The sequence below is a fragment of the Photobacterium piscicola genome (assembly GCF_900166965.1).
Taxonomy (GTDB): Bacteria; Pseudomonadota; Gammaproteobacteria; order Enterobacterales; family Vibrionaceae; genus Photobacterium; species Photobacterium piscicola.
In genome coordinates, this window is record NZ_FUZI01000002.1 from 288356 (window position 1) to 346026 (window position 57671).

Below are 57671 nucleotides of genomic sequence, written 5' to 3' on the forward strand. Positions count from 1 at the left end.
CCTAAAGCATCAAAGTCAGCATGCATTTCACTAATTAGGCGTTCTGTTAATGATTCACAGCTTTCACCATTTTCAGCAGCACGCTTAATGATTTTGTCATCGATATCAGTAATGTTACGAACAAAAGTAAGATCGTAGCCTGAGTAACGCAAATAACGCGACACAACATCAAAAGAGACAAATGTACGACCATGTCCGATATGACATAAATCGTAGATCGTAACGCCACAAACGTACATACCGACTTTGCCAGGATGGATGGGTGTAAATACTTCTTTTTGTCGTGTGAGCGAATTATAGATCTTTAACATGTCTCAGCATTACTCATTAATTTCAAATTTGTCGTAATTACACCTTTTATAGCATTTGATCGCAAGGAAAATTCAAGGATGGATGCTATTTTAGCAATTAGTGCAGATTAAGCGGGTAATGTTTGTCTGACACGGCTAAGGTAAGTTAATATCCACGCTTAAAGAAAATACTCCATTAAAGGAAAAAATCATGATCACTCTTCACACAAATTTCGGTGACATCAAAATTAATCTTTTTGAAGATAAAGCACCGGTAACATGTGCTAACTTCCTACAATACTGCCGTGACGGTTTCTATAATGGCACTATTTTCCACCGCGTTATTGATGGTTTCATGGTTCAAGGCGGCGGCATGCTTCCTGGTATGGAAGAGAAAGAAACTCGCGCAACAATCAACAATGAAGCAAACAATGGCCTAAGCAACAAAACAGGCACATTAGCAATGGCGCGTACTAACGCACCACACTCTGCTAGCTCACAGTTCTTCATTAACGTAAAAGATAACAACTTCCTAGACTTCACTGGCGAAAACATGAGTGGCTGGGGCTACTGTGTATTTGCTGCTGTTGTTGAAGGCATGGATGTAGTAAACAAAATCAAAGCAGTAAAAACAGGCCGTAACGGTTACCACGACGACGTGCCTGTTGAAGACGTTATCATCGAAAACGTAACAATCGAAGACTAATACTTCGCAAAGGGCGGTCAATTACCGCCCTTTATTAATCTCTTATGACCACATTATTTATCTCAGATTTGCACTTAAGTGCTGAACGTCCTGACATTACCGCTTGTTTCTTACGCTTTATGGCCGAAGAAACCCACCATATCGATGCCTTGTATGTATTAGGGGATTTATTTGAAATGTGGATAGGCGATGATGAAGACTCCCCTTTCTTACAGCAAGTCAAGCATGCCTTCAAAATGCTGACTGATGCTGGTACACCGTGTTACTTTATTCATGGCAACCGTGACTTTTTAATTGGTAAACAATTTAGCCGTCAAACGGGAATAACCTTATTGCCTCAGCATACGGTGGTTGATCTATATGGTACACCAACCTTAATTTTACACGGTGATACGCTATGTATTGAAGATCAAGCCTACCAACGTTACCGTAAAAAAGTTCACAATCCTGTTATCCAATGGTTGTTTGCCCGATTACCATTATCATACCGAGTTAAAGTCGGGGATAAATTCCGCAGTAACAGTGGTAAGAATAATCAAACTAAAAGCCAATCGATTATGGATGTTACTCAAGCAGAAGTGGTACGGGTAATGCGCGATGCACATGTCACTCAAATGATTCATGGCCACACACATCGACCTGATATTCATGATCTTGATATTGATGGCATTCCTGCACAACGCATTGTTCTTGGTGATTGGTATGATCATGGCTCAGTGCTGGTATATCACCCCGATGGATATCAATTAGAAACACGCGATTTCAGTGCTTCTAACTCGAAATAATAAGTATAAAAAAAGGTACGACATGCGTACCTTTTTTATTGCTATAAAATCTCATACTGATCATTTATTAGCGTAATACTTATTGTGCTTTTACCACTGCATTAGGCATCACTTTTCTATCAGCAAGCCATGAGCGGTACATAGTGAACGAAGTATAAAACACCACGATACACACTAGCCACGATAACACATGCATATTTAATGACTTCACTAAATATGCAGCAATGATCACCATTATCGGTCCAACAACGGCAACGGTTACCGTTGCGCGACTATTAAAACGATTATGGCGAATAAAGCTAGCTGATGAGAAAAAGCTTAAAAATGCACATGAACACATCATGACCGGAAAGGCCGCCAACGGATTCATCCCCAGAAGGTAAATCATTACCATACAGGGTGCATACAAACCAATACCCACCGTCATTAACGCGCCAAAAATAAAGTTACCAATAATTCCAATAACCAATTTCCAGCCGCTTAAACCCAGGCTACTGCCACCTAATGGAAAGAGCTTTAATTGACCAGCAAGCATTAAGCCTGCCACAATTAACAAAGCAACACTCATTACGATGCGAATATGTTGCCGATCCCAACTAGAAACTAACCGCGCCCCCATTGTGGCACCAACGCAGGCTGCCGCCACCAAGCTTAATAATGTCACTGAATCAACAGCGACAGCAGTCATAAAAATAAATGACTGAAACACAGTGGGGAGTACTGATTGGCTATTCAGTGTTCCAGGTAATTGTTGATCATCAATAAGCTTAAACTGTTTATAACCTGAGGTCATAATGGCAAAACTGCCAATACCTAAAGTGTCACAAAAGTGCGCAAAGCCACCGATAATCGCAATCGGGATAATACGTGTATCAGCTTCCTGCTTGTGATTTCTTCGCCATGCTGCCAACAACATCACACAAAAGATACCACCACCAACAAGCAATCCCGCTTGTATCAAGGTAAATATGGACATAACTACTATTAAACAAAAAAGAGGGTTATTTGAGGAGCACAAAAGGTGCATTGCAAATGGCAATTATTCCAGCCGCAAATATTATGTACTTATACGCTATGAGTTACCATTGTTTTAGTCATTCCATCAATATATTGCGGTAAATATAAACACTGATTGCTAATTGAGATAATGAAAACGTAAACTACCCCTAATTTCTTTATTAAAATCGGCTTAAAAAAGATGTCAAAACACCATAATGAATGTCCTTGCGGCAGCCACAAACCGCTTGTTGAATGCTGTAAACCCATTCATCTTAATCATGCATTAGCAACCCATCCAGAACAGCTTATGCGTGCGCGTTACAGTGCTCATGTGCTGGGTTTAGTTGATTTTGTAATACAAACATATCACGCCAGTTGTGAAGCAGAACATCACCGTGAAGCCATTGCCGAGTCGATTAACCTTAAATGGCTAGGCCTAGAAGTTATTAGCAGTGAAATTGCGGCTGATGGTCAGGGTTTTGTTGAATTTAAAGCAGGTTATAAAGAAGCAGGTGAAGAATATATACTGCAAGAGCGTTCTCGATTTGTGCAAGAATCCATTAATGGTCAATGCTATTGGTTTTACATTGATGGTGAATACCCTCAGCCTCCACCAAGCGAACAACCGCCAGCACCGAAGCCAATAACCGTTACTAAAACTGTTGGTCGTAATGATCCTTGTTCATGCGGTAGCGGTAAAAAATATAAAAAATGCTGTGGCTAATGCTAACGTATTAACACCACTCATCAATAAAACTGAGTAAGGATGCTCAGTTTTATTAATGTGTTATTTGTTGCTCTATTGAAAAAACACACTTAAATAATTTACATTTAAAGAATACCATCCTCTATCTTTAATTTTAAAAGTAAAACAATCCATTATAGTTCATCATCTTACCAATAAAAATACTGCATCCCATCCCTTCAGCGTATCAATACAAACAATTAACATTTATTTTAACTTTTCGCTTAAATTATTGTTGCAAAAAACAACAGCCTTCGTTAGTGTGAATGACAACAACAAATAATGTTCACCCTTATTGAGTAACTATTTATGCGTATCCAAATGATTCTATCTCAACATCATCATCATCCTGACTAGTCTTTCGGGAGGATACGCCTCACCCTGGAAGACGTCTTTTTTCTTCCAGTGGTCATAACGGAATATCTCATTCAGACCCTCGGAAGAAACTTCTTTCGAGGGTTTTTTAATACCTGATTTTCAATTTGAAATTTTTATTATTTGAATGAATTTAGACAAGGAATATACCTATGCAAACACAACGATTACGCATTGCGATTCAGAAAAAAGGCCGTCTTAGCAAAGAGTGCCAAGATCTACTTAAACGCTGCGGTGTTAAATTTAATATGGTCGGTGAACGATTAGTGGTTCACGCCGAAAATATGCCAATTGATTTATTACTCGTTCGAGATGATGACATTCCCGGTCTGATCATGGATGGCGTGGTGGATTTAGGTGTTATTGGTGAAAATGAACTTGAAGAAGTTAGTCTAGAGCGCGCAGCACGTAACGAAGCCAGTGATTATCTCAAACTACGTCGACTAGATTTTGGCGGCTGCCGTCTTTCTATTGCGATTGATAAAGACATTGATTACAACGGCCCACAAGATCTTAATGGCAAACGTATTGCAACTACTTACCCACAATTAGTCAAACGCTACATGGACAATATTGGGGTTCAATTTACAACCTGTATGCTCAATGGTTCTGTCGAAGTTGCACCACGAGCAGGTTTAGCCGATGCCATTTGTGATTTGGTATCGACAGGTGCCACCCTTGAAGCTAATGGCTTAAAAGAAGCCGAAGTAATCTTGCGATCTAAAGCGGTATTAATTCAATCAATGGCAGTGATCAGCGCTGAAAAACAAGCCCTAATTGAACGATTACTTATTCGTATTCAAGGTGTTATTCAAGCTAAAGAATCTAAATACATCATGCTACACGCGCCCACTGATCGCCTTGACCAAATTAAACAATTATTACCAGGCGCTGAAGATCCAACCGTATTACCATTAGCAGGAGATAAAAGCCGCGTTGCAATCCACCTTGTGAGCTCTGAAAATCTGTTCTGGGAAACCATGGAGCAACTTAAAGAATTAGGTGCGAGCTCTATTTTAGTCTTGCCCATTGAAAAAATGATGGAGTAAGTCATGAAAACCGTACTATGGCAATCACTCACAAAAGACCAGCAACAACAACTGTTGGCGCGCCCTGCTGTAAATAACAGCGCGAATATCACGGCTATTGTCAGTGACATTATTCAACAAGTCCGTCAACAAGGCGATGGTGCACTATTTACGCTTACCGAAAAATTTGATGGTATTCGCCCTACAACACTCGCTGTTTCAACAACTGACGTTAATGCGGCTTGTGCTCGATTAAGTGATGATATGAAAGCATCCTTAGAGCAAGCACATCGTAATATCACCACCTTCCACCTTGCACAACAACAACCAACATTACGCGTTGAAACACAAGCAGGAGTGATTTGTGAACAAGTTACGCGTCCGATTAATTCAGTTGGGTTATATATTCCCGGCGGCAGTGCGCCATTACCATCAACGGTATTAATGTTAGGTGTGCCGGCTCAAATTGCAGGTTGTCGTAAAATCGTATTATGTTCCCCGCCTCCAATTGCAGATGAAATTCTGTATGTTGCCAAACTATGTGGCATTAACGCTATATATAACGTAGGAGGTTCACAAGCGATTGCCGCAATGGCTTATGGTACTGACACTATTGCCAGTGTTGATAAGATTTTTGGCCCAGGTAATGCCTTTGTTACCGAAGCAAAACGACAAGTCAGTAATGACTTCAACGGTGCAGCAATTGATATGCCAGCCGGCCCCTCTGAAGTATTAGTCATTGCCGATGAAACAGCTGATCCTGAATTTATTGCCGCTGATTTATTAAGCCAAGCCGAACACGGGCCTGATTCACAAGTTATCTTAGTCACTTCAAGCCAAACTATTGCCGATCAAACTGCAGCAGCGATTGAAAATCAATTGCGCCAACTAACACGGGCTGATATTGCTCAACAAGCTTTAACATCTAGCCTTTTGATCGTAACCGAAACATTGCACCAATGTGTGGCTATTTCCAATCAATATGGTCCTGAACACTTAATTGTTCAAACCTGTGAGCCAAGAGAGTTAGTATCATTGCTTGATAATGCTGGTTCAATTTTCTTAGGTAAATGGTCACCTGAATCTGTGGGGGATTATGCTTCAGGCACTAACCACGTATTACCAACCTATGGCTATACCCGCACTTATTCAAGTCTCGGCTTAGCTGATTTTAGTAAACGAATGACAATACAAGAATTATCTGCCGACGGTTTACTCGGTATTGCAAAAACAGTGACCACAATTGCAGAAGCTGAAGGCCTTGACGCTCACAAACACGCTGTCACTATTCGGGTTAATAAATTAACTGCACAACAAGAGAATTGATCATGAACATAGCCCAACTAGCCCGTAAAACCGTGCGAGAATTAACCCCTTATCAATCAGCCCGTCGTTTAGGCGGTAAAGGTGATATTTGGCTTAATGCGAATGAATCACCATTTGCCAATGAATACAGTATTAATCTTGCTGGATTAAACCGTTATAGCGAGTGCCAACCACCAGAGCTGATCAAGGCTTATGCTGACTATGCTGGCGTTGACCCACAACAGGTTCTAACTTCTCGCGGTGCCGATGAGGGTATTGAGCTGATCATTAAAGCTTTCTGTGAACCCAATTGCGACAGCATTCTCTATTGTCCACCCACTTATGGTATGTATGCCATTAGTGCAGAAATCAATGATGTTAGTACCAAAGTTGTACCATTAACGCCAGAATGGCAATTAGACCTTACTGTCATTGCCGAGCAACTTGATAACGTCAAAATCGTGTTTGCTTGTAGTCCTAATAACCCAACCGGTAATTTATTAGCACGTAAAGATATTATCGCCTTACTTGAAATGACCACTGATAAAGCAATAGTAGTTATTGATGAGGCGTATATTGATTTTAGCCTTCAAGATAGCGTTAAAGATTTATTAACAACGTATCCACATCTGGTTATTTTGCGAACATTATCTAAAGCGTTTGCACTAGCAGGACTACGTTGTGGCTTTACTTTAGCCAATAAAGAAATCATTGAAATTCTACTTAAAATTATAGCCCCTTACCCTGTACCCGTACCTGTTACTGAAATTGCAGTACAAGCCTTATCACCAGCAGGCCGCGCACGCACCAAATTTCAAGTATTAGACTTATGTGCTAACCGCGCTTATCTACAAGCAGGTCTTAGCATGTTAGCCGGCGTTACTGTCTTTGATGGGTATGGTAACTACTTGCTAGTAAAATTTGCTGATGCCGATAAATTATTTAATGCGCTATGGGATAACGGCATTATTTTACGTCGTTCACCGATTGAAAATTGCATTCGTATCAGTGTCGGTAACCGTGACGAATGTGAAAAAACTCTCGCGTTTATTCGCGGCCAATTACAACAATAATTAATAAGGACATTGATTGTGAGCCAAGAGAAAATTCTATTTATCGACCGTGATGGCACCTTAATTGTTGAGCCACCTGTCGACTTTCAAGTTGATCGATTAGACAAACTACAATTTGAAGCCAATGTTATTCCGGCATTACTTGCACTTCAAAATGCCGGTTATACCTTAGTGATGGTTACCAACCAAGACGGCCTCGGTACTCACAGCTATCCCCAAGCTGATTTTGATGCCCCTCATACGATGATGATGGATATTTTTAGCTCACAAGGAATTCACTTTAGTGACGTATTGATCTGCCCCCACTTTGACCACCAGCAATGCAGTTGTCGTAAGCCAAAGTTGGGGTTAGTCAAAGACTACTTACAGCAAGGTCGCGTTGATTTTGCTACTTCAGCAGTGATTGGTGATCGTCAAACAGATCTTCAATTAGCAGAAAATATGGCGATCCGAGGTATTCAATACCACCCGCAAACCATGAACTGGCAACAGATCGTCACCGATCTCACCACCCAACCACGGATCGCAGAAGTGGTACGTACCACTAAAGAAACAAATATTCGTGTCAAAGTGAATTTAGATCAAACGGGCGGTAATACAATTTCAACCGGATTAGGATTCTTTGATCACATGCTTGATCAAATCGCCACTCACGGTGGTTTTCAAATGACATTAACGGTTGATGGTGACTTACACATTGATGATCATCACAGTGTTGAAGATGCTGCCCTCGCCCTAGGTGAAGCACTACGTCAAGCGCTTGGAGATAAGCGAGGTATTGGCCGATTTGGATTTAGCTTACCGATGGACGAATGTTTGGCACAATGTGCGTTAGATTTGTCTGGTCGTCCTTATCTTAAATTTGATGCCACATTTAGTCGTGATCGTGTGGGTGATCTTTCTACGGAAATGGTACCTCACTTCTTTCGTTCATTGACCGATACCCTAGCCTGTACGCTGCACTTATCGTCAACAGGCAATAATGATCACCACATTGTTGAAAGTTTATTTAAAGCCTTTGGACGAACGCTGCGCCAAGCGATCAAAGTGGAAGGTAATGAGCTTCCAAGCAGCAAAGGAGTGTTGTAATGACAGCAACAAGCAACACTCTACAACGGGTTGTGATTATTGATACAGGCTGTGCCAATGTATCCTCAGTGCGCTTTGCTATCGAACGTCTAGGTTATCAAGTGAACGTCAGTAAAGATCCTGAGATTGTGCTTACTGCTGACAAACTCTTTCTTCCGGGTGTCGGCACCGCCAGTGAAGCGATGCATAACCTACAACAACGTGATTTAGTCAACTTGGTAAAACAAGTAACCAAACCGTTATTAGGTATCTGTTTAGGAATGCAGCTACTTGGCAAAGAATCACAAGAACACGGTCAAAATGGTAACGACATTATTCCCTGTTTAGCTTTGTGTGATGCGCCAGTTGAGAAAATCCAAGCAGAGGGGTTACCACTTCCGCATATGGGTTGGAATACCATTACACCACAAGATAATCACCCGCTATTTAAAGATATTCCAGCGGGAAGCTATTTTTATTTCGTTCATAGCTATGCCATGCCAGTGTTTGACAATACCGCACAGCAAGGTGGCAAAACCATCGCCAGTGCGCAATATGGCCAAAGCTTTACAGCTGCAGTGCAAAGCGGTAATTACTATGGGGTGCAGTTTCACCCAGAACGCTCAAGTAAAGCTGGCGCGCAACTGATAAAGAACTTCTTAGAACTATAAAAAATCAGCAATAACCATACAAAGGACATGTGATGATTATTCCCGCATTAGACTTAATCGATGGACAAGTTGTGCGTCTATTTCAAGGCGATTACGGACAAGTGACTGAATATAATGTGAACCCAACAGAACAATTTGCCGTTTATCACCAAGCGGGGGCTAACTGGCTGCACTTGGTTGATTTAACTGGTGCTAAAAATACTCAAGCACGCCAACTGACGCTTATTCGTCAATTACTGGCAAGTACGCCAGCTAATATTCAAATTGGTGGCGGAGTACGCTGCGAACAAGATGTCAGTGATTTACTCCATGCTGGCGCACAACGGGTAGTTATTGGCTCAACTGCCGTTAAACAACCAGAAAGGGTTAAAGGTTGGATCGAAAAATACGGTGCAGAGCATATTGTATTAGCCCTTGATATTAATATTGATAACAACGGCAACCGTATTGTGGCGGTATCAGGCTGGCAAGAAGACTCAGGTGTCACCATTGAAACGCTACTTGAAGACTTTCTAAAAGTAGGATTAAAACACGTCTTGTGTACTGATATTTCACGCGATGGCACACTCACAGGTTCAAACGTCGAATTGTATGTTGATTTATGCCGCCAATATCCACAAGTCCAATTTCAATCATCGGGCGGCATTGGCTCACTTGATGATATTACAGCATTAAAAGGTTCAGGCGTGGCTGGCGTCATTGTGGGTCGAGCTCTGCTTGACGGTAAATTTAGCGCTGAACAAGCGTTTACGTGTTGGAATAGCTAAGGAGAACACATGTTAGCTAAACGTATTATTCCTTGTTTAGATGTCCGTGATGGTCAGGTTGTAAAAGGCGTCCAATTTCGTAATCACGAAATCATTGGCGACATCGTACCACTGGCAAAACGTTACGCTGAAGAAGGTGCAGATGAACTGGTTTTCTATGATATTACCGCCTCAAGCGATGGCCGAGTCGTTGATAAAAGCTGGGTATCTCGCGTTGCAGAAGTGATTGATATTCCATTCTGTGTCGCAGGTGGCATCAAATCAGCTGAAGACGCAAGCCGTATTCTTCAATTTGGTGCCGATAAAGTTTCTATCAATTCACCAGCATTGGCTGATCCGTCATTAATCACCACACTAGCGAATAAGTTCGGTGTGCAATGTATTGTTGTCGGTATTGATTCCTATTTTGATGCTGAAACGGGTCAATATCAGGTCTATCAATTTACGGGAGATGAAAGCCGTACCAAAGCCACTCAATGGCAAACACGTGATTGGGTTGAAGAAGTCCAACGTCGTGGCGCAGGTGAAATCGTATTAAATATGATGAACCAAGACGGCGTGCGTAACGGTTACGACTTAGATCAACTCAATATGGTACGCAGTGTCTGTAACGTGCCTTTAATTGCTTCTGGTGGCGCGGGTGAAATGTCACACTTTCATGATGCATTTCAACTCGCCAATGTTGATGGCGCACTGGCGGCATCAGTATTTCATAAACAAATCATTAATATTGGTGAGTTAAAGCACTATCTAAAACAACAACAGCTGGAGATTCGACTATGAGTTTAACAACATCTATTGATTGGGAAAAAGTAGCCGGATTGATCCCCGCTATTATTCAAGATAACAACAGTGGCCAAGTATTAATGCTGGGCTACATGAATGATGAAGCGTTAGCTAAAACATTAGCCACTGAACAAGTCACTTTTTGGTCACGCACTAAAAATCGCTTATGGACCAAAGGGGAAACATCAGGCAACGTATTACACCTAAAAAGTATTCAGCTCGATTGCGATCAAGATACGTTATTAATTCAAGTCGATCCAATTGGTCCAACTTGTCATTTAAACACCACTAGTTGTTTTGGTAATGATGACACGACTAATACTCAACCGGCACTGGTGTTCCTTCATCAACTTGAACAAGTACTGGCTGATCGTAAAGGTGCAGATCCCGACTCATCTTACACCGCGAGCCTCTATAACCGTGGTACCAAACGTATATCGCAGAAAGTGGGCGAAGAAGGGGTTGAAGTCGCGCTTGCGGCAACGTCGGGTGATAAAGCGGAATTAGTCTGTGAATCAGCTGATCTTATTTACCACTTATTGGTTCTATTACAAGATCAGAATCTTGCTCTGGAAGATGTCATCAATAAACTTAAACAACGTCACCAACAATAATGAGTAATCGTCATTAATATGCAATACGTAATAATCTCATAAATCATACAATAAGATTCAAACAACACCTGTTATTCTGATGTTACTTATTTTATTACGCAACGAAATTATTATTGCCGCACAAAAAAAGGAAGCTATGCTTCCTTTTTTTATTCATTTAAATGCGTATTATCGCCCCAGTGCTTCTTTATAATGCGCTCGGCACACTGAGAGGTAAAGATCATTACCACCAATCTCAACCTGATTACCATCAGCAATAGCATTACCCGCTTCATCTTGACGAATAACCATATTTGCTTTACGACCACAGTGACAAATTGTTTTTAGCTCAACTAATTTATCAGCCCAAGATAATAAATAACGACTACCTTCAAATAACTCGCCAAGAAAATCAGTACGTAATCCATAACATAACACTGGAATATCTAATTTATCGACAACTTCAGTTAATTGATAAACTTGCTCTTTGGTTAAAAATTGGCATTCATCAATTAGCACACAATCAATTTTTCCTGCATTCGAAAAGTTGATTAATATCTGGTACAAATCATCTTTTGAATTAAATAATTCTGCATCTTCTTGTAAACCAATGCGAGAGCTAACTTTACCTTTACCAAAACGATCATCAATCGCCGCCGTAAAAATAATTGGCGTCATGCCGCGCTCACGGTAGTTAAATGATGATTGTAATAATGTGGTCGATTTCCCAGCGTTCATTGCTGAGTAATAGAAATACATCTGGGCCATTAGCTTTCCTAGTCATACGAATTACATTTAAAAATCGCGCAGATGCTACATAAAATTACTGGTAATGGAAAGTACCTAGGTCAACAACTGTTATTGTTACTATAAAAAAACCAGTTGATCATCATCAACTGGTTCAATTTACGCCCATTGGGTTATTTTAATAACGTTTACTATTAACGCAATGCCGCCCCTTTTAATGGTCGGCTCGACAACCATGATAAAAGGAAACACATTAATATAAATGCAACAGTTGCCACTAAAAATGCTAATGCTAATGAATCTGTAATCCCTAAGGTTAAGAATCCAATCGCAGAAATAACGGCCACAGATAATGCATAAGGTAATTGGGTCGCTACATGATCTATATGATGACAACGAGCACCTGTCGATGACAATATCGTCGTATCAGATATTGGAGAACAGTGATCACCAAACACCGAACCTGCAAGCACACTCGCAAGCATAGGTAACATTAAACTAATTTCAGTCGCCCCAGCGAGATCACCAGCAATAGGTAACATTATGCCAAATGTTCCCCATGAGGTGCCGGTTGAGAATGCCATAATGCCTGATAATAAAAACAGGATCATTGGTAGTAATGCAGGATTAATATTACCTTGAACAAGGGTAGATAAATATTGTCCCGTTTTCATATCACCAATAACGCCACCAATACTCCATGCAAACAATAGAATTAAAATTGCACCAAACATTGATTTTGCGCCAACCCAAAGCGTGTTACTGATCTCTTTTGCTGCAATACGTTGACGAAACACAGGAATAATCGCGGCAATTAAACCAAAGCTACCACCAAGACATAATGCTTGGCCAACATTGGTATTTTCAAAAGCGCCTAATAATGAAAATGGCTTACCTTCTGTAACAAGAACTTGATAGCCCGTAAATACCATAAAAAAGAACGTAGCAATAATAAGAATAATAATTGGCCACACTAAATCACCAACTCGTCCTTGCAAACTCTCTTTGATATCGAGCTCTTCTGTTAAGTCTTTCGCCTGATCATCAACATCACCGCCGACATCAGTTCCACGACCATGACAAGCCGCTCTTTCATGTTTTCTCATGGGTCCAATATCCCACTGGAACCATGACACCACAAACACCATTGCTAATGCAAAAATAGCATAAAAATTCATTGGAGCTAACGTCATAAAGGCACTTAATGGCGTATATTCAGTAACGCCGTGAGTCACTAATATTCCGCCGATAAGCGTAATAATGTAAGCTCCCCAACTTGATGCTGGCATTAATACACACATAGGTGCTGCCGTTGAATCAAGAATATAAGCAAGCTTTGAACGTGAAACTTGAAAACGATCAGTCACTGGACGGGCAATAGAACCAACCGCAAGGCTATTAAAATAGTCGTCGACAAAAATGAATACCCCTAAAAAAGCGGCCAAAAGTTTTGCCCCACGTTTGGTTTTAATTTTTGTCTGTGCCCACTCAGCAAAAGCACGAGTCCCCCCAGACAAAGTTAATAACGCAGTGGTCATCCCGAGCAATATTAAAAACAGCACAATACTCATATTCCAAGTATTTATGCCATCCTCTGCAATGAATAACCCTTTGATTGATGTAACAAGATAGGACGCTGTATTAGCGAAAGAAAAATCATTAAGAAATAATGCTCCAAGCACAACACCTGTACCTAAAGACAATAGAACTCTACGCGTAAGAATCGCCAAGCCAAGCGCGACTAATGGCGGAATAATGGATGTTAAGGAGTGGGAATAATCTATCAAAGTTTATAATCTCTACGACAACCAATTCTGGTTAGAAGATCTACTGCTAGATATAACCATGATGGCATATTAAATTGAGTATATAGAAAGAAGGTTAGCCTTCCCAGCCTCTACAGTAGCGCTCCATAGTTATATCTTTATCTACTATGGCAGTATTACACTTATTCAATGTAACCCCAGTAAGAGTATTTGATATATGCTTCTTACTTCGGCATTGACCCCTTTCACTAATAGTCATAGGTATCACCCTCATATTAGTTACTAATAAACAATGCACCTCTACCCTTATCATTAAAGATGTAATGAAACATTCTACGTAAACGATTCAACTTTGCAACACTGTAAGTTAAAATTATTAACAATAGATATCACAAATGGATTAGCAACAACTATAAAGGTTCAGCAATAACGAAGCGGTATACCATTTTTAATTTTATTATCATTTAACATATAAAGAGCAACAACAATAACTAAAACTGTTTGGCTCATATTTATACTTTTAATGAAGAAATATTTTATAAATAGTGTCATATACCGAACATAACTATTTTTTAAATAAAGAAATGATTAAAATGTTTTACACGTAATGTATAAAAGTATTACTATTGCAAAAAATGTTTTAATGCTGCTATTATTATTTACAGTTAATTAAAAATAACAGGAAATATAAAATGTCTGATGCAATGAAAGCGCTTTTAAACCTTCGAAGCCTACGCGCACTTTCGCGCGAATATACACTAGAGCAACTTGAAGAAGCGTTAGATAAACTAACAACAGTTGTTACTGAACGTTCAGAAGCTGAAGCTGAAGAACAAGCTAAAGAAAATGAGCGTAATGAAAAACTAGCTCAATATCGTGAAATGCTATTAGCCGACGGTATTGACCCAGAAGAATTACTAGCAAGTTTAGCAAAAGCACCAAAAACTAAACGTGCAACTCGTCCAGCTAAATATAAATTCATCGATGAAAATGGCGATGAAAAGACATGGACAGGCCAAGGCCGTACGCCTAGCGCGCTAAAGAAAGCATTAGATGATGGTCAATCTCTTGATGAGTTTGAAATCTAATCTAAGATTTTAAATAAAGAAGCCTAACTTGTTTAGGCTTTTTTTATATCTGCTATCAATATTACGATTATTATTTCGCTTATAAATATCGCTAGCAAGAATAAAACAATATATATTAGTGGCAATCATAAATAACAAAAAAGCCAGACATTAATGCCTAGCTTTTTTATCACTCATTAAACTTGTATACAGATCTAATAATAACTGTGTTATTGAATACGATCAGCTAATGCACTTACTGCTAAAGCAAAATAATGCGAACGATTCCATTTAAGTAATGTTCGATAGTTTTCATATATTAGATAGGACTTACCTTCACCGCCATCAGGCTGAATTAACCATGCTTGAATATCAGCAGCAGGTAATGCACCATGACTGCTATTCATCACACCTAATTTTTTCCATTCTGCCAGTGTCTTTCCTTTTTCTGTTTCCGTACCTTCATAACTCTCAGCTAATACTTGTGACAACTTAACTGGACGTCCCCACGTATATTCACTATTCCAGCCAGAAAGTTTTAAATAATTAGCCGCTGAGGCAAAAACATCCGCTTTTGTATTCCAAATATCCGCTTTACCGTCGTCGTTACCATCAACAGCATAAGTAAGATAAGAGGTTGGCATAAATTGGCACTGACCCATCGCACCAGCCCAAGATCCCTTCATATCATCAATCGTAATATGACCATCTTGTAATATTTCTAATGCAGCCATGACTTGTTTACGAAATAGAGTTTCACGACGACCGTCATAAGCCAATGTTGCTAATGCTTCAACAACATTGTAATTACCTTGAATCTTGCCAAAATTACTTTCTACGCCCCATAAAGCGACAATAAACCGCGGTTGAACACCATATTGTTTACCAATACGTTCTAACGCTTCTTTATTTTGTTGATAGAGACGATTCGCTTGCTTTACTTTCCAGTCAGGCACTGCACGAGTAATATATTGCTCTAATAACAGTTTCTTTTCAGGTTGATTATTATCAGCTTTAACAGCATGCGCTGTATATTTAATACCGTTAAATGCGGCACCGATTATCGGTTCAGAAATACCTTTTTCACGCGCTTCTACTTTTAATTTATCCACATAGGCATCAAATCCTTCTTCATTAGCAAATGCAGAAGAGGACATTCCAACCCCAAGGGCAACAAAAATCGATATCAAACGCTTATACATAATAGCCTTATTTTATTATTTAGCGGCTTTATCAGCCTTATATTGTTCTAATAAATTAGTCACTGGTGGTGGTACCTGTAAATAAAAACCTACAGTACCCAATGCTTCTTTTACTTTCTCAACATCAGCCAGTGCCAACGTTCTACCTTCTAGCTTGATTACCATAACAAATTGAGGTTTGCCAAAGGTCGACATTAATTGTGCGGGCACGTCCGCAAAATCATCTTTTTTATTAATGTAGAGATAAGTATTGTCTTTTTTTAAACTTTTGTAGATTGAACACAACATATAATTAGCCTATTTCATTTATGCGCCATACATTTCAGCACAAGATTACGAGCAATCATTCACTATTGACTCAGTTTTAAGTTAATTGTGTGAGAAGTTTGTCTGAAAAACCAACGTCAGCGCAAGGATAGCTTGCCCCTAACCGCGAGTAAATATACCATGCTAGTACCTTTGTGATAATGAACTAAATGGTTAATTTAAAATCTTAGCCATAATATACCTATGACCAAGATAGCTGAACTAAAAGGGAGCTCGTTCACGCTCTCTGCTCTTCATTTAGTTGATAATGACATTAGTAAAGTAACTAATCAGCTAAAAGACAAAGTTGAACTTGCACCAAATTTTTTCGCTTCTGCACCCGTTGTTATTGATATCTCACAAGTTGATACAGATATTAATTTTGAACAACTAAAAGCGGGAGTGATCGATGCAGGTATGATCCCTGTCGGTATTGGTGGTTGTAAAAATAAAACACAGCAAACACAAGCAAAAGCAGCTGGTTTTGCTATTATGAATGCGGCAAGACCAGTTAAAGATGAGCCATCTGAATTTTTAACTGAAACATTAGATACCCCAGTAAGTACAGATAATAAAGAACCAACGTTAATTATTCGTACACCTGTTCGTTCTGGGCAGCAAATTTATGCTCGTAATCGTGATCTCGTTATTCTCAGTAATGTCAGTGCTGGTGCAGAAATTCTTTCCGATGGTTGTATCCATATTTATGGCACGCTACGTGGGCGCGCTATTGCGGGTGCAAATGGTGAGCAAAGTGCGACAATTTTCTGTCAAAACTTACAATCTGAACTAATTTCTGTTGCGGGAAACTACTGGCTGAGTGATAACATTCAGGAAGAGTTTTGGGGCAAAGGTGTTGTCATATCTCTTGAAGACAATAATCTCAGTATAGAACACCTAGCTTTATAAAAGTTTTAAGAAGGAATTGAGTAAATGGCACGAATTATCGTTGTTACCTCAGGTAAAGGCGGCGTTGGTAAAACAACATCAAGTGCTGCTCTTGCATCTGGTCTAGCACTGAGCGGTAAAAAAACTGCAGTTATCGATTTTGATATCGGCCTGCGTAATCTCGATCTCATTATGGGTTGTGAACGCCGTGTCGTTTATGACTTCGTTAATGTTATTAATGGCGAAGCAAATCTAAGCCAGGCGCTAATTAAAGATAAGCGTGTGGATAATCTTTTTGTATTGCCAGCCTCACAAACACGCGATAAAGACGCGCTGTCCCGTAATGGTGTCGAAAAAGTATTTAAAGAACTAGCCAAAATGGGTTTCGATTTTATTATCTGTGACTCACCAGCTGGTATCGAAACAGGTGCCTTAATGGCGCTGTATTTTGCAGATGAAGCGATTGTAACAACGAACCCTGAAGTGTCTTCAGTTCGTGACTCTGACCGTATCCTAGGTATTCTAGATTCGAAGTCTCGTCGTGCAGAAAAAGGCCGTGAACCAGTTAAACAACACCTTTTACTTACACGTTACAATCCTGCACGCGTTAACCAAGGTGAAATGCTAAGTGTACAAGATGTTGAAGAAATTCTTCACATTCCACTACTTGGTGTTATCCCTGAAAGCCAAGCAGTATTGAATGCATCCAACAAAGGTGAACCCGTTATCTTTGATAAAGGTTCCGATGCAGGACTAGCCTATGAAGACACTGTTGCACGTCTACTTGGTGAAGATCGTCCTTTCCGTTTCTTAGAAGAAGAAAAGAAAGGCTTCCTAAAACGTCTATTTGGAGGCTAAGTGGCTATGGCACTGCTCGAGTTTTTCCGCCCGAAAAGAGCGAAAACTGCAAATGTAGCAAAAGAACGGCTACAAATTATTGTTGCTGAAAGACGTAGTGCTGGACAGAAATCTCCAGCCTACCTTCCACAGCTTAAGCGCGATATCTTAGCTGTTATCAGCAAATATGTTCAGATTAATCCTGAACATGTTTCAGTAAATCTAGACCATAACGGTGATGAGTTATCGGTACTAGAACTTAACGTCACATTACCTGACGAAGAAAAATAATAAAGCCCCGCTAAGTATCACTTGGCGGGGCTTTTTATTCTTTGGTTATTATTATCGCTATAATACGTCGCTTAACTTATACCATTACGACACCCAACTTATTTTTCATCCAGTATTGCTAAAACACGAGATTCAAATAAACCCTGACGCCAGTTTTTTAGCATTTCTGGACGTTTTTCATCTGCACGTTGATATTTCCATGCCCATGAAAGTAATTGGTGAATTTGCTTTTTAGACGCTAAAAATTCAGGGGCTAATCCTGTTGTTAATTCAACGTCTGTCACCACATCTTTTAAACGTTTGACCATTTGTTTATAGCCAGGAAAATCAACTAAACGTTCAATTGCCTGCGGGTAATCTTTGTAATTAATCGCATCACAATCATGTACCATTTTTAATAAACGGTTACCATGACGCTGAATTTCCATCGGCTCAAAGCCTTCTTTTTCAAGCACTGAACGCGAAGTTATTTCTAAACGAGCCAATTTCCACAAATGTAATTCTTTAACGATAAAGTTAAGTGCAATATCACGCTTTCTTGCTTCACGAACACGCCAAGCTGCCAGTTGCTGTAATATAGCCAATTGCTTTGGTGTTAATTGCCAAGCATTTTTAATATCAAGATACGCTTTATTAGGATCAAGTACTTTTGTTCGACGTAACATGATTGCATTACATTCTTGCTGTAAAGCTTCCATATACCCAGCAGCTTCAACTTTAGCCAATAGCGTTTCATATAACGGCTTAAGATAATGCACATCGGCAGCGGCATAATCTAATTGTTTGTCAGTCAATGGACGAGCTAACCAATTTGTACGTGCTTCGCCTTTATCAAGCTCAACGCCCACATATTCCTTAACTAATGCACCAAACCCCGTTGAAATGCCATGACCTAGAAATGCAGCCATAATTTGAGTATCAAGCATCGGTACAGGTAAACAGCCAGCATGGTGCTGAAAGACTTCAAGATCTTCACCACAGGCATGCAGTACTTTAATCACAGACTGATCACGCAGTAATGCCCATAATGGTTCCATATCTTCAACATTAAGCGGATCAATCAGTGATAAATATTCACCATCAAACAGTTGAATCAGACCTAAACGAGGGTAAAGCGTTCGCGTACGTACAAATTCAGTATCAAGCATAACAGCTGTATGCTGACGTGCTGACTCACACCGTAGGCGAAGCTGCTCAGTTGTTGTAACAATCTCGAAATTCACAATGTACCTTTTTATGACAGAACGACCCCGTTTTAGAGCCAATTAAATATTTTATAGTAAAATGCCGGCATAAAAGCCGGCATTAGATACGTGCTAGCACAATCAGTTGCTACTATTTTATCAAACCAACATTTATTGTATGTCAGTAAAGATACTACTTAGTGGTTTGCTGCGCTTTTTTATCTGACTCTTCACGTAAAACTCGACGTAAAATTTTACCAACGTTAGTCTTTGGTAAATCATCCATAAATTCGACAATTTTAGGAATTTTATAGCCCGTTAAATGCTGTCGACAATGGGTAATTAATTCTTCGCGCGTTAAACTATCATCACGTTTAACCACACAAAGTTTTACCACTTCGCCTGACACTTCATGTGCCTGGCCAATTGCAGCAACTTCTAGCACTTTATCGTGCAATGCTACAACATCTTCAATTTCATTTGGGTAAACGTTAAATCCAGACACTAAGATCATGTCTTTTTTACGATCAACAATATGCAAGAAGCCTTCATCATCAAATTTGACGATATCACCCGTTGAAAGCCAACCATCGTCGGTTAACACTTCTTTGGTGGCTTCTGGATGCTGCCAATAGCCTTTCATTACCTGAGGGCCACGTACTTGCAGTTCACCCACTTGATCGATACCAACCACGTTACCTTCATCATCAACCATACGTACATCAGTTGAGGGAACAGGTAAGCCAATAGATCCATTATAGTAAGTTAGGTTATACGGATAAGCCGCAACTAATGGCGAACACTCTGTTAAACCATAACCTTCAAGTAAATAATTACCCGTGATATTTTGCCACTTTTCAGCAACTGCACGTTGAACGGCCATACCACCGCCAACAGAGAGGTGTAAATTACTGAAATCTAATTTAAGAAAATCAGGGTTATTCACTAATGCATTAAATAACGTATTTACGCCAGTAATGGCTGAAAACGGGTAGCGTTGTAATTCTTTAATGAACGTTGGAATATCACGAGGGTTGGTAATCAATAGATTTTGCCCCCCCATTTCCAACAACAATAAACAGTTAACTGTCAGAGCAAACACATGATACAACGGCAGTGCAGTCACGATTAACTCGCGGCCTTCACTTAATACAGGACCATAAGCCCCTTTTGCCTGCATCACATTAGACACCATATTATGGTGAGTTAGAATGGCACCCTTAGCAACACCTGTCGTACCGCCAGTGTATTGTAAAAAGGCCATATCGTCGCCAGTAATGAATGGCTTAACATATTGCATTCTGCGCCCTTTACGTAAAGCAATACGCATTGAGGTCGCATGAGGTAAATGGTATGACGGCACCATTTTTTTAATATATTTCACTACGAAGTTAACTAATGTTCCCTTCGGACGAGATAATTGATCGCCAAGGCTGGTTAAAATAACATGTTTAACACACGTATTTTTAACGACAGCTTCCAATGTATGAGCGAAATTAGACACAATAACAATGGCTTTTGCGCCAGAGTCGTTAAGTTGATGCTCTAATTCTCGCGGTGTATAAAGTGGATTAACATTCACTACTACACACCCAGCGCGTAAAATACCAAACAATGCAATCGGATATTGCAATAAATTTGGCATCATGACAGCGACACGATCACCTTTTTGCAGTTTAAGCTCATTTTGTAAGTATGCAGCAAATGCACGGCTACGCTCTTCCAACTTACGGAAGGTCATGACCTGCCCCATGTTGATAAATGCCGTTTGATCTGCGTATTTAAGTACAGATTGTTCAAACATGTCGACCAAAGATGAATATTCATCTGGGTTAATTTCTGCCGGTACATCTTCCGGATAGCGGCTAAGCCAAACCTTATCCACGTGCACTCTCCTTTAAAATTAGACTGCGGTGCGCGCCTATCAACTTCACAAAACGGTAATGCTATAAATAATATAATTCGTTATAACGGCACTACCGCATATTTAATTTTGGATTAAAAATTGAACCATGGCGATATCTGTTGATACCAAAGATAAATCAATAATTAATCTAATTGAGTGGGGATAAAGGCTCGAATATGACGATAAACATCATTCGAACTTTGTAAATGACAATGATGTCCCCCGAACACCATCACTTGTGTAAAATCGTTAATACCCCATCCATTAGCATCACATTGGCGTAATGTCGCGTAGCCATCTGTACCGATAATCGATAATACAGGTGCTTGAATACTACTTAACAAAGCCTGCGCATGTTGTTGTGCCATTCGGTATAAAGAATCACAACGAAGACGAGGATCATGACGCCAATACCAGCGGCCATCACGTTCAATTGTCGCTCTCTTAACGACAGCATCAAGTAACGAGGCTGGTAATCGATTTACGTTCGCACGAAGCGTCACAGCTTCTTCAAATGTCGCCATTGAACGCTGCTGCAAACGTTGTTGTTGTCGACGATAACGCTGTCGACTGATTATGCCCATTCGTAACCGCTCTGCTGCCATATGCGGAGGTTCAGTTAATGGTGACAATCCTTCAATTAATACAATTTTATCGACATATTCAGGAAATATCGCGGCATAACATCCCGCAACAATAGCCCCAAGTGAATGACCAATAAGATGTACTTTTGCAGGTTTAAACTGCATGATAACTTGATGCAAATCATCAATATAATCAACAAAATGGTAATAATTATCGGCACTTTTATAATCAGATTTACCATGTCCAGGCCAATCCAGTGCAATAATGTCATAATCAGTGATTAATAACGGCCATAATGATGCAAACGTAGCGGCATTATCTTGCCAGCCATGTAAAAGCACCACTAAGGGTCTTGAGGTACTTACTGGCGTCATTACATCAATACTGCTACAAGCAGCAAGGTTATACTCTGCTAGCGTTAGCGTTATCTCTTTCATAACAGTTATAAGACTACTCGTTCAACAATTCGGCCGTTAACCCCGAAATTAGGCATCATTAAATCATTACCCCATCGATCACAATTAAATGAATAACAAGGCTGACGCGTCCAAAACGGATCATCTAATTGTACCTGTTGTTGTACTTGCCATAGTTGCTCACCAGATACTTGCACCACCGGAAAAGTATATGGGTATTGCCCTATTTTTCCCTGCTCATCACCGGAAAATTGCCCAGCAACCGTCAATAGACGACCTTTGGCATATTCAATTGGCTCTAAAAAGCCATGAACATAAGCAATAAACCGTCCTTGAGATTGTGCATGTAATATTGGACGACCATCAGCCGTTAATGGCATCGCCACCATTTCAATACGTGTTTGTTGCTGTTCATTACGAATCGAAGCAATAACACCACCAAGACGAACATCTTTACCTTCATTCGCCTGAGGGTGCTGCAGAATAACCGTTAAATCAGTAATAGGATCTTTTGATTTCGTTACTAACGTTGCAGGTAAGCTCGCGCAGCCTACCATAAACACTAATATCACCCCAAGAAATAGCTTACCAAACATCTAAAACCTCCACACATTTGTTTAATAACTCGACAAAAAATAACATATCTCACTACTGAATTCCTATCTCAACAGGAATAGTACGTGATCTTATGTCATCAATAATACAGGCTTTAAAATAACGAGAGAGAAAACGAATATGGCTACAGCTAGCGCGGGCAATGGTATAGAAACACGAATAATTGCTATTCGGTGTACATAATTGTAGATGCCATAGTAGAAAAGAAAGTCAGACTTAATAGAATAAGGGGATATAAAATACGAAGAGTGATCAGTAAAACTGCCACTCTTCGTGTTTTTACGCAATGTTATCAGCCATTACAAACAATGTTGATATCGATAATATTACTCGCGACCAGGCAATTTCTTCCACGTCACAGTATCACGTAAATAAACCGGACTTGCGGCTTCTGCTGCAACAATTTCACCACGAGCAAAAGCATATTTAGCCAAATGCACCATATCTTGTGAATCAGGATAAAGCACACTACCTAATTGCGCTTGCAATGGTAATTGATTTAATAGTTCAGGGTACGCTTCCCAGCCTGTACCTGCTGTTAACCATGCATTGGTATCAGCTTGTACGTTCGCTAATAAAACATCAGGTGCAATTACTTGCTCATTGCCCAATAATAGCCAATCACCATCAGTTTTACGCTGGTATTGTCCCCAGTAAAGCTCACCCATGCGGGCATCAATCGCCGTCAATACATGATCAGCTTGATGCAAACGGAACGTACCTTGCGCCATAGCCGCTAAAGTAGATACCCCAATCATCGGTAAGTTAGCACCAAAGGCTAACCCTTGTGCAATACCAATACCAATACGAACACCGGTAAAGCTACCAGGACCACGACCATATGCTAATGCATCAAGCTGCTTTAGCTTTACGCCAGCGTCAGCAAGAACTGCATCAATCATAGGTAAAATTTTCGTCGTGTGCTCACGAGGAGCATATTCACAGCGAGAAATAACGTCATCGCCGATCATTAGCGCGACAGAACAGTTTTCAGTTGCAGTATCTACTGCCAGAATTTTGGTGCTCATTCAAGCCTCTGAATGTTGGGTCTCGTCAGTAACAGATAGATTCATATCCGTTAAACTCGACAAAAATTCGCTAACCCCTTCGACACTTCGCGTGCGTGGAATTGGCGGTAAACTTCTCAAAAATACAGCGCCATAAGCACGAGTGACTAAACGATTATCGCAAATCACTAATACCCCTTTATCTTGAGTATCACGAATTAAACGGCCGACACCTTGCTTTAAGGTGATCACAGCATCAGGTACTTGTACCTCAGCAAAGGGATCTCCTCCACGAAGGCGACAATCTTCAATACGTGCTTTTAATAATGGATCATCGGGTGCTGTAAACGGTAATTTGTCTATGATAACACAGCTAAGGGCTTGGCCTCTAACATCAATGCCTTCCCAAAACGCCCCCGTCGCAACTAATAATGCATTACCTCGTTCAAGATATTCCGCTAACAGCTTTTGTTTACTGGTTTCACCTTGTGCTAGTACGGGTAAATCTAGTCGAGCACGAAAGCCTTCGGCAAGATCTCGTACCATTTGATGCGAGGTACACAAGAAGAAACAACGTCCATCATTAGCTTCAATGACCGGGGTTAACATCTCAACTAACTTATCTGCTAATCCATAACTATTAGGTTCAGGTAGATGCCGCGGCACACACAACAAAGCTTGAGTTGCATAATCAAAGGGGCTCTCTAATGAAAATTGTTGTTTCGGTTGCAGCCCTAAGCGGTGACTAAAATGGCTAAAGTCATCATCAACAGCTAAGGTTGCTGAAGTAAAAATCCACGCCCCTTTCTGTTCAGCCATACGCTCACTGAACTTATCAGCCACAGATAACGGCGTAATATTTAAACTAAATTGTCGTGGCGTACACTCATACCAATACGAATACCCCATAATGCTGGTATCCATTACTCGTTTTAAGCGAGCTTTTAATAGAGTCGCTCGTTCAAAGGCCGAATCTAATAATTGACTACGCCCTAAGGCTAATTTAAGCACATCATAAATTAAATCAAGGGCATCATTAAGACGTACTAATTCACGTTGTACCGCGGGTGTTTTTGAAGCTTCACGCCAATTACCACGAAAACCGGGATCGCCCAAAATAATCCGCATTTCAAACGCCGCTTGTTGTAAACGAGCCGCTGCCTTTTGCAGTTGGCGCATATCTTTCGCTTCAGTGCGATAGCCAATTTCAATATCTTTTGCTAATTCAATTAACTGCCGGCTCGATAGATTTTGACCAAAATATTGACTCGCAATATCAGGGATCTGATGGGCTTCATCAAAAATAAATACTTCAGCTTCAGGAATTAGCTCTCCAAAACCAGTTTCTTTAATAGCAATATCCGCTAAGAAGAGATGATGGTTAACGACCACGATATCAGCCTCCATCGCTTTACGACGCGCTTTCACTACAAAGCAATCATCATAAGACGGACATTCTCTGCCAAGGCAATTATCGTTGGTCGAGGTGATCATCGGGATCACAGGGCTATCTTCAGCTATTTCTTCACATTCCCCCAGATCCCCTGTTTTAGAGGCTGATGACCACTGGCGGGTTTTAATCAATAAACTCAGCATGACAGGATCTGAGTGATCGCCATGGCTTTCAGTGATCTGGCGGCTGAGGCGATCTATACATAAATAGTTTGAACGCCCTTTCAATAAAGCCACTTTTCCTGTAAACCCAAGTGCAGTTGCCATTAAGGGTAAGTCACGATGAAATAATTGCTCTTGAAGGTTTTTTGACCCCGTACTGATGATGGCTTTTTTACCACTGACTAATGCTGGCACCAAATAGGCAAATGTTTTACCTGTTCCCGTCCCTGCCTCAACCACTAACTGTGATTGTTGTTTAATCGCATCAGCTACCGCTTTTGCCATATCAATTTGAGATTGTCGAGCTTGAAATCCGGGAATGGCTTTATCTAACGCACCACCAGCGGCAAAAAACTTAGCTATCATTCACTTCGCACTATTGGTTATTTATACAGTATCAATTGTTCTATTATGCCTATTTTATTACGCGACGACCAGCGGTGTAAGACGCTATTTCTCGATACTAAAACAGCACCCATAAGAAACTATTTGACCCCAACACAGTATAAGCGTCATAGTGATAAATTATGATTTTTAGACGGAGCATAGCGTTGCCGTCATCAGGAATAGACATGGAAAAGAAAACATTATTAACGGAATGCCCTGATAATATGGGGCTTATCTCCAAAATCACCAACATATGTCATAAACATCAGCTCAACATTATTAATAACAAAGAGTACGTTGATAACGCTAAAAACCATTTCTTCATGCGAACAGAGTTAGAAGGCTATTTTAATGACGAAACATTATTGGCCGATCTAGACCGCGCTTTACCGGCGGGGAGTAAGCGTCGATTAATTAGCTCTGAGCGTAAGAAAGTCGTTATCATGGTGACCAAAGAAGCCCATTGTTTAGGCGATATTTTGGTTAAAACCTTTGACGGGTCGCTAGATATAGATATTGCGGCAGTAGTAGGTAACTACGATAAACTACAAAATTTAACCGAAAAATTTGATGTGCCATTTCATCATGTTTGCCATGAAGGGCTTACACGTGAACAACATGAAACAAAATTACTTGCAGCAGTACAACAGTATTCACCTAACTATGTCGTACTAGCAAAATACATGCGTATTCTCACGCCTAATTTTGTCGCACAATTTCCGCATAAGATTATTAATATTCATCACAGCTTTCTACCCGCATTTATCGGTGCAAAGCCTTACCAGCAAGCTTTTGAACGTGGTGTGAAAATCATTGGTGCGACGGCTCACTTTGTTACCAACGATCTTGATGAAGGCCAAATCATTACCCAAAACGTGATTCCGGTTGATCACACGTTCAGTGCCGAAGAAATGGCAAAATCTGGGCGTGATGTTGAAAAATCAGTATTGAGCAAAGCGCTTGGTTTAGTGGTCGATGACCGCGTATTTGTTCACGGCAATCGCACTGTGATTCTTTAAAAATAATAACTGATTGATACATGCCACAGCTTGATTTAGCCGTGGCATTTTTTTCGCTTAATTTACCTTAACAAAATACATAATTACTCTTTTTCGCTCGCAATCACTGCTGCTAAAGAATGTGAATGTAATTTTATGCATATATTATCTTTTTTAAACGCATAGGTTGGATTAGGTAAGCGTTCATGCTCACCAGCAGGAGAACTCGCTTTAACTTTAATTCCCTTTTCAGCCAACTGCTGCCAATGTAACGCTGGAAATGTTGAGTTAATCGACTGTTCTAATTGTTCCAATGACATCGCGTTTCCGGGAATAACAAACTCGACATGCTCCCAGCCTTGTTGTGGATATACTTTCTCACTTGGGTAAGGTAACTCTAACGCTTCAATCGTCCACTCCCCTACTTGCAGTGGGGTATCAAAACCAATCACCACAATCGGACGTCCATTAATAATAGCCTTTGACCATTCAGTACCATACGCTAGCCATGCCTGATGAAGTTCCAGTGCAATATCCTGAGAATTAACTCTTAATGCAATATGATCTGCTGTATACGATGAGAGCGATATTCCGATTTCATCAGCTAAACCAATAATGCGATTCATAAAAGCAGGTAAATCAGCTAACATTTGCTCTGGGTGTAAGCCTAATTGTTTCAGATTTTGCATTTTGCACCTTCAACCACGTAACATTTAATAAACAACAGCATAATTACTCACACTTTTCGCATTATCAAGAACTAAACTAACCCTAATGGAGCCCTTATCAGGGCTGAATTTTGGCTTTATTTTAGTCTATTTTAAAAACTTTAAAAAAAATCGCCTACAATCTCTTTTTCCAGTTGCCAAAGTACCTAACTATGTGGGTATTATTAGGGTAACGCATACTGCTTATTCAAGATATTGGTGTTTATATTAAATTAACACTACCATCAAAAAATACTCACGTAGCTTTGGTCGCTTTTTAGTTCAGCAAAAAACACTTTAGCTCCGTGAGTATTTTTAACGGCATATCTTGCTATCTGCAGAGGTTTTTGCCACATATTTATGATTGGCGTTACAAACGATTTAAGGAACAGCGAGTGAATATTCAAGCACTTATTAATAATAAAGTATCACAAGCATTAGAAGCCGCAGGCGCACCAGCAGGTAGCCCAGCAGCAGTTCGTCAGTCAGCAAAAGCACAGTTTGGTGATTACCAAGCAAATGGTGTAATGGGCGTAGCTAAAAAACTGGGTATGAACCCACGCGAATTTGCTCAAAAAGTTATCGACTGCCTAGAACTAGATGGTATTGCTGAGAAAGTTGAAATTGCAGGCCCTGGCTTTATTAACATTTTCCTAGATAAAGCATGGTTAGCCGCTCGCGGTGAAGAAGCGCTAGCAAGTGATCGCCTAGCCGTTAACACTGATGAAGCACAAACAATTGTTGTTGACTACTCAGCGCCTAACGTAGCAAAAGAAATGCACGTAGGTCACCTACGTTCAACTATCATCGGTGATGCTGTTGTACGTACCCTAGAGTTTTTAGGTCACAATGTTATTCGTGCTAACCACCTTGGTGACTGGGGTACCCAATTCGGTATGCTGATTGCTAATATGGAGCGTAAAGAAAAAGAAGGTAGCGATGTTTCAATGAACATCAGCGATCTTGAAGGCTTCTACCGTGAATCAAAAGTGCTTTACGATGAAGACGAAGAGTTTGGTGTAACTGCACGTAACTTCGTTGTTCGTCTGCAAAGCGGTGATGAATACTGCCTTGAGAAATGGCGTCAACTTGTTGCTATCACACTGAAGCAAAACCAACGTAACTACGATCGTCTAAGTGTCTCTCTAACAGATGCAAACGTAATGGGCGAATCAATGTACAACGACATGCTTGCACCTGTTGTTGCTGATCTTAAACAAAAAGGTCTTGCTGTAGAAAGCGACGGCGCAACAGTTGTATTCCTTGACGAATACAAGAATAAAGATGGCGACCCTATGGGCGTTATCATTCAAAAGCGTGATGGTGGTTACCTATACACTACAACCGATATTGCTTGTGCTAAATACCGTTACGAGCAACTTCATGCAGACCGTGTTCTTTACTTTATCGACTCACGTCAGCACCAACACCTAATGATGGCTTGGTCTATCGTACGTAAAGCTGGTTATGTGCCTGAAGAAGTTTCTTTAGAGCACCACGCATTTGGTATGATGCTAGGTAAAGACGGTCGTCCATTTAAGACTCGTGCTGGTGGTACTGTACGTCTTGCTGATCTTCTTGATGAAGCAGAAGAGCGTGCAAACAAGCTAATCGAAGAAAAGAACCCAGAGCTAAGTGCTGACGAAAAAGCAAAAATTGCTACAACAGTTGCAATGGCTGCGGTTAAGTACTCTGATCTTTCTAAGCACCGTACTACAGATTACATCTTCGATTGGGACAACATGCTAGCATTTGAAGGTAATACAGCACCTTACATGCAGTATGCATACACTCGTGTTGCGTCTATCTTCAAGCGTGCAAACATTGAACTTAAAGATCTAACATGCCCTATCGTTATCAATGACGAAAAAGAGCAAGTATTACTATCTAAGTTACTTCAATTTGAAGAAGCCGTTCAATCTGTAGCTCGTGAAGGTCAACCACACCTAATGTGTACTTACCTGTTTGAACTTGCAGGTCTGTTCTCTAGCTTCTACGAAGCATGTCCAATTCTTAACGCTGAAGAAGCTGTTAAGCAAAGCCGCTTGAAGTTAGCGCTACTTACAGCTAACACCATCAAGAAAGGCTTGGATCTTCTTGGTATCGAAACACTAGAGCGTATGTAATTACACTTTATTGTGATAGCTACTTATTGTAGTAGCGACATAACAAAAAGCCTTCATTCGTGAAGGCTTTTTTAATGGTATTTATATTAAAGTACTTATATTAAAAATCATTGTCCAAATCGTAAACCACCATCATGTAACCATGTCAGTTCTTTCTTAGTAGATAGCCGCCCTTTCACTGCATTTCGATGCGGAAAACGGCCAAACTCTTTAATTACATCTAAATGACTGTTCGCAAATTCATAAAAACTATCAAACACTGCAGCATTCTTTGGCTGAACAGTTTTACGCAATAAATCAAATCGAAACACACTCTCTTCTTGATCTTCTAAATCTTCTGAATGCTCTAATGGTAAATAAAAAAACACCCGTTCAATTGCTGCAAGTTCAGCATCTTGATTAAGGGCTAAGCCCCGCTTACAAATAGCCAAGGATAATAAATCATAACGAAAAGCAGCATTTAATCCGCGGTAAATATTACGTGGAAATTGATCTAATAAAATAATTAAGGCAAGCCGACCCTGCGCGGTATCGCTCCAATGATTAAGTTCACCATTACCCGCCTGACTTACCCAGCGTTGAAACTTAGAGATAATATCAGCATCAACCTCAGCGCCACCTAAAAACCACAGTGCATGTTTGTTATTACGGGTCACTTCACCGTCTAGCTCACCAAACCAGTAATCAAGAATAAATTGATACTCAGCTACCATTTAAGCCCCCCATTAATATACACTTCAGCAACGTTTTTATTGGATAATCATTATCTATAAAGTAACGATTACGTATACCCAAAGGATAATACCAATTACGCCAAATTAAGCTTACTATAATAAATATTGCTCAAGCTTGTGAGCTAGAATGTACTGTTAAGGAATAATTACATGAGTTTCACTCTTCATCCGCAATTAATGGCAGATACAACCATACTTGGCGATTTGCCTTTATCACGAGTATTGCTTGCTAAAGAAGCCCTTGGCCCATGGCTAATTTTAGTTCCACGCTATGAATCACTACGTGAAATCCATCATTTATCCGAACAAGATCAACAGCAACTAATGCGTGAATCATCTGCAGTTGCTGCCTTATTAGAGCAAGACTATCAGGCTGAAAAAATTAATATTGGTGCGTTAGGTAACCTTGTGCCTCAACTTCATGTTCATCATATCGCACGTTTTAGCAATGATGTTGCATGGCCTGGTCCTATTTGGGGTAATACCAAAGGTATTCAACGTAGCGAAGAAGTACAGCAAGCATTAGCTGAAGAACTACGTCAAGAGCTAATGAATATTGCAGGTTTTAGTACCATTACCGCGTAGTGTTATTACTACGCAGATAATTACTGCCCCTTACATGTGTGTAGTATTTAATATAAAAAAAGCAGCCTGCTGGCTGCTTTTTTAATGGACGCTAATGATTGTTAGCGCATCACTGTGATAGATAATTCATTTGCTGCTAAACATCGATACCACACATCTTTAGCTGTTTGACAGCATTGCGTACTATCGCAGCCAACCAATTCCTTACCAATAGTTCCTTTACGAACCCAAACAGCAAGCATGGCATCAACACCATCTTCCGACATACCAAAATGCAGTGAAAGCTGTTTACGGCTTACGCGTCCATTATCTGTAATATATTGTTTTAATTCTTGTAAAATCATTCAAACAATAATCCTTCTAGATGAGACTGCTTTTTACCTTGTCGCTTCATCAGTAAATAAATTCCGACGTTAATGACAATGAAGAACGCAATCCAAAATGAACTACTGGCTGGGTGTACAGCAAAATCAGCAATCTGATAGAACAATGAAGCAAAAGTATATGCCAGTAGCATTGTCCAACCCGCAATAAAGCAAGCAAACTTCTTACCAAACTCACGCACATATGCACCCATCGCTGCCGCACATGGTGTATAAAGTAGGATGAAGATTAGGTACGACATAGCAGCAGCGCCACTTACAAACCGTGATTGAATGTTACCGAAAACTGATTGATCAACACCTTGATCTTCAGCAACCGCCGTTTGGTTCTCAAGGCTACCCACCTCAATACCCAACGGATCGCTAAAGCTTAATGCTGATAGATTATCACCAATAGAGGCAACGGCTTCTTTTAAGCTACTAACAAGATCGTACTCTTCGTTACCGCCATCAAGGGCTGGTGCATACAAACTATTTAACGTACCAACGACCGCTTCTTTAGCAAAAATACCCGTAATAATACCTACGGTTGCAGGCCAGTTATCGGCTTTAACACCAATAGGTTCTAAGACAGGTGTTACAACTTGTGCTGCATGCGATAACACAGATTTTGATGTATCTTCATTACCAAATGAACCATCAGTACCGAGTGAGTTAAAGAAACTTAAAATAGTCACTACAACCACAATTGTTTTACCAGCACCAAATACAAAACGCTTCAGCTTCTGCCATGTTTTAATGACAACGTTACGCATTGTTGGTAATTCATAGTTTGGCATTTCCATGATGAAGCTGTCACTAGCACCGGGGTAAAGCGTATTACGCAGAATAAGACCGGTCATAACAGCAGCGACAATACCTAAAATATACAATGCAAAAACAACATTTTGACCATTGTCAGGGAAGAATGCAGCAGCGAATAAAGCATATACAGGTAAACGAGCACCACATGACATAAACGGTGCCATTGCTGCTGCTAACTTACGCTCGCGTTCTTGCTCTAAAGTACGCGTTGCCATAATAGCAGGTACGTTACAACCAAAACCAAGTACTAATGGAACAAATGCTTTACCTGGCAAACCGACTTTTTGCATCACTTTATCAAGTACAAAAGCCGCGCGCGCCATGTAACCTGAGCTTTCCAATACCGCAAGGAACAGGTATAGACAGGCAATGACAGGAATAAATGTTGCAACAGTTTGAATACCACCGCCAACACCATTAGCAATAATGGTTACTAGCCAAACAGGTAAATGGTTATCTAATAAATAATGACCACCATCAACTAAAATTGCACCAAAGCTAATATCAAAGAAATCAATAAATGCACTGCCTACGTTAATCGCAAACATGAACATTACGTACATTACCAAGAAGAAAAATGGGATACCAATAGCACGATGTAATAACACACGGTCAATTTTATCGGTAAGACTATTGCTTAAACGGCCTTCTTGGCGACGTACTTTTTGACATAATTGATGCAAAAAAGTGTATCTAACATCTGCAACTTGAATATCAGGATCAACTAAATCCAACATTTGTTGACGAATAGCACAGGCTTGCTGCTTATTTTCTTCAGACAATGTATGAATAACAAGCGTGTCATTTTCTAATACGCGAATTGATTGCGCGCGAGGGTTTAACTTTTCATCATGAATAAATAATGGTTTTAATTTATCTACAGTTGCTTCAAAATCATCACCATAATCAAGTGAAAAGTCTGATACAACAATGCCTTGAATCAGCATTTTATGCAGTTTAGATTTGAATTCGCCAATACGTTCCATGTTATTCGCAGATAATGCGACCACAGGGCAACCTAGCGCTTTTTCTAATGCTTTAAGATCTAATACTTGTTGTTGACGTTTCAATACATCCATCTTATTAAGTACAACCACCATTGGTCGACCTAATTCACGCAACTGCAACGTCATGTATAAACTGCGTTCAAGTGATGATGCATCAACAACGTTAATAATAACATCAGCCGGTGTCGTCAAAATGGCACGCGATGCAATTGCCTCATCAAGACTATTAGCATCATTTGCACTATCAAGGTTATAAATACCAGGAAGATCGGTTAAAGAAAAATCATCACCATTATGTTGGTAACGACCCGTCTTCTTTTCAACAGTGACACCAGCCCAGTTACCCACCTGCTGTTTTGAACCTGTTAATCCATTAAACAGTGTCGTTTTACCGCTGTTCGGATTACCGACGGTAAGAATGTCATATTGCATTATTTAACCTCAACTTCTATATCTTCAGCAATTTTTTTACGGAGCGCAATATCAACACCACGCACTCGAACCTGAAGTGGATCCCCTAAAGGTGCTAAGCGAACAACTGTAATTTCTGTATGCGGTAGTAACCCCATAACCATTAATTTTTTACGCGTTACAGCAGGCAACGCGGACATATTAATCACTGTACCGCTGTGACCACACGACATCTCTGACAGTTTCATAACTAAACGGCTACCTTAATAAGAATTATTTTCATTACGATGTAGGGGATTTTACACTTTGATACGAAATTAGTCTTGTCTTAAATCAATTATTTCATGCCTGTTTTGAATAAATAGTTTCAACTAGTAACTATTTATTTAACAATATAAATAACTGCAAATTTTTGAAATACCAGTTAATACATTCAAAATTTAACAAGCAAAAAAAAAGCGTACCTTTCGATACGCTTTTATCACAACCAATATTGTCTCTATTAACTCGGCATTTGTGTACTTAATTGTTTTTTATACGCTTTAACATTACGCATAAATTGAGTACGCGTGCTACCTCTTAACGGCTCAGCTTGTGGTAAAGGCACTTTCATCGCATTAACCGGACGACCATTTTTAATTAATTCAAAATGTAAGTGTGGCCCCGTTGAACGCCCTGTATTACCACTTTTGGCAATACGTTGCCCCATTTTAACTTTATCGCCCACTTTGACTTGGCGTTTGCTTAAATGTAAATAGCGCGTCATGTGTTCTCGGCCATGCTTAATAACAATATAATTGCCCGCAAGTGGATGATAACGAGATTTCACTACCACGCCATCACCAGCCGCCAAAATAGTAGTTCCAACAGGCACAGCAAAGTCAGTTCCATTATGTGGTGAACGACGTTTAGTAATAGGATGCAAACGATTTGGATTAAATGATGAACTGATTCGGTATGAACGCAACAGTGGGATCCGCTTAAAACCACGGTTTAAACTACGTGCATCTTGATCATAAAATTGGTCGTCTGCACCACGAGCGATAAATATTGAATGGCCACGACGCTGGCTTTTATAGTAGAAGGCATTAATTTTACCTTTACCTACCGCCTTACCATCAATAAATTCACGATCTAATACCACACCAAATGAATCGCCTTTACGGGCATCACGACCAAGATTCATTTTCCATTGTAATGCTTTAACTACATTACCAATTTGAGTTGGAGTTAACCCTGCATCACGTGCAGAATTATAAAAACTACCGGAAACACGTCCCGTTAATGTAACAGGCTTAATATCACCTTTTTGTTCAACTTCTTTATAAACATAACCTTTTTTAGTTAGGGTATAAGTATCGGTCACTTTTTTACTGCGAATAATACTTAACGATGTTAATTTGCCATCAGCATCGACTTCCCACTCTAATGTTTGTCCAACGCGTAACTGTTGTACGGATTTATTCGCATCAATTAAACGGTACATCTCAGAAATAGGTAAACCATATTGAGAGAAAATAACCCCTAATGTTTCCCCTGATGCTACGCGGTGTTTGGATTCTGTTTCAGCATGAGCTTGTACTAACTGTTGTTCAATCTCATCTTTGGGGGCTTGGAATTGTGGATCATTTTGATCTAAAGACGCCCCCATTGGCTCACTATCAGATTCTAATACTTCTGGATCGGTGAGATTAATAGGCACAGCAATAGGCGCTGGTTTTTTAAAGCTGGGGAAATGTATTGTATGTTTGGAAGGCTGCCATACAATAGCAGCCACCATCAAAATTGTAGTCGAGAATAACGCAATTTTATGCTGCAACGGCAACATCTTTAAAGATGCTACCGCAGCGATATAATATTTCATGATTAATTAAGACACTTACTAAATCGTTGTCCAAGTTCATTAAGAAAGCGGACATATCCTCCCTTGCCCTCAACGATATCGGTAGCCATTGGGTCAAGAGTCCCTATTTTAACATTCGTTCCTTTGGTTACAGACTTCACAACAGCTGGCGAAAATTGCGGCTCACTAAAGACACAATACGCTTGGTTATTTTTTAATGATTCACGAATAGATAACAATGTCTTAGCGCCTGGACGACGATCGGGTTCAACCGTAAAATGACCTAAATTATCTAATTCAAATTGTTGTTCAAAATAGCCATAACCATCATGAAAAACATAATAACCTTTATCACTTAACGGTTTTAACTGCTTATTAAGCTGAGTGACCGCTAACTGAACTTCTGTAGTGAATGTTGAAAGATTAGCTGTATATGTCTTTTTATGCAATGGATCATACTTGATCAATGCCTTAGTTATGACATTTGCTGCCTGCACAGCTTGATCTGGACCTAACCATAAATGTGGATCAATACCATGATGGTGGTGATGATGACCTTCATGCTCAGATTCATGGTCATGAGCAGCTTCATTTTCATGACCGTCATGATCTTGCTCTTCCTCAGAATAATAGCGGAAACTAATGCCCTGTTGCTGGCTTAATGCAATATTTTCAGGCTTTGATGCCATTGTTTTGGTTAAAAATGACTCTAATTCAGGTCCAACCCAAACCACAAGATCCGCTTGTTTTAATTTTTTAATATCTGAGGGACGTAATGCATAATCATGAGGTGATGCACCTGACGGAATAACATATTCACTGGTCGCAACACCTTGAGTTAATTCACTAACAATCAAGTTTAACGGTTTAACAGTAGTAACCACATTAAAGGTATCAGAGGCCAATGCAGAGCCAGAAACGACGAGAGCGGTAGCACAAAATAGAGAAGTTAGACGGTGCATGATTTTTCCCATAAAAATGTAGAGCAGCAAAAATTATTGATTATCAGCAAAGAAATTTTTCTCAATTGGCTATAATCGGCTCGTATTAACAGTAACACATGTAAAACGAAGATGTTATAATATAACATCACATTTTGGCAAACTCTTATTTTAAGCTCGCTTTATGACAACATTAGTAGAATTACAATCACTCACAGTGACCTTCTCTGGACGTAATGTTTTAGATAATGTTGCACTCAAATTAGAGCGTGGTGAAATTACAACCCTTATCGGTCCAAATGGCGCAGGTAAGTCCACCTTGGTTAAAGTGATCACCGGATTACAAAAGCCAACATTGGGAAAAGTTATCCGTCAAAAAGGATTACGAATTGGTTATGTACCGCAAAAACTTCACCTTAACAGTACACTGCCCCTTTCTGTCGATCGCTTTATGCGTTTAGCTGGACGTTACTCATTGGCACAACGCCATGAAGCATTAACCATGGTTAATGGCGCGCACTTAATGGAAAGTGACATGCACCGTCTATCTGGTGGTGAAATGCAACGGGTATTATTAGCTCGAGCATTACTTCAAAAACCGGATTTACTGGTCTTAGATGAACCTGTTCAAGGGGTTGATGTAACAGGTCAATTAGAACTTTATCGTTTAATTCAACAATTACGTGATTTACTCAATTGCGCAATATTAATGGTTTCCCATGACCTACATTTAGTCATGGCCAAAACAGATAAAGTGATCTGCTTACAACATCATATCTGTTGCTCAGGTAGTCCTTTTAGCGTAACCAACCATCCTAAATACATTGCATTATTTGGCCGCCAAGCCAGCGACCAATTAGCGTTATACCAACACCAACATAACCACCAACATGATGATTCAGCAACACCATCAACATGCTGCAATAATCATCAGGATAATAATAAATAATGATTGAGTTTCTACTTCCCGCGTTAATTGCAGGTATTGGGATAGCCCTTTTAGCCGGCCCGCTAGGGTCATTTGTAGTATGGCGAAAAATGGCTTATTTCGGTGATACGCTTTCACATGCGTCATTACTGGGTATTGCTTTAGGCTTTTTGTTTAATATCGACTTAAACCTTGCGTTGGTTATTTGTTGTTTAGTATTAGCTGTTATTTTGGTGACCTTACAAAAACAGCGTTATGTCGCAACCGACACATTACTTGGCATACTCGCTCATAGTGCATTATCACTCGGGTTAGTTGCTGTAAGCTTTTTAGATAATGTGCGTATTGATTTAATGGCTTATTTATTTGGTGATTTACTGGCGGTTACTACTGCAGATCTAATGTGGATTTATGGTGGTGGCGCTATCGTGTTAGCCTTACTTATTTATCTGTGGCGACCACTATTATCAATGACTATCAGCGAAGAAATGGCGCAAGTTGAAGGTGTGAATGTTGATTTAATGCGGTTATTATTAATGCTTATGGTCGGAATGGTAATTGCGGTAGCAATGAAATTTGTTGGTGCATTAATTATTACGTCATTGCTAATTATTCCAGCAGCAACCGCACGTCGTTTTGCTAATAGTCCAGAAGCGATGGCTGTGATTGCCTCTATTATTGGTTCAATTTCTGTAGTGATAGGGTTAGCAATGTCATGGCACTATGACACACCAGCAGGCCCTTCAGTAGTGGTATCGGCAGCAGCATTATTTATGCTTAGCCAATTTAAACCCACTCGACGTTAACAGTCTTTATTACAAAGATTGTAAATAAAAAACCCGCTACACATTAGTTTGTGAGCGGGTTTTTATACAATGTCTGTATGATCATTAACACCGTATCTACGTTAGCTTACCAACCCGTCACTTCGCGTAATGTCTTACCAATATCAGCCAAGCTTTGCACGGTTTTTACACCTGCAGCTTCAAGAGCTGCAAATTTTTCTTCTGCCGTACCCTTACCACCAGAAATAATCGCACCAGCATGGCCCATTCGTTTACCTTCAGGGGCCGTCACACCAGCAATATATGACACGACAGGTTTAGTGATATGGTTTTTAATATATGCAGCAGCTTCTTCTTCGGCAGTACCACCGATTTCACCGATCATTACAATAGCTTCTGTTGCTGGATCTTTTTCAAACATATCAAGAATATCAATGAAGTTTGACCCTGGAATAGGATCACCACCAATACCAACACACGTTGACTGACCAAAGCCTTCATCGGTTGTTTGCTTCACTGCTTCATAAGTTAAAGTGCCTGAACGTGACACAATACCCACTTTACCTGCTTTATGGATATGACCGGGCATGATTCCAATCTTACACTCATCAGGCGTAATAATACCTGGGCAGTTAGGGCCGATCATACGTACGCCTTTGGCATCTAAACGTACTTTAACATCCAACATATCCAAAGTCGGAATGCCTTCAGTGATGGTAACAATTAATTCAACACCAGCATCAATAGCTTCTAAAATTGCATCTTTACAAAAAGGTGCTGGCACATAAATAACGGTTGCTGTTGCTCCTGTTGCTTTAACTGCATCACGAACAGTATTAAATACCGGTAAGCCTAAATGCGTAGTACCGCCTTTACCCGGAGAAACACCACCCACTAATTGCGTACCATAAGCCAATGCTTGTTCTGAATGAAATGTCCCCTGCCCACCGGTAAAACCTTGGCAAATGACCTTCGTGTTTTTATTAATAAGTATCGACATTATTTACCCTCCGCGGCAGCAACAACTTTTTCAGCGGCTTCTGTTAACGAAGTGGCAGCAATAATATTGAGACCACTATCAGCCAGTTTTGCAGTACCAACTTCAGCATTATTCCCTTCAAGACGTACCACTACTGGCACTTTTACACCGACTTCAGCAATAGCACCAATGATACCTTCTGCAATTAAATCACAACGTACAATACCGCCAAAAATATTCACTAAGACAGCTTTAACGTTGTTATCTGAAAGAATAATTTTAAACGCTTCTGTAACACGTTCTTTAGTTGCACCGCCGCCTACATCCAAAAAGTTAGCTGGGTGACCACCATGAAGATTAACAATATCCATGGTTCCCATTGCTAATCCAGCACCATTAACCATACAACCAATACTGCCATCAAGGGCTACGTAATTAAGTTCCCATTGTGCCGCGTGGGCTTCACGCTCATCTTCTTGTGAAGCATCATGCATCTGACGTAATTTAGGTTGGCGATATAATGCATTTGCATCCACATTAACTTTACCGTCAAGACAAACTAAGGTGCCTTCATCTGTAATAATTAATGGATTCACTTCAAGCAGTGCTAAATCACACTCAGCAAACATAGTGCCAAGCCCTAAGAAAATATGTGTAAACTGTTTAACTTGATCGCCTTGCAGACCTAATTTAAAGGCTAATTCACGCCCCTGATAAGGTTGTGGGCCAACTAAAGGATCTATCGCCGCTTTATGGATTAAATGTGGCGTTTCTTGTGCAACTTTTTCAATTTCCACACCACCTTCTGTCGATGCCATGAAAACAATACGTTGTGAACTACGGTCAACAACAGCACCTAAATATAATTCAGTTGCAATGCTAGATGCCGCTTCTACCAATACTTTAGTTACAGGTTGACCCGCAGCATCTGTTTGGTAAGTCACTAAATTTTTGCCTAACCAATGTTGAGCAAACTGCTTAATACCTTCTTTATTATCATGTAGCTCAACACCACCAGCCTTGCCTCGACCACCAGCATGAACTTGACATTTTACGACCCATTTTTTACCGCCAATTTTACCTGCTGCCGCAGCTGCTTCTTGTGGGGTATCACAAGCATAGCCATCTGGTACAGGTAAACCATATTCAGCGAATAGTTGTTTTGCTTGATACTCGTGCAAATTCATAATGTTCTATCCGTTTTTATCCCTTTGGGACTCGTTAAATCCATTTGAGATATTCTTTGATACCTCTTCATCATTGCGCCATGTTTACTGTGCCCCGTTACAGGGAGAACGTTAACCGAATAATGAGCACTTATTCGGTTAACGATGTAATGCTTATACGTCCAGTAATAAACGTGTTGGATCTTCAAGTAATTCTTTAATTGTCACTAAATAACCCACTGACTCGCGACCATCCACTAAACGATGATCATAAGACAGCGCAAGGTACATCATTGGTAGAATTTCAACCTGCCCATTAACCGCCATTGGACGATCTTGGATTTTATGCATACCTAAGATTGCAGCTTGTGGCGGATTAATAATTGGCGTTGACATTAATGAACCAAATACACCACCGTTAGTAATCGTAAAATTACCGCCAATAAGATCATCAACTGTTAATTTGCCGTCACGGCCTTTAATGGCTAAGTCTCGAATACCTTTTTCAATCTCCGCTAAACTTAACTTATCACAATCTCGTAACACAGGGGTAACTAAACCTCGTGGAGTTGAGACTGCAATGCTAATATCAAAGAAATTATGATAAACAATGTCATCACCATCAATCGATGCATTTACTTCAGGGTAGCGTTTTAATGCTTCAACAACCGCTTTAACATAGAACGACATAAAACCAAGACGAATACCATGGCGCTGCTCAAACACATCTTTATATTGTTTACGCAGATCCATAATAGGCTTCATATTAACTTCATTAAATGTCGTTAACATCGCAGTACTGTTTTTCGCTTCCAGCAAACGTTCAGCAACGCGCTTACGTAATCGCGTCATTGGTACACGCTTTTCACTGCGATGCGCTAAAGGTAATTCATGCTCAATTTTCGCTTCCATCGTTTTCGGAGGCGCAGTAACAGCTACAATATTTTTTAAATAAGTATCAACATCTTCACGAGTAATACGGCCACCAACACCAGTACCTTTTACTTTTTCAGCAGCCACACCATGTTCACTTAATAAACGGCGAACAGCAGGACTTAATGCTTCAGTATTTTCTTCATTTAACGATGCTGTATTACGTTTATTTGGTGATGATTCCGCATCGGCAAGTACATCTAATGTTGGCTCACCTGCAACTGCATTAACTTTGATTTTGCCAATCAGTTGCTTGGTTAATACCGTTGTGCCTTCAATTTCAAAAATAGCTTCTAATATGCCATCTTCTGGGGCTGGAACTTCAAGTACAACTTTATCAGTTTCAATATCAACCAAGACCTCATCACGAGTAACAGTGTCACCTGGTTGTTTATGCCATGTGGCTACAGTTGCATCAGCAACAGATTCCGGAAGGTCAGGAACCAGAATTTCGATTGTCATATCGGTATTGTCCTTTTGTTCTCGTTCTAATTATTAGAATGGTCTTGAGATTGAATAGTTAATGCGTCTTCAACTAACGCTTTTTGTTGTTTCAAATGCACTGACATATACCCTACCGCAGGTGACGCTGATGCAGGACGTCCGGCATAACGTAAAAATGACCCAGCAGGTAAAGCAGAATAGAAGTTATGTTGACTAGAATACCATGCACCTTGATTTTGAGGCTCTTCCTGACACCAAACGAAATCTGTTACATGTTGATAGTCAGCAATAGCCGCTTCAACATCTTCTTTCGGGAAAGGATACAGCTGTTCAATCCGCACAATAGCAACATTTGTTTGTTCATTTTTACGGCGCTGCTCTAGCAAATCGTAATACACTTTACCGGAACAAAAGACCACACGTTGCACATCTTGAGCAGGTAAAGTATCAACTTCACCAATTGCAGCCAAGAAAGTACCATTCGCAAGTTCATCTAATGTTGAGGTACACAATGGGTGACGCAACAACGACTTAGGTGACATCACAATTAATGGACGGCGCATTGGACGTACAACTTGGCGTCGAATCATATGATAAACTTGGGCTGGGGTTGACGGCACAACCACTTGCATATTTTGTTCAGCACATAATTGTAAATAACGTTCAAGACGTGCAGATGAATGCTCTGGTCCTTGGCCTTCATAACCATGTGGCAGCAGCATGGTTAAACCACACATACGTCCCCATTTTTGCTCGCCAGAACTAATAAATTGATCTACCACCACTTGCGCACCATTGGCAAAATCACCAAATTGTGCTTCCCAAATGGTTAATCCACTTGGCTCAGCGGTTGCATAACCATATTCAAACGCTAATACCGCTTCTTCAGATAGCACTGAATCAATCACTTCAAACGGCCCTTGACCATTATGAATATGAGTTAACGGAATATAAGTACTGGCATCTTCTTGATTGTGTAACACCGCGTGACGATGGAAAAACGTACCTCGACCGGAATCTTGACCCGTTATGCGAATACGATGACCATCATCAACCAATGTTGCATACGCTAAATTTTCAGCCATCCCCCAATCAATGGCTTTTTCACCTGCAATCATCGCTAAACGGTCGGTATAGATTTTTTGGACTCGACTTTGCAATTGGTGACTGGTTGGATACTGACATAAGCGTGTGCCTAACTCTTGTAAGCGCTGCTCGTCAACTTTACTCTTCCAATCAACAGTCCAATCGTGACCTAAGTATGGTGCCCAATCAACCGAGTGCAATTTCATTGGTCGCCATTCTTTGACCACACACTCGCCACGATCTAATGCATCACGATATTCATTGACTAAACCTGTTGCGATATCTAATCCAAACGCGCCAATGTCAGTTAAATAATCGGCATACAATTTACGTGGCGTCGGATGTTTTTTGATTTTTTGGTACATCAATGGCTGCGTAGCGTTAGGTTCATCAGCTTCGTTATGACCATGACGGCGATAACACACTAAATCAATCACGACATCACGCTTAAACTCATGACGATAATCAAACGCCAGTCGAGTTACAAAAGCTACCGCTTGTGGATCATCCGCATTGACGTGAAAAATAGGCGCCTGCACCATTTTAGCTATATCAGTACAGTATTCGGTTGAACGCGTATCTTGAGGATTTGAAGTCGTGAAACCTACTTGGTTATTGATAACAATACGTACCGTACCACCAACACTATAACCACGCGCTTGAGACATATTAAAGGTTTCGGCAACAACGCCTTGACCCGCAATAGCTGAGTCACCGTGGATAGTAATTGGTAACACTTTATCGCCAGTATCATCACCTAAACGATCTTGGCGAGCGCGTACTGAACCAACAACAACAGGGTTTACAATTTCAAGATGTGATGGGTTAAAAGCAAGTGCAAGGTGTACATCACCGCCAGGGGTTGAGAAATCAGCAGAGAAACCTTGATGGTATTTCACATCACCCGTTCCCCAGCTCTCACCATGTTTACCCGCGAATTCATCAAACAGATCTTGTGGCTTTTTACCTAATACGTTAACTAACATATTTAAGCGCCCACGGTGAGCCATACCCACAACCACTTCACGTACACCTTGTGAGCCCGCATGACGAATCAACTCTTTCATCATTGGAATCATGGCATCGCCACCTTCTAACGAGAAACGCTTTGCACCAGGAAATTTTGCGCCTAAATAGCGCTCAAGACCTTCAGCTGCAGTTAATTCATCAAGAAAACACAATTGTTCATCGGTTGTAAATGAGCCCGTTCCCATCACAGATTCAAGTCGCTGTTGAATCCAACGCTTTTCTTCGGTGTCAGTAATATGCATATATTCAGCACCAATTGATCCACAATAGGTCTTTTTTAGGGCTGCATATATTTCACTGAGTTTCATGGTCTCTTGACCAATGGCAAACGAACCAACATTGAACGTTTCATTGAAATCATCGGCGGTTAGCGAGTGGAATTCAGGATCGAGGTCAGCAACATGATCGCGTTGCCATAACCCTAATGGATCAAGATTTGCGTTTTGGTGGCCTCTAAAACGGTAGGCATTGATTAACTGTAAAACTTTAACTTGTTTTGCATCAACGTCAGGATCATTAACAACAGCACTTAAGAAATGGGTTTCTTTTGCTAATCGTCGAAAATAATCACGCACACGAGAATGAGGTTGTTCAATAACCATATCATTAACGACAGGCAAGCCAACAAATACCTCTCGCCATTGGGTATCAACTAACTCTGGATCGCTAAGATACAACTCGTAAAGATCTTCTATATAAGTTGCGTTGGCACCAGCTAAATGTGAAGACTCAAGCCATGCCTTCATAACGCTATTCTGCATTATTTTCCCTTAACTACTGATTTATCGCCATTGGCATCGGTTTAATACCGAGCATTACAGTTAGTGGCCAATGCTTGGTTAATATTGAACCACTAACATATCGATATTTTTAAACTGCTTGTTTAAGCAGCATTGATTTTATGTGTCCAATCGCTTTTGTCGGATTTAATCCCTTAGGACAAACATTTACACAGTTCATTATGCCATGACAACGAAAAACACTAAATGCATCATCAAGTTCTGATAATCGTTGATCAGTCGCGGTATCTCGACTATCAATTAACCATCGATAAGCCGCTAACAAACCCGCAGGACCGATAAACTTATCAGGGTTCCACCAAAATGATGGACACGATGTCGAACAACAAGCGCACATAATACACTCATATAGACCGTCCAATTGAGCGCGATCTTCCGGCGCTTGTAAATTTTCTCTTGCGGGCGGTATTGTCGCATCATCAATTAAAAAAGGCTTTACTTTTGCGTAGTTACTATAGAACTGTTCCATATCAATAATCAAATCACGTATCACAGGTAACCCTGGTAACGGACGAATGACAATCGCACTGGTGTTAATTAACGCTGATAACGGTGTAATACACGCTAACCCATTTTTACCGTTCATATTAATACCGTCAGAACCACAAACGCCCTCACGACAAGAGCGACGGAAAGACAAGCTAGCATCTTGTTCTTTAAGTAAAATTAATGCGTCCAGTACCATCATATCTGAGCCATCAGGTACATCAAGCTGATAATCTTGCATATAAGGAACATCATCAGTATCTGGGTTGTAACGGTAAATTGAAAAATTCAGTTTCATCGTGGTGATCTCCCGTTAATAAACACGCGCTTTTGGCGGAAACGCTTCACGATGAATCGGCGCCATATTGACATCACGTTTTGTCATCGCTTCTGTTTCTGGATTATAAATAGAATGGCATAACCAATGAGTATCATCACGATCGGGGAAATCAAATCGCGCATGAGCACCACGACTTTCAGTACGATAATTAGCGGCAATCGCTGTTGCCATTGCGGTTTCCATTAAGTTATCTAATTCTAAACATTCAATACGCTGAGTATTAAACTCCGTTGAAGTATCATCTAATCGTGCATGCTGTAGACGTTCACGAATTGCTTTCAGCTCTTCCAAACCAGCGGCCATTGCCTCGCCTTCTCTAAATACCGAGAAGTTGTTTTGCATACACGCCTGCAAGTCTTTACGGATTTGAACAGGATCTTCACCTTCTTGAGTATTATTCCAACGGTTAAGGCGAGCAAGAGAGGCTTCTATATCCGCTTCTGTCGCAGGTTTAGCTTCAGCTTGTGCCAATAATGTATGACCTAAATGCAATCCCGTTGCGCGTCCAAACACAACTAAATCAAGTAATGAATTGCCCCCTAAACGGTTAGCCCCATGCACGGATACTGATGCAATTTCACCGCAAGCAAACAAGCCTTGAATTTCTTCATCCGCCCCATTCGCATTTTGTTTCAATGCTTGACCAGAGACTTGTGTCGGTACGCCCCCCATCATGTAATGGCAGGTTGGAATGACGGGAATAGGCTCTTTAACAGGATCAATATGAGCAAATGTACGTGACAATTCACAAATACCCGGTAAGCGCGATTCAAGAACATCTTTACCTAAGTGATCAAGTTTTAACTTCAAGTGAGGCCCCCATGGACCATCACATCCGCGTCCTTCACGAATTTCAACCATCATCGAGCGAGCCACTACATCACGACCAGCTAAATCTTTAGCATTTGGTGCATAACGCTCCATAAAGCGCTCACCATCTTTGTTAAGTAAATAACCACCTTCGCCACGACAACCTTCAGTAACCAATACGCCAGCCCCTGCAATACCCGTCGGATGGAATTGCCACATTTCCATATCTTGCATCGGTACACCTGCGCGTAACGCCATACCAACACCATCACCCGTATTAATATGAGCATTGGTGGTTGATGCATAAATACGCCCCGCACCACCCGTCGCTAAAATCGTCGCTTTAGCTTTGAAATAACACACTTCGCCAGTTTCCATGCACAAAGCCGTACAACCAAGAATAACGCCATCTTCATTTTTAACTAAATCAAGAGCATACCACTCAGAAAAGATGGTCGTTTTATGCTTAATATTTTGCTGATAAAGGGTATGTAACAATGCATGACCGGTTCGATCTGCGGCCGCCGCTGTACGCGCCGCTTGCTCTCCGCCAAATTCTTTTGATTGCCCACCAAATGGACGCTGATAAATACTGCCATCATCAAATCGAGAAAAAGGTAAGCCCATTTTTTCTAATTCAATAACTGACTTAGGTCCATTTTCACACATATACTCAATCGCATTCTGATCACCAATATAATCAGAACCTTTCACCGTATCATACATATGCCATTGCCAATTATCAGGATGAGAATTCCCTAAGGCAACGGTGATCCCTCCTTGTGCAGACACCGTATGAGAACGGGTTGGGAACACTTTTGATAACAAGGCACATTTTAAGCCTTGCTCTGATATTTGTAGTGCAGCACGCATTCCTGCACCACCCGCGCCGATAACAACGGCATCAAATTCACGAACAGCAATGCTCACTACACACCCCACACAATAAAGAAACCTGAAAATAGGTAAATAAATAGAATTGCGACAACAGCAAACTGACAGCCAACCCTTAATAGTGCGGGTTTAATATAATCAGTAAGCACTTGCCATAAACCGATCCACGCATGAATTAAAATGGAGACCAAGGCTAACAGGGTAAAAATTTTAGTGGTCAGTTGCCCAAAAAAGGCTTGCCACGAAGCAAAGGTAATTTCAGGACCAAATGTAAAAAACCCCACTAAATAAAGGGTATATAACGTTAGAATAATGGCGGTTGCACGAATTAAAATAAAATCATGTACGCCGTTACGCCCAACAGAAGAGACACTGGCTACCATACTAATACTCCTGCAAACACGGATAATATCGCCACAATAACAAAGCTCACCTTAGTACTAGCAAGACCTGTTTCCATTTCTTCAAAATACCCAAAATCCATCAATAAATGGCGAATACCCAGAACGAGATGATAAAACAACGCCGTTAATATTCCCCATAACACCAATTTAACCACCACGCTATCTGTCACACTAACAGCAGCAGTAAATCCCTCAGGAGAAGACAACGACAGGTTCAGTAGCCATAATAAAATAGCGACAGCAACGAACGTAATCACGCCCGATACCCGGTGTAGAATTGACGCGATCGCCGTTAAGGGAAAGCGTATAGTTTGTAGGTTGAGATTGACTGGTCTAGACTTCTTTACTTTCACATTTTGCTCACTCAGCTTTATTAAAAGCATTTTATTTTTATTAAACGCTCTGATTGTTTCTATAGTGAGCCATCAAGAAACAGTTAAAAAATGCTACGTTACCATTAAAAGCAAAGTGTTGAGCAATATAATCGCTTTGTCTTTCAACCGCATTCCTTGCGCAGTTTATTAACAACTATTCATCTATATCACAACCAAATATCAACGTAACTATACCTAGCGTAACATTCAAAAACAAACTCAGTTACAATATATTACACACCAAGTTCACAAAAAAAGTACAAATATAGAAAAGTTATTAACAAGCGCACATTGATGAATACAAAAATTGACAATTGCTTCACCGAGCGGTACAACAAATATACATCCGTTTCGGATTCAGGATTCTACAAATAACAAAGGAGATTGTTATGGCAGATAAGAAAGCTACTCTTCATATAGAAGGGAAAGCACCTATCGAACTGCCGATTATCGAGGGCTCAGAGGGCCAAGATGTAATCGATGTGCGAAAACTAGGCGCAAACGGTTTTTTTACATTTGATCCAGGTTTTCTAGCGACAGCCTCATGTGAATCTCAAATCACGTATATTGATGGCGATAAAGGAATTCTGCTACATCGTGGTTTTCCTATCGATCAATTAGCGAATAATGCTGATTACTTAGAAGTCTGTTACGTTCTGTTATATGGTGAAGTCCCTACCCGTGCTGAGTATGAACAATTTCGTACTACAGTTACTCGCCACACCATGGTGCATGAGCAAATCGCAAGTTTCTTCCATGGCTTTCGCCGTGATGCCCACCCAATGGCAATTATGTGTGGCGTCGTCGGAGCTTTATCAGCGTTCTACCATGATTCATTAGATATCAATAATGATCTTCACCGTGAAATAACCGCCTTTAGATTATTGTCTAAAATGCCAACCTTGGCCTCAATGTGTCATAAATACACCACTGGCCAGCCTTTTATTTATCCTCGTAATGATCTCGATTACGCTGAAAACTTCCTTCATATGATGTTTGCTACGCCATGTGAGGAATATGAAGTCAGCCCAGTTGTGTCACGCGCAATGGATAAAATTTTCACCCTTCATGCCGATCATGAACAAAACGCATCAACATCAACCGTTCGTTTAGCCGGCTCTTCAGGTGCGAATCCATTTGCTTGTATTGCAGCAGGTATTGCTTCTCTTTGGGGGCCAGCTCACGGCGGTGCCAACGAAGCATGTCTAAAAATGCTGGAAGAGATTGGTAGCGTAGACAATATTCCTGAGTTTATTGAGCGAGCCAAAGATAAAGATGACCCATTCCGTTTAATGGGCTTTGGCCATCGGGTATATAAAAACTACGATCCACGTGCAACAGTGATGCGCGAAGCCTGTCACGAAGTACTTGAAGAACTTAAAATTGATGATCCATTACTTGATGTAGCGATGGAACTTGAACGTATCGCACTGTCAGATGAATATTTTGTCAGTAAGAAACTATATCCGAACGTTGATTTCTATTCGGGTATTATTCTCAAAGCGATTGGTATTCCAGTATCAATGTTTACGGTTATTTTTGCGATGTCACGTGTTATTGGTTGGATTGCGCATTGGAACGAAATGCACAGTGATCCGACGAACCGTATTGGTCGTCCACGTCAGCTTTATACGGGTTATTCACAACGAGAATTTAAACCTCTCCATGAACGTGAGTAACTGAGGTTCGAGGTTCGAGGTTCGAGGTTCGAGGTTCGAGGTTCGAGGTTCGAGGTTCGAGGTTCGAGGTTCGAGGTTCGAGGTTCGAGGTTCGAGGTTCGAGGTTCGAGGTTCGAGGTTCGAGGTTCGAGAAAATAAAAAGGTTGAGACTAAAGCTCAACCTTTTTTACACTTAAAAAACAACAAGATAACTACCAATTATATCAAAGTAATTAGTTACACTGGGTTATTGATATCAATAAATTCAACATCACAACCATGTTCTTTCGCTAGCCATTCACCTAATGCTTTAACCCCATAACGTTCTGTTGCATGGTGCCCAGCGGCAAAATAATGAATACCAAGTTCACGTGCAATATGGGTTGTACGCTCTGATACTTCACCAGAAATAAACGCATCACAACCTTGCTCTACCGCAAGTTCAATATAATCTTGACCACCGCCAGTACACCAACCAACTTTTTTGATTAAAGCGGGTGCATTATCACCAATATGTAGTGGTTCACGTTGCAATGCCATCGCAATACGCGCTGCAAACTCTTCCCCTGTTAATGGCGTATCAAGTTCACCATAAATAGCAATTGAACGAGGGTTATTAATTTCTAATCCACCACTAATATCTAATCCAAGACGCTGCGCTAACTGAACGTTATTCCCCACCTGCGAATGAACATCAAGCGGTAAATGATAGGCATAAAGATTAATTCCATTTTCAATCAAAGCCTTAATACGACGATACTTCATTCCTCGAATTTCAGCAGCCTCACCTTTCCAGAAAAAACCATGATGAACGAGAATAGCATCTGCATGTTCGGCAATTGCACGATCAATCAATGCCTGACAAGCAGTAACCCCAGTGATGACCTTGTTGACCTCAGTCTTACCTTCTACTTGTAATCCATTAGGACAATAATCTTTCATCAATTGTGGTGATAAAAAATCATTTAACAAAGCTTCTAATTTAAGATTATTCATTGTCCAACCTTTTTTAATAACGTTATGCTATTGACTCTACAACATCTTATTCAAAAAATATCAGCCTTTAGTGACAATCTCAATCAACAACATCAATCACTCACAATGCTTATCTTATTATAAATACAAAAAAAGCCGCCATTGGCAGCTTTTTCAACAACAAATTGTCATACTAAATAAATCAGCTAACGACGTGAAGTACCATGTTCAAGTCGTGACAACCATAATGGTTTCGTGCTCGTCTGTGACCAGCAGCGGTACATATAACTCGTAAACCGTGTACGTTTATTAATAGGAATAAAAAGCAGCACCGGGAAACAGACGAAACCTAATAAAATCGTATAAATACGACGAGAGATAATATTCGCCATAGAAAATTGAGTGTACATTGCTAGCTCCTGCTTTTATAAACCTATTGGTACTTTAATCCAATAAATGAATGAATACTACAGAAATCAGGTCAATGATTAGCCAATAACAATAAAGAAAACGTTTACCTTAAGGAATATGTCAATATGTTACAGAATCATGATTTTTATCATCAAACAACGGCTGACTTTCATATGTTATTGACGATGCCTAATCTTGTGACCACCTGTGATTACGCGATGAGTAACCAATGGCTACACCAATTTTCAAAAAAGGCTATTATTCCAACCAATGTTCATTACCACGGTAATACACGTTTAGGCTTTTATTATCAATGGTTATGGCAACAGTTAATTATCCATCATCCCGATTACAGCCTTATTGGTGAAGAAATTCAATTACAGTGGCAACACCAGACTGTCGGTGCCATTGATTTTTTAGTCCATAACCATGGCAATAATGAAATTGAACATTGGGAAGTCGCTATCAAATTTTATTTAAGCTTCCAGCACCAATGGCCGGGTCCAAACGCTAACGATAATTTAGATAAAAAAACAAATAGAATGCGGAATCATCAACTCCAATTAACTACCCACCCTGCCTTTAGCCATCTCGACTATCCTCTGCCAACACAGCGTCGATTAATTATGCAAGGCCGCTTATTTAATGCGTGGCCAGAGGCTCAATCAGGCTCCGCTATGGTAATAAACCCCACCAGCCTCAAAGGTCATTGGTGTTATTGTTCACAAGCATCAGCACTGGCTTTGCGCGCATTAGAAAAACGGCAATGGATTGCGCCCCCCTCTTTTTCTCAATTAACAACAACACTTGATATCACTCAAATTATGGTACCGACGCAAGCAGTCGATAATAATGATACCGTTTGGTTTATTGTGCCAAACCATTGGCCTCAGCATAATCGTGAGCTATAAAAAAACGCCCTAATACTCTTTCAATAATGAAGAGAGTAATTAGGGCGTTTTTCGAATGTATTATCCGTTATGGCGCTAAGTTATTATAAACCAGCATCACTAAAGACTTTACTTACAATATCTTGTGCTTCTTTTTCGATAAGGGCTAGATGCTCTTTACCTTTAAAGCTTTCACAATAAATTTTATAGATATCTTCTGTACCCGATGGGCGAGCTGCAAACCAACCGTTTTCGGTCGTTACTTTCAAGCCACCAATCGCTGCACCATTACCTGGAGCATGTGTTAGTCGAGCAAGAATAGGTTCGCCTGCCAATGTTTCGGCAGCAACCATTTCTGGAGATAACTTGCTTAACACTGCTTTTTGTTCTTTATTAGCAACAGCTTGTAAGCGTGCATATTCTGAACTACCGAATTTAGCAGCAAGTTCATCGTAGTATTGTTGTGGGTTCTTACCTGTTACCGCTGTAATTTCTGCAGCAAGTAGACACAAAAGAATACCGTCTTTATCGGTTGACCAAGGCGTACCATCTTTACGTAAGAAAGAAGCTCCCGCACTTTCTTCGCCGCCAAAGCCCAAAGTACCGTTGTATAAGCCATCAACAAACCATTTAAAGCCAACAGGCACTTCAACTAATTCACGACCTAGTGCTGCAACAACACGGTCAATTAATGCACTTGATACTAATGTTTTACCAACAGCAACATTTTTACTCCACTCACTACGGTGACGGAATAAATAATCGATACAAACGGCAAGGTAATGATTAGGATTCATCAAACCAGCAGGTGTTACGATACCGTGACGATCGTAATCAGGGTCATTACCAAACGCTAAATCATAGTTATCTTTATAAGCAAGTAAACCTGCCATAGCATAAGGTGATGAACAGTCCATACGTACAACACCGTCTTTATCTAATGACATGAAACGGAACGATGGATCGATAGATTCATTTACTAATGTTAGGTCTAATGCATAATATTGAGCAATCTGACGCCAGTATTCGATACCAGAACCACCAAGTGGATCAACACCTAGCTTTAAGTTTGCTTTTTGAATTGCTTCAATATCAATAACATTTGCTAAATCAGCAACATAAGGTGCCACTAAATCTTGTTGTACAACAAGTTCAGAAGCAAAAGCGTCAGCAATTGACACACGCTTTACGTCAACCATACCATTCGCAATAATATCATTTGCACGTTGCTCAATAGCAGTAGTTAACTCACTTTCAGCTGGACCGCCGTGAACAGGGTTATACTTAATACCGCCATCTTGTGGTGGATTATGCGATGGAGTAATGACAATGCCGTCTGCTTTATCTGCATGTGCTTTATTGTGGCAAAGAATAGCATGAGAAATGCCAGGCGTTGGTGTGTAACCTAACCCTTCTTGTACTACTACTTTCACGTTATTCGCTACTAGCACTTCTAATGTTGAAGTGAACGCTGGCTCAGATAAAGCATGAGTATCCTTACCTAAAAATAGCGGTCCAGTTAAACCATTTGCTAGACGAACTTCAGCAATCGCTTGAGCAATAGCCCAAATATGATGCTGATTAAAAGTACCTTTATCAGCAGTACCACGATGTCCAGAAGTACCAAATGCTACCTTTTGTAGCGGATCAGTAATAGTTGGCTCAATCAGAAAATAATTAGCAACTAGTGCTGGAATATTATGCATATCTTCTTGCTGAGCGCGTTGACCCGCACGTGGATGGATTGCCATTGTCTTATCCTTGTAAAAACTCAATAGTGATTAAATTTCACCACAAACTTTATCAATAATATCAGAACTAAACCCCATCTTCGTCATTAATTGGTCAATCATTTGACGCTTTCTGTCGGTATTAGTATTTGTGATCACCCAAAATGGGGTAGTTGGAATAGCTTTTGGTTTTGTTGTTTTACCACTGGTGAGCAATGTTTCTTCATCATGGGCAAAATAAACGCGTGTACGTCCTTTAATTGCCGCTGCTTCAGCGAAACCGTCAGCATCAATACGATAAAGAGAAGATAAGATCAGCATAAAACGGCCAATGGCTTTTTCTTGTGCCGCAAATTCATCTGAAATTAACACAGTACGCATTTCTTTAACGCGATCTATGGTCGGCTCATTACCAGCATCTCTGCTCACAACAATGCCTTTAGGACGAACAGGCATCACAACTGCAGGTTGCTGCAATTGCTCTTCTGGCACCATAAGCAAGCGACGTAAAATATCAGAAGCGCTTTCACCAATATGTTGAGTTTGGCTAGCGATATAACGATATAGCTCTTCGTCTACCTCAATAGTCTTCATGGTATTATTCATTATCATTCCGTTTAAAATTCTGGGTACGATTATAGCCTGATCCGAGGTTATACTCTATGGTAAATACCACACCTAACTAGAGAAAATAGCCAGTGAATCTTCATTTTCGTGCTGAGGGCAAGGGTAAAACGATCGTTTTGATCCATGGTTTGTTCGGCAGCGCAGATAATCTTGGTCTTTTAGCCCGAGAATTAAAACATCATTATCACGTGATCAGCGTCGATCTTCGTAACCATGGTTTATCTCCGCACAACGATCTATTCAGCTATCAAGATCTTGCTCAAGATATTATTGATACGCTTGATCATTTAGCCATTGAACAATTTGATGTGGTTGGGCATTCAATGGGTGCTAAAGTTGCGATGGCATTAACGGCCTTAATCCCTCAACGTATCCATCACCTCGTTGTTCTCGATATGGCTCCCGTCGCCTATCAAGGTCACCGTCATCAAAATGTATTTGATGGCTTACGTGAAGTTAATCGTCATTTAATCACTAAACGCAGTGAAGCAGAACAGTATTTAGCACGTTTTATCAATGATGCTGGCGTACGACAGTTTTTATTAAAATCGTTAGTAAAAACAGAAACAGGTTACCAATGGCGATTTAATGTTGAAGGCTTAATTGCTAATTACGCCACAATCATGGGCTGGCACCCAGCTTCGCAACAATTCACAGGTAAAACTTTATTTATCAAAGGTCAACTCTCTGATTATATTGAACCTCAATACCGTGATGCGATCATGGCACAGTTTCCAAACGCCAAAGCACATGTGGTAGCGAATACAGGTCATTGGCTTCATGCGGAGAAATCCGAAACGGTTAATCGAATTATTAATCAATTTTTGGACCAATAAACTAAAATAATACGCCATTATAATTGATGGTTAACTACAGTAGACTACAGGACTAACTATTAAATCCCTTACTCTACTGTGATATAGTCCGTAAAGGTTTGATAGCAATCCGATAAGACTTATTGCTATCTTCTGCTCTAGAGTAATGCAATGAAAGCGACCACTAAGTAAGCTAACGTCATTAACTATGAGCTATCATGCCCTTATGATGTAGGGCTACAATAAACAATGATGATATTTGGGCGAAAAAACATCAAATCGCCATCAAAAAGTAATTATCATTGTGTCGTTTATACTGATTTCTGTAAACTGCCCAAAAGCAGTTAACAATTTAATATGGGTAATATCTACTATGGCGAGCGTTGGACTCTTCTTTGGTAGCGACACCGGTAATACCGAAGCTGTCGCTAAAATGATTCAGAAGCAACTAGGTAGCAAGCTAGTTGAAGTAAAAGATATTGCGAAAAGTAGTAAAGAAGATATCGACAACTTTGATCTGATACTACTAGGTATTCCTACTTGGTATTATGGTGAACCACAGTGTGATTGGGATGACTTTTTCCCAGAGCTAGAGCAAGTTGATTTTTCAACTAAACTTGTGGCTATCTTTGGTTGTGGTGACCAAGAAGATTACGCAGAATACTTCTGTGATGCGATGGGCACTGTGCGTGACATCGTTGAAAGTAAAGGCGGCACAATTGTTGGTAATTTCTCAACTGCTGGTTATGAGTTTGAAGCATCAAAAGCATTAGTTGATGATGCAAACTTCGTTGGCTTATGTATTGATGAAGACCGTCAACCAGAGCTAACAGCACCACGTGTTGAGCAATGGGTTAATCAAATCTTTGATGAAATGTGCCTAGCTGAACTTGCTGACTAATCACTAGCAGCAATCCAATAAGAACGCGCTTTAATGGCGCGTTTTTTATTTTTATCAAATATATTACGGCTTCAGACAATAACATTCCGCTACATATTCTTACCTACCGCTATAATTTCAATAGTAATCAACGATAACAAAAATTTATCAATTCGCTCATTCAATGGCTAAACCCTAAAAATAAAAACCATAAGTTTAACGACAGCTTAACCAAACTTACCTTATAGTAATCAAACAAGACAACACACTATATAAACTGGTATGATGATGCATTTATTTACATTTTCGTTACAAATCGACAAGAAAAATAAAAGTAACACTTCTGCTAGATAACTGACCTTTTAAGGTTTATTGTTATCGTTGCGTCACTTATAATGAATCTATATGAGAAAGACTACTGCAACATTTTTGCAGCTAGCCAACAGGAAAATCGGATGTCAGATAATAATCACGCGCTAAAGCAAGCTGGTCTTAAAGTAACACTTCCTCGTCTTAAGATTTTAGAAGTGCTTCAACAACCTGATTGCCAACACATCAGTGCTGAAGACCTGTATAAAAAACTCATCGATATCGGTGAAGAAATTGGCCTTGCGACCGTTTACCGTGTCCTTAACCAATTTGATGATGCAGGCATTGTAACTCGTCACCATTTTGAAGGTGGTAAATCGGTATTCGAATTAGCCACTCAACATCATCATGATCATCTCGTTTGTCTTGATTGTGGTAAAGTAATTGAATTTTCAGACGAAATGATTGAGCAACGCCAGAAAGACATCGCGGCACGCTACAATGTTCGTTTAACAAACCATAGCTTGTACCTATACGGTCATTGCATGGATGGCGATTGTAATGCCGATGAAACGTTACACGACGAAAAATAACAATGACTAGTTATTTTCGCCCTAAAAACCAGTGATCAGTATCACTGGTTTTTTTATCACTCAATCTTTGTCGCGACCCACATCACGATTCAAATAACGTTACAATTGATTGCGTGACAAATAATGGTTAATTACATATATATCAGTTAGTTACTTATATAGGGAATTAATCATGAAATCGAATTCATTAACTGTCGCTCTAATCACTGCTTTATCTTTAGGCTCTATGTCATCGGTTGCCAATGCCTGCACTCGTGTTTTATGGCAAACTCAAGATCAAGGTACCTTTGTTGCTCGTACCATGGACTGGTCAGAATCAACCCAACCGACATTAGTCAATTTCCCTCAAGGCTCTGAATATTCCACCCATTTAAGTCAATTAAATAATGTTAATGCTAAATATGCCGTTACCGGAATAACCGCCTATGGCATTGTTATGGATGGTATTAATTCACAAGGATTAAGCGGAAATGTTCTTTATGATGCCGAGATGGATTTAGGTAAATCAGACCCGCAACAAAAAGCAGGGGCAATAACGTACTTACGTCACCTATTATCACAATATAAAGACGTTAATGAATTAGTAGCAGCCATCAAAGATACACCACCGATTGAAGAGCTTATCAAAGGCATTCCAGTACGGATTGCACTTCATATTTCAGTTCAAGATCCAACCGGTGATAGTGCAATTATTGAATGGCGCGATGGCAAACCACAAATTTGGCATGGTAAACAATACACCGTAATGACAAATCAACCAGGTTATGCTCAACACCT

At 40.2% G+C, this 57671-nt stretch carries 57 protein-coding genes, 1 riboswitch and 1 other annotated feature (2 of these 59 running past the window's edge); of the genes, 26 read left to right on the forward strand and 31 right to left on the reverse strand.

Annotation, left to right across the window (positions count from 1 at the left end; all coding sequences use genetic code 11):
* Positions 1–311, reverse strand: partial view of a cysteine--tRNA ligase gene (cysS, locus tag CZ809_RS07535; protein ID WP_080156812.1) — the 5' portion only. Its footprint begins 1072 nt before the window's first position; 311 of the gene's 1383 nt are visible here — the first part of the coding sequence; the start codon lies at positions 309–311; the stop codon falls past the left edge of the window.
* A 190-nt stretch (positions 312–501) separates the two neighbouring features.
* Here cysS and CZ809_RS07540 point away from each other — a divergent pair, with 190 nt between their 5' ends.
* Positions 502–996: a peptidylprolyl isomerase gene (locus CZ809_RS07540; protein WP_036795443.1), complete on the forward strand. Its 495-nt coding sequence runs from the start codon at positions 502–504 to the stop codon at positions 994–996.
* A gap of 44 nt (positions 997–1040) precedes the next feature.
* Positions 1041–1781, forward strand: a complete 741-nt coding sequence (lpxH, locus tag CZ809_RS07545) for a UDP-2,3-diacylglucosamine diphosphatase (RefSeq protein WP_080156813.1) — start codon at positions 1041–1043, stop codon at positions 1779–1781.
* A 79-nt stretch (positions 1782–1860) separates the two neighbouring features.
* On the opposite strand, the gene CZ809_RS07550 is transcribed toward lpxH, so the two are convergent.
* Entirely contained in the window at positions 1861–2757 is an 897-nt protein-coding gene (locus CZ809_RS07550; protein ID WP_080156814.1) for a sulfite exporter TauE/SafE family protein, read from the reverse strand.
* Positions 2758–2979: 222 nt separating this feature from the next.
* On the opposite strand from CZ809_RS07550, the gene CZ809_RS07555 reads away from it, so the two are divergent.
* The 9 genes from CZ809_RS07555 to hisIE all read left to right on the forward strand — a co-directional run bounded on the left by CZ809_RS07555 (position 2980) and on the right by hisIE (position 11212).
* Positions 2980–3504: a YchJ family metal-binding protein gene (locus CZ809_RS07555; RefSeq protein WP_045039299.1), complete on the forward strand. Its 525-nt coding sequence runs from the start codon at positions 2980–2982 to the stop codon at positions 3502–3504.
* 353 nt (positions 3505–3857) lie between these two features.
* Positions 3858–3993: a sequence feature (His leader region), on the forward strand.
* Positions 3994–4052: 59 nt separating this feature from the next.
* Positions 4053–4949, forward strand: coding sequence for an ATP phosphoribosyltransferase (gene hisG / locus CZ809_RS07560; RefSeq protein WP_080156815.1), 897 nt, complete (start codon positions 4053–4055; stop codon positions 4947–4949).
* Positions 4950–4952: 3 nt separating this feature from the next.
* Positions 4953–6254, forward strand: a complete 1302-nt coding sequence (hisD, locus tag CZ809_RS07565) for a histidinol dehydrogenase (protein ID WP_080156816.1) — start codon at positions 4953–4955, stop codon at positions 6252–6254.
* An 8-nt stretch (positions 6255–6262) separates the two neighbouring features.
* The gene (gene hisC / locus CZ809_RS07570) at positions 6263–7306 is read left to right on the forward strand and encodes a histidinol-phosphate transaminase (RefSeq protein WP_080157180.1); all 1044 of its coding nucleotides are present in this window, start codon (positions 6263–6265) and stop codon (positions 7304–7306) included.
* Positions 7307–7321: 15 nt separating this feature from the next.
* Positions 7322–8395 carry a bifunctional histidinol-phosphatase/imidazoleglycerol-phosphate dehydratase HisB gene (gene hisB / locus CZ809_RS07575; protein ID WP_144396179.1) on the forward strand — a complete coding sequence of 358 codons (1074 nt, stop codon included), beginning with the start codon at positions 7322–7324 and terminating at the stop codon, positions 8393–8395.
* A complete protein-coding gene (gene hisH / locus CZ809_RS07580; protein ID WP_080156818.1) occupies positions 8395–9045 on the forward strand; it encodes an imidazole glycerol phosphate synthase subunit HisH in 651 nt (216 codons plus the stop codon). The genes hisB and hisH overlap by 1 nt, the downstream gene beginning before the upstream one ends.
* A 32-nt stretch (positions 9046–9077) precedes the next feature.
* The gene (gene hisA / locus CZ809_RS07585) at positions 9078–9812 is read left to right on the forward strand and encodes a 1-(5-phosphoribosyl)-5-[(5-phosphoribosylamino)methylideneamino]imidazole-4-carboxamide isomerase (protein ID WP_080156819.1); all 735 of its coding nucleotides are present in this window, start codon (positions 9078–9080) and stop codon (positions 9810–9812) included.
* A 9-nt stretch (positions 9813–9821) separates the two neighbouring features.
* The gene (gene hisF / locus CZ809_RS07590) at positions 9822–10595 is read left to right on the forward strand and encodes an imidazole glycerol phosphate synthase subunit HisF (RefSeq protein WP_080156820.1); all 774 of its coding nucleotides are present in this window, start codon (positions 9822–9824) and stop codon (positions 10593–10595) included.
* Positions 10592–11212, forward strand: coding sequence for a bifunctional phosphoribosyl-AMP cyclohydrolase/phosphoribosyl-ATP diphosphatase HisIE (gene hisIE / locus CZ809_RS07595; protein ID WP_080156821.1), 621 nt, complete (start codon positions 10592–10594; stop codon positions 11210–11212). Before hisF ends, hisIE begins: the two co-directional genes overlap by 4 nt.
* A 168-nt stretch (positions 11213–11380) precedes the next feature.
* On the opposite strand, the gene CZ809_RS07600 is transcribed toward hisIE, so the two are convergent.
* Both CZ809_RS07600 and CZ809_RS07605 read right to left on the reverse strand, forming a co-directional pair.
* A complete protein-coding gene (locus CZ809_RS07600) occupies positions 11381–11959 on the reverse strand; it encodes a thymidine kinase (RefSeq protein ID WP_080156822.1) in 579 nt (192 codons plus the stop codon).
* Positions 11960–12132: 173 nt separating this feature from the next.
* A complete protein-coding gene (locus CZ809_RS07605) occupies positions 12133–13725 on the reverse strand; it encodes a Na+/H+ antiporter NhaC family protein (protein ID WP_080156823.1) in 1593 nt (530 codons plus the stop codon).
* Between the two features lie 108 nt (positions 13726–13833).
* Positions 13834–14015, reverse strand: a riboswitch (Lysine riboswitch).
* 381 nt (positions 14016–14396) lie between these two features.
* On the opposite strand from CZ809_RS07605, the gene CZ809_RS07610 reads away from it, so the two are divergent.
* Positions 14397–14792: an H-NS family histone-like protein gene (locus CZ809_RS07610; protein ID WP_080156824.1), complete on the forward strand. Its 396-nt coding sequence runs from the start codon at positions 14397–14399 to the stop codon at positions 14790–14792.
* A 209-nt stretch (positions 14793–15001) separates the two neighbouring features.
* Here CZ809_RS07610 and CZ809_RS07615 read toward each other — a convergent pair whose 3' ends face one another.
* Both CZ809_RS07615 and CZ809_RS07620 read right to left on the reverse strand, forming a co-directional pair.
* Positions 15002–15973, reverse strand: a complete 972-nt coding sequence (locus CZ809_RS07615) for a lytic murein transglycosylase (RefSeq protein ID WP_080156825.1) — start codon at positions 15971–15973, stop codon at positions 15002–15004.
* A gap of 15 nt (positions 15974–15988) precedes the next feature.
* On the reverse strand, positions 15989–16261 hold the full coding sequence (locus tag CZ809_RS07620; RefSeq protein WP_080156826.1) for a YcgL domain-containing protein: 273 nt from the start codon (positions 16259–16261) through the stop codon (positions 15989–15991).
* Positions 16262–16483: 222 nt separating this feature from the next.
* On the opposite strand from CZ809_RS07620, the gene minC reads away from it, so the two are divergent.
* Genes minC through minE form a run of 3 tightly spaced genes read left to right on the forward strand, consistent with a single transcriptional unit; the run spans position 16484 to position 18295 of the window.
* The gene (gene minC, locus CZ809_RS07625; protein ID WP_080156827.1) at positions 16484–17188 is read left to right on the forward strand and encodes a septum site-determining protein MinC; all 705 of its coding nucleotides are present in this window, start codon (positions 16484–16486) and stop codon (positions 17186–17188) included.
* 24 nt (positions 17189–17212) lie between these two features.
* Positions 17213–18025, forward strand: a complete 813-nt coding sequence (gene minD, locus CZ809_RS07630; RefSeq protein ID WP_045037275.1) for a septum site-determining protein MinD — start codon at positions 17213–17215, stop codon at positions 18023–18025.
* Positions 18026–18031: 6 nt separating this feature from the next.
* Positions 18032–18295: a cell division topological specificity factor MinE gene (minE, locus tag CZ809_RS07635; protein ID WP_045026762.1), complete on the forward strand. Its 264-nt coding sequence runs from the start codon at positions 18032–18034 to the stop codon at positions 18293–18295.
* 98 nt (positions 18296–18393) lie between these two features.
* Here the strand turns inward: minE and rnd are convergent, their stop codons facing one another.
* The 6 genes from rnd to yoaA all read right to left on the reverse strand — a co-directional run bounded on the left by rnd (position 18394) and on the right by yoaA (position 25988).
* Positions 18394–19518 carry a ribonuclease D gene (gene rnd / locus CZ809_RS07640; protein WP_080156828.1) on the reverse strand — a complete coding sequence of 375 codons (1125 nt, stop codon included), beginning with the start codon at positions 19516–19518 and terminating at the stop codon, positions 18394–18396.
* Between the two features lie 154 nt (positions 19519–19672).
* Positions 19673–21364: a long-chain-fatty-acid--CoA ligase FadD gene (gene fadD / locus CZ809_RS07645; protein WP_080156829.1), complete on the reverse strand. Its 1692-nt coding sequence runs from the start codon at positions 21362–21364 to the stop codon at positions 19673–19675.
* Positions 21365–21528: 164 nt separating this feature from the next.
* Positions 21529–22407: an alpha/beta hydrolase gene (locus tag CZ809_RS07650; protein WP_080156830.1), complete on the reverse strand. Its 879-nt coding sequence runs from the start codon at positions 22405–22407 to the stop codon at positions 21529–21531.
* Between the two features lie 5 nt (positions 22408–22412).
* Positions 22413–22982, reverse strand: a complete 570-nt coding sequence (locus CZ809_RS07655) for a Slp family lipoprotein (protein WP_080156831.1) — start codon at positions 22980–22982, stop codon at positions 22413–22415.
* A 345-nt stretch (positions 22983–23327) separates the two neighbouring features.
* The gene (gene tsaB, locus CZ809_RS07660; protein WP_080156832.1) at positions 23328–24029 is read right to left on the reverse strand and encodes a tRNA (adenosine(37)-N6)-threonylcarbamoyltransferase complex dimerization subunit type 1 TsaB; all 702 of its coding nucleotides are present in this window, start codon (positions 24027–24029) and stop codon (positions 23328–23330) included.
* Positions 24030–25988, reverse strand: coding sequence for a DNA repair helicase YoaA (gene yoaA, locus CZ809_RS07665; protein WP_080156833.1), 1959 nt, complete (start codon positions 25986–25988; stop codon positions 24030–24032).
* A 206-nt stretch (positions 25989–26194) separates the two neighbouring features.
* On the opposite strand from yoaA, the gene purU reads away from it, so the two are divergent.
* Positions 26195–27028: a formyltetrahydrofolate deformylase gene (purU, locus tag CZ809_RS07670; protein ID WP_080156834.1), complete on the forward strand. Its 834-nt coding sequence runs from the start codon at positions 26195–26197 to the stop codon at positions 27026–27028.
* Between the two features lie 83 nt (positions 27029–27111).
* On the opposite strand, the gene CZ809_RS07675 is transcribed toward purU, so the two are convergent.
* Positions 27112–27696 (reverse strand): VOC family protein, encoded by a 585-nt coding sequence (locus tag CZ809_RS07675; protein ID WP_080156835.1) that lies wholly within the window; start codon positions 27694–27696, stop codon positions 27112–27114.
* Positions 27697–28109: 413 nt separating this feature from the next.
* Between CZ809_RS07675 and argS the strand changes: the two genes are divergently transcribed.
* Positions 28110–29840: an arginine--tRNA ligase gene (gene argS / locus CZ809_RS07680; RefSeq protein WP_080156836.1), complete on the forward strand. Its 1731-nt coding sequence runs from the start codon at positions 28110–28112 to the stop codon at positions 29838–29840.
* A gap of 107 nt (positions 29841–29947) precedes the next feature.
* Here the strand turns inward: argS and CZ809_RS07685 are convergent, their stop codons facing one another.
* Positions 29948–30553: a DUF924 family protein gene (locus CZ809_RS07685; RefSeq protein WP_080156837.1), complete on the reverse strand. Its 606-nt coding sequence runs from the start codon at positions 30551–30553 to the stop codon at positions 29948–29950.
* Positions 30554–30724: 171 nt separating this feature from the next.
* On the opposite strand from CZ809_RS07685, the gene CZ809_RS07690 reads away from it, so the two are divergent.
* Positions 30725–31159, forward strand: a complete 435-nt coding sequence (locus CZ809_RS07690; protein ID WP_080156838.1) for an HIT domain-containing protein — start codon at positions 30725–30727, stop codon at positions 31157–31159.
* A 101-nt stretch (positions 31160–31260) separates the two neighbouring features.
* Here CZ809_RS07690 and CZ809_RS07695 read toward each other — a convergent pair whose 3' ends face one another.
* The 5 genes from CZ809_RS07695 to znuA form a co-directional block, all read right to left on the reverse strand.
* The gene (locus tag CZ809_RS07695) at positions 31261–31503 is read right to left on the reverse strand and encodes a FeoC-like transcriptional regulator (RefSeq protein ID WP_080156839.1); all 243 of its coding nucleotides are present in this window, start codon (positions 31501–31503) and stop codon (positions 31261–31263) included.
* Positions 31500–33785 (reverse strand): Fe(2+) transporter permease subunit FeoB, encoded by a 2286-nt coding sequence (gene feoB, locus CZ809_RS07700; RefSeq protein ID WP_080156840.1) that lies wholly within the window; start codon positions 33783–33785, stop codon positions 31500–31502. The genes CZ809_RS07695 and feoB overlap by 4 nt, the downstream gene beginning before the upstream one ends.
* Complete coding sequence (locus CZ809_RS07705) at positions 33785–34012, reverse strand: FeoA family protein (RefSeq protein WP_065192682.1); 228 nt, start codon at positions 34010–34012, stop codon at positions 33785–33787. The genes feoB and CZ809_RS07705 overlap by 1 nt, the downstream gene beginning before the upstream one ends.
* 254 nt (positions 34013–34266) lie before the next feature.
* A complete protein-coding gene (gene mepM / locus CZ809_RS07710; RefSeq protein ID WP_080156841.1) occupies positions 34267–35628 on the reverse strand; it encodes a murein DD-endopeptidase MepM in 1362 nt (453 codons plus the stop codon).
* 2 nt (positions 35629–35630) lie between these two features.
* Positions 35631–36569 carry a zinc ABC transporter substrate-binding protein ZnuA gene (znuA, locus tag CZ809_RS07715; RefSeq protein WP_080156842.1) on the reverse strand — a complete coding sequence of 313 codons (939 nt, stop codon included), beginning with the start codon at positions 36567–36569 and terminating at the stop codon, positions 35631–35633.
* 163 nt (positions 36570–36732) lie between these two features.
* Between znuA and znuC the strand changes: the two genes are divergently transcribed.
* Complete coding sequence (gene znuC, locus CZ809_RS07720; protein WP_080156843.1) at positions 36733–37497, forward strand: zinc ABC transporter ATP-binding protein ZnuC; 765 nt, start codon at positions 36733–36735, stop codon at positions 37495–37497.
* On the forward strand, positions 37497–38282 hold the full coding sequence (znuB, locus tag CZ809_RS07725; protein WP_080156844.1) for a zinc ABC transporter permease subunit ZnuB: 786 nt from the start codon (positions 37497–37499) through the stop codon (positions 38280–38282). Before znuC ends, znuB begins: the two co-directional genes overlap by 1 nt.
* Positions 38283–38388: 106 nt before the next feature.
* On the opposite strand, the gene sucD is transcribed toward znuB, so the two are convergent.
* From sucD to sdhC, 8 genes are all read right to left on the reverse strand, one after another.
* Entirely contained in the window at positions 38389–39261 is an 873-nt protein-coding gene (gene sucD, locus CZ809_RS07730; RefSeq protein WP_080156845.1) for a succinate--CoA ligase subunit alpha, read from the reverse strand.
* Positions 39261–40427, reverse strand: a complete 1167-nt coding sequence (gene sucC / locus CZ809_RS07735; RefSeq protein WP_080156846.1) for an ADP-forming succinate--CoA ligase subunit beta — start codon at positions 40425–40427, stop codon at positions 39261–39263. The genes sucD and sucC overlap by 1 nt, the downstream gene beginning before the upstream one ends.
* Before the next feature lie 153 nt (positions 40428–40580).
* Positions 40581–41801 carry a 2-oxoglutarate dehydrogenase complex dihydrolipoyllysine-residue succinyltransferase gene (gene odhB, locus CZ809_RS07740; protein WP_080156847.1) on the reverse strand — a complete coding sequence of 407 codons (1221 nt, stop codon included), beginning with the start codon at positions 41799–41801 and terminating at the stop codon, positions 40581–40583.
* Between the two features lie 26 nt (positions 41802–41827).
* Positions 41828–44659 (reverse strand): 2-oxoglutarate dehydrogenase E1 component, encoded by a 2832-nt coding sequence (gene sucA / locus CZ809_RS07745; protein ID WP_080156848.1) that lies wholly within the window; start codon positions 44657–44659, stop codon positions 41828–41830.
* Between the two features lie 109 nt (positions 44660–44768).
* Positions 44769–45482, reverse strand: coding sequence for a succinate dehydrogenase iron-sulfur subunit (locus CZ809_RS07750; protein WP_080156849.1), 714 nt, complete (start codon positions 45480–45482; stop codon positions 44769–44771).
* Between the two features lie 15 nt (positions 45483–45497).
* Positions 45498–47264 (reverse strand): succinate dehydrogenase flavoprotein subunit, encoded by a 1767-nt coding sequence (gene sdhA, locus CZ809_RS07755; RefSeq protein WP_080156850.1) that lies wholly within the window; start codon positions 47262–47264, stop codon positions 45498–45500.
* Positions 47264–47611 (reverse strand): succinate dehydrogenase, hydrophobic membrane anchor protein, encoded by a 348-nt coding sequence (sdhD, locus tag CZ809_RS07760; protein WP_080156851.1) that lies wholly within the window; start codon positions 47609–47611, stop codon positions 47264–47266. The genes sdhA and sdhD overlap by 1 nt, the downstream gene beginning before the upstream one ends.
* Positions 47605–48015 (reverse strand): succinate dehydrogenase cytochrome b556 subunit, encoded by a 411-nt coding sequence (gene sdhC / locus CZ809_RS07765; protein WP_080156852.1) that lies wholly within the window; start codon positions 48013–48015, stop codon positions 47605–47607. Before sdhC ends, sdhD begins: the two co-directional genes overlap by 7 nt.
* Positions 48016–48395: 380 nt before the next feature.
* Between sdhC and CZ809_RS07770 the strand changes: the two genes are divergently transcribed.
* Positions 48396–49685 carry a citrate synthase gene (locus CZ809_RS07770; RefSeq protein WP_080156853.1) on the forward strand — a complete coding sequence of 430 codons (1290 nt, stop codon included), beginning with the start codon at positions 48396–48398 and terminating at the stop codon, positions 49683–49685.
* Between the two features lie 216 nt (positions 49686–49901).
* On the opposite strand, the gene CZ809_RS07780 is transcribed toward CZ809_RS07770, so the two are convergent.
* Positions 49902–50660 carry a Nif3-like dinuclear metal center hexameric protein gene (locus CZ809_RS07780; protein WP_080156854.1) on the reverse strand — a complete coding sequence of 253 codons (759 nt, stop codon included), beginning with the start codon at positions 50658–50660 and terminating at the stop codon, positions 49902–49904.
* A gap of 185 nt (positions 50661–50845) precedes the next feature.
* Positions 50846–51049 (reverse strand): DUF2517 family protein, encoded by a 204-nt coding sequence (locus CZ809_RS07785; protein WP_080156855.1) that lies wholly within the window; start codon positions 51047–51049, stop codon positions 50846–50848.
* Between the two features lie 126 nt (positions 51050–51175).
* Here CZ809_RS07785 and CZ809_RS07790 point away from each other — a divergent pair, with 126 nt between their 5' ends.
* Positions 51176–51961 (forward strand): DUF1853 family protein, encoded by a 786-nt coding sequence (locus tag CZ809_RS07790; RefSeq protein ID WP_080156856.1) that lies wholly within the window; start codon positions 51176–51178, stop codon positions 51959–51961.
* An 83-nt stretch (positions 51962–52044) separates the two neighbouring features.
* On the opposite strand, the gene pgm is transcribed toward CZ809_RS07790, so the two are convergent.
* Both pgm and seqA read right to left on the reverse strand, forming a co-directional pair.
* Positions 52045–53691 carry a phosphoglucomutase (alpha-D-glucose-1,6-bisphosphate-dependent) gene (gene pgm / locus CZ809_RS07795; RefSeq protein WP_080156857.1) on the reverse strand — a complete coding sequence of 549 codons (1647 nt, stop codon included), beginning with the start codon at positions 53689–53691 and terminating at the stop codon, positions 52045–52047.
* Positions 53692–53721: 30 nt separating this feature from the next.
* Positions 53722–54264 (reverse strand): replication initiation negative regulator SeqA, encoded by a 543-nt coding sequence (seqA, locus tag CZ809_RS07800; protein ID WP_080157181.1) that lies wholly within the window; start codon positions 54262–54264, stop codon positions 53722–53724.
* A 104-nt stretch (positions 54265–54368) separates the two neighbouring features.
* Here seqA and CZ809_RS07805 point away from each other — a divergent pair, with 104 nt between their 5' ends.
* The 4 genes from CZ809_RS07805 to CZ809_RS07820 form a co-directional block, all read left to right on the forward strand.
* Positions 54369–55133 carry an alpha/beta fold hydrolase gene (locus CZ809_RS07805; RefSeq protein WP_080156858.1) on the forward strand — a complete coding sequence of 255 codons (765 nt, stop codon included), beginning with the start codon at positions 54369–54371 and terminating at the stop codon, positions 55131–55133.
* A 352-nt stretch (positions 55134–55485) separates the two neighbouring features.
* A complete protein-coding gene (gene fldA / locus CZ809_RS07810) occupies positions 55486–56013 on the forward strand; it encodes a flavodoxin FldA (RefSeq protein ID WP_045072059.1) in 528 nt (175 codons plus the stop codon).
* Between the two features lie 434 nt (positions 56014–56447).
* Complete coding sequence (gene fur, locus CZ809_RS07815; RefSeq protein ID WP_080156859.1) at positions 56448–56894, forward strand: ferric iron uptake transcriptional regulator; 447 nt, start codon at positions 56448–56450, stop codon at positions 56892–56894.
* 172 nt (positions 56895–57066) lie between these two features.
* Positions 57067–57671, forward strand: the 5' portion of a protein-coding gene (locus CZ809_RS07820; RefSeq protein ID WP_144396172.1) for a linear amide C-N hydrolase. 436 nt of this gene lie beyond the right edge of the window; 605 of the gene's 1041 nt are visible here — the first part of the coding sequence; the start codon lies at positions 57067–57069; its stop codon lies beyond the right edge, outside the window.

Bases quoted from the DNA above. Each gene is read 5' to 3' on its own strand.
- CZ809_RS07540 (WP_036795443.1), top strand. From the start codon at position 502: ATGATCACTCTTCACACAAATTTCGGTGACATCAAAATTAATCTTTTT.
- lpxH (WP_080156813.1), top strand. From the start codon at position 1,041: ATGACCACATTATTTATCTCAGATTTGCACTTAAGTGCTGAACGTCCT.
- CZ809_RS07550 (WP_080156814.1), bottom strand. From the start codon at position 2,757: ATGTCCATATTTACCTTGATACAAGCGGGATTGCTTGTTGGTGGTGGT.
- CZ809_RS07555 (WP_045039299.1), top strand. From the start codon at position 2,980: ATGTCAAAACACCATAATGAATGTCCTTGCGGCAGCCACAAACCGCTT.
- hisG (WP_080156815.1), top strand. From the start codon at position 4,053: ATGCAAACACAACGATTACGCATTGCGATTCAGAAAAAAGGCCGTCTT.
- hisD (WP_080156816.1), top strand. From the start codon at position 4,953: ATGAAAACCGTACTATGGCAATCACTCACAAAAGACCAGCAACAACAA.
- hisH (WP_080156818.1), top strand. From the start codon at position 8,395: ATGACAGCAACAAGCAACACTCTACAACGGGTTGTGATTATTGATACA.
- hisA (WP_080156819.1), top strand. From the start codon at position 9,078: ATGATTATTCCCGCATTAGACTTAATCGATGGACAAGTTGTGCGTCTA.
- hisF (WP_080156820.1), top strand. From the start codon at position 9,822: ATGTTAGCTAAACGTATTATTCCTTGTTTAGATGTCCGTGATGGTCAG.
- hisIE (WP_080156821.1), top strand. From the start codon at position 10,592: ATGAGTTTAACAACATCTATTGATTGGGAAAAAGTAGCCGGATTGATC.
- CZ809_RS07600 (WP_080156822.1), bottom strand. From the start codon at position 11,959: ATGGCCCAGATGTATTTCTATTACTCAGCAATGAACGCTGGGAAATCG.
- CZ809_RS07610 (WP_080156824.1), top strand. From the start codon at position 14,397: ATGTCTGATGCAATGAAAGCGCTTTTAAACCTTCGAAGCCTACGCGCA.
- CZ809_RS07615 (WP_080156825.1), bottom strand. From the start codon at position 15,973: ATGTATAAGCGTTTGATATCGATTTTTGTTGCCCTTGGGGTTGGAATG.
- CZ809_RS07620 (WP_080156826.1), bottom strand. From the start codon at position 16,261: ATGTTGTGTTCAATCTACAAAAGTTTAAAAAAAGACAATACTTATCTC.
- minC (WP_080156827.1), top strand. From the start codon at position 16,484: ATGACCAAGATAGCTGAACTAAAAGGGAGCTCGTTCACGCTCTCTGCT.
- minD (WP_045037275.1), top strand. From the start codon at position 17,213: ATGGCACGAATTATCGTTGTTACCTCAGGTAAAGGCGGCGTTGGTAAA.
- minE (WP_045026762.1), top strand. From the start codon at position 18,032: ATGGCACTGCTCGAGTTTTTCCGCCCGAAAAGAGCGAAAACTGCAAAT.
- CZ809_RS07650 (WP_080156830.1), bottom strand. From the start codon at position 22,407: ATGAAAGAGATAACGCTAACGCTAGCAGAGTATAACCTTGCTGCTTGT.
- CZ809_RS07655 (WP_080156831.1), bottom strand. From the start codon at position 22,982: ATGTTTGGTAAGCTATTTCTTGGGGTGATATTAGTGTTTATGGTAGGC.
- tsaB (WP_080156832.1), bottom strand. From the start codon at position 24,029: ATGAGCACCAAAATTCTGGCAGTAGATACTGCAACTGAAAACTGTTCT.
- yoaA (WP_080156833.1), bottom strand. From the start codon at position 25,988: ATGATAGCTAAGTTTTTTGCCGCTGGTGGTGCGTTAGATAAAGCCATT.
- purU (WP_080156834.1), top strand. From the start codon at position 26,195: ATGGAAAAGAAAACATTATTAACGGAATGCCCTGATAATATGGGGCTT.
- CZ809_RS07675 (WP_080156835.1), bottom strand. From the start codon at position 27,696: ATGCAAAATCTGAAACAATTAGGCTTACACCCAGAGCAAATGTTAGCT.
- CZ809_RS07685 (WP_080156837.1), bottom strand. From the start codon at position 30,553: ATGGTAGCTGAGTATCAATTTATTCTTGATTACTGGTTTGGTGAGCTA.
- CZ809_RS07690 (WP_080156838.1), top strand. From the start codon at position 30,725: ATGAGTTTCACTCTTCATCCGCAATTAATGGCAGATACAACCATACTT.
- CZ809_RS07695 (WP_080156839.1), bottom strand. From the start codon at position 31,503: ATGATTTTACAAGAATTAAAACAATATATTACAGATAATGGACGCGTA.
- feoB (WP_080156840.1), bottom strand. From the start codon at position 33,785: ATGCAATATGACATTCTTACCGTCGGTAATCCGAACAGCGGTAAAACG.
- CZ809_RS07705 (WP_065192682.1), bottom strand. From the start codon at position 34,012: ATGAAACTGTCAGAGATGTCGTGTGGTCACAGCGGTACAGTGATTAAT.
- mepM (WP_080156841.1), bottom strand. From the start codon at position 35,628: ATGAAATATTATATCGCTGCGGTAGCATCTTTAAAGATGTTGCCGTTG.
- znuA (WP_080156842.1), bottom strand. From the start codon at position 36,569: ATGCACCGTCTAACTTCTCTATTTTGTGCTACCGCTCTCGTCGTTTCT.
- znuC (WP_080156843.1), top strand. From the start codon at position 36,733: ATGACAACATTAGTAGAATTACAATCACTCACAGTGACCTTCTCTGGA.
- znuB (WP_080156844.1), top strand. From the start codon at position 37,497: ATGATTGAGTTTCTACTTCCCGCGTTAATTGCAGGTATTGGGATAGCC.
- sucD (WP_080156845.1), bottom strand. From the start codon at position 39,261: ATGTCGATACTTATTAATAAAAACACGAAGGTCATTTGCCAAGGTTTT.
- sucC (WP_080156846.1), bottom strand. From the start codon at position 40,427: ATGAATTTGCACGAGTATCAAGCAAAACAACTATTCGCTGAATATGGT.
- odhB (WP_080156847.1), bottom strand. From the start codon at position 41,801: ATGACAATCGAAATTCTGGTTCCTGACCTTCCGGAATCTGTTGCTGAT.
- sucA (WP_080156848.1), bottom strand. From the start codon at position 44,659: ATGCAGAATAGCGTTATGAAGGCATGGCTTGAGTCTTCACATTTAGCT.
- CZ809_RS07750 (WP_080156849.1), bottom strand. From the start codon at position 45,482: ATGAAACTGAATTTTTCAATTTACCGTTACAACCCAGATACTGATGAT.
- sdhD (WP_080156851.1), bottom strand. From the start codon at position 47,611: ATGGTAGCCAGTGTCTCTTCTGTTGGGCGTAACGGCGTACATGATTTT.
- sdhC (WP_080156852.1), bottom strand. From the start codon at position 48,015: ATGCTTTTAATAAAGCTGAGTGAGCAAAATGTGAAAGTAAAGAAGTCT.
- CZ809_RS07770 (WP_080156853.1), top strand. From the start codon at position 48,396: ATGGCAGATAAGAAAGCTACTCTTCATATAGAAGGGAAAGCACCTATC.
- CZ809_RS07780 (WP_080156854.1), bottom strand. From the start codon at position 50,660: ATGAATAATCTTAAATTAGAAGCTTTGTTAAATGATTTTTTATCACCA.
- CZ809_RS07785 (WP_080156855.1), bottom strand. From the start codon at position 51,049: ATGTACACTCAATTTTCTATGGCGAATATTATCTCTCGTCGTATTTAT.
- CZ809_RS07790 (WP_080156856.1), top strand. From the start codon at position 51,176: ATGTTACAGAATCATGATTTTTATCATCAAACAACGGCTGACTTTCAT.
- pgm (WP_080156857.1), bottom strand. From the start codon at position 53,691: ATGGCAATCCATCCACGTGCGGGTCAACGCGCTCAGCAAGAAGATATG.
- seqA (WP_080157181.1), bottom strand. From the start codon at position 54,264: ATGAAGACTATTGAGGTAGACGAAGAGCTATATCGTTATATCGCTAGC.
- fldA (WP_045072059.1), top strand. From the start codon at position 55,486: ATGGCGAGCGTTGGACTCTTCTTTGGTAGCGACACCGGTAATACCGAA.
- fur (WP_080156859.1), top strand. From the start codon at position 56,448: ATGTCAGATAATAATCACGCGCTAAAGCAAGCTGGTCTTAAAGTAACA.